Annotated in this window: 52 protein-coding genes (2 of these 52 only partly in view); 19 read left to right on the top strand and 33 right to left on the bottom strand. The window is 73.0% G+C overall.

Annotated elements, in window-relative coordinates; genetic code table 11:
* Positions 1-1,213 carry the 5' portion of a hypothetical protein gene (locus tag OHA99_RS21290; RefSeq protein WP_405697262.1) on the bottom strand. It extends 464 nt beyond the left edge of the window, so the window shows 1,213 of its 1,677 coding nt (coding positions 1-1,213); its start codon is at positions 1,211-1,213; the stop codon falls past the left edge of the window.
* Between the two features lie 201 nt (positions 1,214-1,414).
* The gene (locus tag OHA99_RS21285) at positions 1,415-2,800 is read right to left on the bottom strand and encodes a hypothetical protein (RefSeq protein WP_007450684.1); all 1,386 of its coding nucleotides are present in this window, start codon (positions 2,798-2,800) and stop codon (positions 1,415-1,417) included.
* 316 nt (positions 2,801-3,116) lie between these two features.
* On the opposite strand from OHA99_RS21285, the gene OHA99_RS21280 reads away from it, so the two are divergent.
* The 3 genes from OHA99_RS21280 (at position 3,117) to OHA99_RS21270 (ending at position 6,320) form a co-directional block, all read left to right on the top strand.
* Positions 3,117-3,770 carry a bifunctional DNA primase/polymerase gene (locus OHA99_RS21280; RefSeq protein ID WP_366472213.1) on the top strand — a complete coding sequence of 218 codons (654 nt, stop codon included), beginning with the start codon at positions 3,117-3,119 and terminating at the stop codon, positions 3,768-3,770.
* A 112-nt stretch (positions 3,771-3,882) separates the two neighbouring features.
* Positions 3,883-4,674, top strand: a complete 792-nt coding sequence (locus OHA99_RS21275; RefSeq protein ID WP_153179330.1) for an ABC transporter ATP-binding protein — start codon at positions 3,883-3,885, stop codon at positions 4,672-4,674.
* Positions 4,671-6,320, top strand: a complete 1,650-nt coding sequence (locus OHA99_RS21270) for a transporter (RefSeq protein WP_405697259.1) — start codon at positions 4,671-4,673, stop codon at positions 6,318-6,320. Before OHA99_RS21275 ends, OHA99_RS21270 begins: the two co-directional genes overlap by 4 nt.
* A 7-nt stretch (positions 6,321-6,327) precedes the next feature.
* Here OHA99_RS21270 and OHA99_RS21265 read toward each other — a convergent pair whose 3' ends face one another.
* Together OHA99_RS21265 and OHA99_RS21260 are read right to left on the bottom strand one after the other, a co-directional pair.
* Complete coding sequence (locus OHA99_RS21265) at positions 6,328-7,224, bottom strand: alpha/beta fold hydrolase (protein WP_165685672.1); 897 nt, start codon at positions 7,222-7,224, stop codon at positions 6,328-6,330.
* A gap of 497 nt (positions 7,225-7,721) precedes the next feature.
* Positions 7,722-8,414 (bottom strand): metal-dependent transcriptional regulator, encoded by a 693-nt coding sequence (locus tag OHA99_RS21260; RefSeq protein WP_007450686.1) that lies wholly within the window; start codon positions 8,412-8,414, stop codon positions 7,722-7,724.
* A 256-nt stretch (positions 8,415-8,670) separates the two neighbouring features.
* On the opposite strand from OHA99_RS21260, the gene OHA99_RS21255 reads away from it, so the two are divergent.
* On the top strand, positions 8,671-9,426 hold the full coding sequence (locus tag OHA99_RS21255) for an SIS domain-containing protein (protein WP_153179327.1): 756 nt from the start codon (positions 8,671-8,673) through the stop codon (positions 9,424-9,426).
* Between the two features lie 22 nt (positions 9,427-9,448).
* Here the strand turns inward: OHA99_RS21255 and OHA99_RS21250 are convergent, their stop codons facing one another.
* The 3 genes from OHA99_RS21250 to OHA99_RS21240 all read right to left on the bottom strand — a co-directional run bounded on the left by OHA99_RS21250 (position 9,449) and on the right by OHA99_RS21240 (position 13,373).
* Positions 9,449-10,855, bottom strand: coding sequence for a PAS domain-containing protein (locus tag OHA99_RS21250; protein WP_405697256.1), 1,407 nt, complete (start codon positions 10,853-10,855; stop codon positions 9,449-9,451).
* 191 nt (positions 10,856-11,046) lie between these two features.
* Positions 11,047-11,919 (bottom strand): GNAT family N-acetyltransferase, encoded by an 873-nt coding sequence (locus OHA99_RS21245; RefSeq protein ID WP_405697255.1) that lies wholly within the window; start codon positions 11,917-11,919, stop codon positions 11,047-11,049.
* A gap of 353 nt (positions 11,920-12,272) precedes the next feature.
* The gene (locus OHA99_RS21240) at positions 12,273-13,373 is read right to left on the bottom strand and encodes a citrate synthase 2 (protein ID WP_153179323.1); all 1,101 of its coding nucleotides are present in this window, start codon (positions 13,371-13,373) and stop codon (positions 12,273-12,275) included.
* Between the two features lie 240 nt (positions 13,374-13,613).
* Between OHA99_RS21240 and pdxH the strand changes: the two genes are divergently transcribed.
* The 3 genes from pdxH to OHA99_RS21225 are packed head-to-tail and all read left to right on the top strand — an operon-like array spanning position 13,614 to position 15,008.
* A complete protein-coding gene (gene pdxH, locus OHA99_RS21235) occupies positions 13,614-14,330 on the top strand; it encodes a pyridoxamine 5'-phosphate oxidase (RefSeq protein WP_405697252.1) in 717 nt (238 codons plus the stop codon).
* A gap of 40 nt (positions 14,331-14,370) precedes the next feature.
* A complete protein-coding gene (locus tag OHA99_RS21230) occupies positions 14,371-14,607 on the top strand; it encodes a FitA-like ribbon-helix-helix domain-containing protein (RefSeq protein ID WP_153179321.1) in 237 nt (78 codons plus the stop codon).
* Positions 14,604-15,008 (top strand): type II toxin-antitoxin system VapC family toxin, encoded by a 405-nt coding sequence (locus tag OHA99_RS21225; RefSeq protein WP_405697250.1) that lies wholly within the window; start codon positions 14,604-14,606, stop codon positions 15,006-15,008. The genes OHA99_RS21230 and OHA99_RS21225 overlap by 4 nt, the downstream gene beginning before the upstream one ends.
* A gap of 9 nt (positions 15,009-15,017) precedes the next feature.
* Here OHA99_RS21225 and OHA99_RS21220 read toward each other — a convergent pair whose 3' ends face one another.
* The 12 genes from OHA99_RS21220 to OHA99_RS21165 all read right to left on the bottom strand — a co-directional run bounded on the left by OHA99_RS21220 (position 15,018) and on the right by OHA99_RS21165 (position 29,288).
* Positions 15,018-15,656: a TetR/AcrR family transcriptional regulator gene (locus tag OHA99_RS21220; protein ID WP_194280044.1), complete on the bottom strand. Its 639-nt coding sequence runs from the start codon at positions 15,654-15,656 to the stop codon at positions 15,018-15,020.
* Positions 15,644-16,396 (bottom strand): enoyl-CoA hydratase family protein, encoded by a 753-nt coding sequence (locus OHA99_RS21215; RefSeq protein WP_405697248.1) that lies wholly within the window; start codon positions 16,394-16,396, stop codon positions 15,644-15,646. Before OHA99_RS21215 ends, OHA99_RS21220 begins: the two co-directional genes overlap by 13 nt.
* Positions 16,393-17,961 carry a 4-coumarate--CoA ligase family protein gene (locus OHA99_RS21210; RefSeq protein ID WP_405697246.1) on the bottom strand — a complete coding sequence of 523 codons (1,569 nt, stop codon included), beginning with the start codon at positions 17,959-17,961 and terminating at the stop codon, positions 16,393-16,395. Before OHA99_RS21210 ends, OHA99_RS21215 begins: the two co-directional genes overlap by 4 nt.
* 39 nt (positions 17,962-18,000) lie before the next feature.
* Entirely contained in the window at positions 18,001-19,149 is a 1,149-nt protein-coding gene (locus tag OHA99_RS21205) for an acyl-CoA dehydrogenase family protein (protein WP_405697244.1), read from the bottom strand.
* A gap of 54 nt (positions 19,150-19,203) precedes the next feature.
* Positions 19,204-21,057, bottom strand: a complete 1,854-nt coding sequence (locus OHA99_RS21200) for a biotin carboxylase N-terminal domain-containing protein (protein ID WP_405697242.1) — start codon at positions 21,055-21,057, stop codon at positions 19,204-19,206.
* A 13-nt stretch (positions 21,058-21,070) separates the two neighbouring features.
* Complete coding sequence (locus OHA99_RS21195; protein WP_165685663.1) at positions 21,071-22,669, bottom strand: carboxyl transferase domain-containing protein; 1,599 nt, start codon at positions 22,667-22,669, stop codon at positions 21,071-21,073.
* A gap of 31 nt (positions 22,670-22,700) precedes the next feature.
* Complete coding sequence (locus OHA99_RS21190) at positions 22,701-24,371, bottom strand: acyclic terpene utilization AtuA family protein (RefSeq protein WP_366472218.1); 1,671 nt, start codon at positions 24,369-24,371, stop codon at positions 22,701-22,703.
* Positions 24,368-25,180: a TIGR03084 family metal-binding protein gene (locus OHA99_RS21185; RefSeq protein ID WP_366472219.1), complete on the bottom strand. Its 813-nt coding sequence runs from the start codon at positions 25,178-25,180 to the stop codon at positions 24,368-24,370. The genes OHA99_RS21190 and OHA99_RS21185 overlap by 4 nt, the downstream gene beginning before the upstream one ends.
* A gap of 132 nt (positions 25,181-25,312) precedes the next feature.
* Positions 25,313-27,073: a serine/threonine-protein kinase gene (locus OHA99_RS21180; RefSeq protein WP_366472220.1), complete on the bottom strand. Its 1,761-nt coding sequence runs from the start codon at positions 27,071-27,073 to the stop codon at positions 25,313-25,315.
* Between the two features lie 102 nt (positions 27,074-27,175).
* Positions 27,176-27,685: a hypothetical protein gene (locus OHA99_RS21175; RefSeq protein WP_405697239.1), complete on the bottom strand. Its 510-nt coding sequence runs from the start codon at positions 27,683-27,685 to the stop codon at positions 27,176-27,178.
* Positions 27,682-28,176 carry a MarR family winged helix-turn-helix transcriptional regulator gene (locus OHA99_RS21170; protein WP_153179310.1) on the bottom strand — a complete coding sequence of 165 codons (495 nt, stop codon included), beginning with the start codon at positions 28,174-28,176 and terminating at the stop codon, positions 27,682-27,684. Before OHA99_RS21170 ends, OHA99_RS21175 begins: the two co-directional genes overlap by 4 nt.
* A 134-nt stretch (positions 28,177-28,310) precedes the next feature.
* The gene (locus OHA99_RS21165) at positions 28,311-29,288 is read right to left on the bottom strand and encodes a DMT family transporter (protein ID WP_194280042.1); all 978 of its coding nucleotides are present in this window, start codon (positions 29,286-29,288) and stop codon (positions 28,311-28,313) included.
* Between the two features lie 196 nt (positions 29,289-29,484).
* Between OHA99_RS21165 and OHA99_RS21160 the strand changes: the two genes are divergently transcribed.
* Positions 29,485-29,937, top strand: coding sequence for an NUDIX hydrolase (locus OHA99_RS21160; RefSeq protein ID WP_153179309.1), 453 nt, complete (start codon positions 29,485-29,487; stop codon positions 29,935-29,937).
* A gap of 9 nt (positions 29,938-29,946) precedes the next feature.
* Here the strand turns inward: OHA99_RS21160 and OHA99_RS21155 are convergent, their stop codons facing one another.
* Positions 29,947-30,549: a DinB family protein gene (locus OHA99_RS21155; RefSeq protein ID WP_153179308.1), complete on the bottom strand. Its 603-nt coding sequence runs from the start codon at positions 30,547-30,549 to the stop codon at positions 29,947-29,949.
* A gap of 161 nt (positions 30,550-30,710) precedes the next feature.
* On the bottom strand, positions 30,711-32,273 hold the full coding sequence (locus OHA99_RS21150; protein WP_405697236.1) for an FG-GAP-like repeat-containing protein: 1,563 nt from the start codon (positions 32,271-32,273) through the stop codon (positions 30,711-30,713).
* 303 nt (positions 32,274-32,576) lie between these two features.
* On the opposite strand from OHA99_RS21150, the gene OHA99_RS21145 reads away from it, so the two are divergent.
* Positions 32,577-33,737 carry an alpha/beta hydrolase gene (locus tag OHA99_RS21145; RefSeq protein WP_366472224.1) on the top strand — a complete coding sequence of 387 codons (1,161 nt, stop codon included), beginning with the start codon at positions 32,577-32,579 and terminating at the stop codon, positions 33,735-33,737.
* 19 nt (positions 33,738-33,756) lie between these two features.
* Here the strand turns inward: OHA99_RS21145 and OHA99_RS21140 are convergent, their stop codons facing one another.
* Positions 33,757-36,624, bottom strand: coding sequence for an FAD-binding and (Fe-S)-binding domain-containing protein (locus OHA99_RS21140; RefSeq protein ID WP_405697234.1), 2,868 nt, complete (start codon positions 36,622-36,624; stop codon positions 33,757-33,759).
* A 111-nt stretch (positions 36,625-36,735) separates the two neighbouring features.
* Between OHA99_RS21140 and serC the strand changes: the two genes are divergently transcribed.
* On the top strand, positions 36,736-37,854 hold the full coding sequence (gene serC, locus OHA99_RS21135) for a phosphoserine transaminase (RefSeq protein ID WP_165685654.1): 1,119 nt from the start codon (positions 36,736-36,738) through the stop codon (positions 37,852-37,854).
* Between the two features lie 77 nt (positions 37,855-37,931).
* Here the strand turns inward: serC and OHA99_RS21130 are convergent, their stop codons facing one another.
* Entirely contained in the window at positions 37,932-38,831 is a 900-nt protein-coding gene (locus tag OHA99_RS21130) for a hypothetical protein (protein WP_405697232.1), read from the bottom strand.
* 169 nt (positions 38,832-39,000) lie between these two features.
* Between OHA99_RS21130 and OHA99_RS21125 the strand changes: the two genes are divergently transcribed.
* The gene (locus OHA99_RS21125) at positions 39,001-40,197 is read left to right on the top strand and encodes a methyltransferase domain-containing protein (RefSeq protein ID WP_405697230.1); all 1,197 of its coding nucleotides are present in this window, start codon (positions 39,001-39,003) and stop codon (positions 40,195-40,197) included.
* 24 nt (positions 40,198-40,221) lie between these two features.
* On the opposite strand, the gene OHA99_RS21120 is transcribed toward OHA99_RS21125, so the two are convergent.
* From OHA99_RS21120 to OHA99_RS21100, 5 genes are all read right to left on the bottom strand, one after another.
* Positions 40,222-40,902, bottom strand: coding sequence for a response regulator transcription factor (locus OHA99_RS21120; protein ID WP_153179302.1), 681 nt, complete (start codon positions 40,900-40,902; stop codon positions 40,222-40,224).
* On the bottom strand, positions 40,899-42,122 hold the full coding sequence (locus OHA99_RS21115; RefSeq protein WP_153179301.1) for a sensor histidine kinase: 1,224 nt from the start codon (positions 42,120-42,122) through the stop codon (positions 40,899-40,901). The genes OHA99_RS21120 and OHA99_RS21115 overlap by 4 nt, the downstream gene beginning before the upstream one ends.
* 2 nt (positions 42,123-42,124) lie before the next feature.
* Positions 42,125-42,670, bottom strand: a complete 546-nt coding sequence (locus OHA99_RS21110; RefSeq protein WP_153179300.1) for a hypothetical protein — start codon at positions 42,668-42,670, stop codon at positions 42,125-42,127.
* A gap of 114 nt (positions 42,671-42,784) precedes the next feature.
* A complete protein-coding gene (locus OHA99_RS21105) occupies positions 42,785-43,627 on the bottom strand; it encodes an ABC transporter permease (protein ID WP_153179299.1) in 843 nt (280 codons plus the stop codon).
* Positions 43,624-44,622 (bottom strand): ATP-binding cassette domain-containing protein, encoded by a 999-nt coding sequence (locus tag OHA99_RS21100; RefSeq protein WP_153179298.1) that lies wholly within the window; start codon positions 44,620-44,622, stop codon positions 43,624-43,626. Before OHA99_RS21100 ends, OHA99_RS21105 begins: the two co-directional genes overlap by 4 nt.
* A gap of 96 nt (positions 44,623-44,718) precedes the next feature.
* Here OHA99_RS21100 and OHA99_RS21095 point away from each other — a divergent pair, with 96 nt between their 5' ends.
* Positions 44,719-45,597, top strand: a complete 879-nt coding sequence (locus OHA99_RS21095) for a TetR/AcrR family transcriptional regulator (RefSeq protein WP_366472227.1) — start codon at positions 44,719-44,721, stop codon at positions 45,595-45,597.
* Here the strand turns inward: OHA99_RS21095 and OHA99_RS21090 are convergent.
* The gene (locus OHA99_RS21090) at positions 45,571-46,563 is read right to left on the bottom strand and encodes a WD40 repeat domain-containing protein (RefSeq protein WP_164384293.1); all 993 of its coding nucleotides are present in this window, start codon (positions 46,561-46,563) and stop codon (positions 45,571-45,573) included. The genes OHA99_RS21095 and OHA99_RS21090 overlap by 27 nt on opposite strands.
* Positions 46,564-46,675: 112 nt before the next feature.
* Here OHA99_RS21090 and OHA99_RS21085 point away from each other — a divergent pair, with 112 nt between their 5' ends.
* From OHA99_RS21085 to OHA99_RS21075, 3 genes are all read left to right on the top strand, one after another.
* Positions 46,676-47,356, top strand: coding sequence for a GDSL-type esterase/lipase family protein (locus OHA99_RS21085; protein WP_366472228.1), 681 nt, complete (start codon positions 46,676-46,678; stop codon positions 47,354-47,356).
* 110 nt (positions 47,357-47,466) lie between these two features.
* A complete protein-coding gene (locus tag OHA99_RS21080; RefSeq protein WP_164384291.1) occupies positions 47,467-48,054 on the top strand; it encodes a Uma2 family endonuclease in 588 nt (195 codons plus the stop codon).
* Between the two features lie 52 nt (positions 48,055-48,106).
* The gene (locus OHA99_RS21075; RefSeq protein ID WP_153179294.1) at positions 48,107-49,099 is read left to right on the top strand and encodes an aldo/keto reductase; all 993 of its coding nucleotides are present in this window, start codon (positions 48,107-48,109) and stop codon (positions 49,097-49,099) included.
* 141 nt (positions 49,100-49,240) lie between these two features.
* On the opposite strand, the gene thpR is transcribed toward OHA99_RS21075, so the two are convergent.
* The 3 genes from thpR to OHA99_RS21060 form a co-directional block, all read right to left on the bottom strand.
* Positions 49,241-49,813, bottom strand: coding sequence for an RNA 2',3'-cyclic phosphodiesterase (gene thpR / locus OHA99_RS21070; protein ID WP_153179293.1), 573 nt, complete (start codon positions 49,811-49,813; stop codon positions 49,241-49,243).
* Between the two features lie 95 nt (positions 49,814-49,908).
* Positions 49,909-51,288 (bottom strand): MFS transporter, encoded by a 1,380-nt coding sequence (locus OHA99_RS21065; RefSeq protein WP_153179292.1) that lies wholly within the window; start codon positions 51,286-51,288, stop codon positions 49,909-49,911.
* A 27-nt stretch (positions 51,289-51,315) separates the two neighbouring features.
* Entirely contained in the window at positions 51,316-51,753 is a 438-nt protein-coding gene (locus tag OHA99_RS21060; protein WP_153179291.1) for a MarR family winged helix-turn-helix transcriptional regulator, read from the bottom strand.
* A gap of 150 nt (positions 51,754-51,903) precedes the next feature.
* On the opposite strand from OHA99_RS21060, the gene OHA99_RS21055 reads away from it, so the two are divergent.
* The gene (locus tag OHA99_RS21055; RefSeq protein WP_153179290.1) at positions 51,904-52,092 is read left to right on the top strand and encodes a ribbon-helix-helix protein, CopG family; all 189 of its coding nucleotides are present in this window, start codon (positions 51,904-51,906) and stop codon (positions 52,090-52,092) included.
* 16 nt (positions 52,093-52,108) lie between these two features.
* Here the strand turns inward: OHA99_RS21055 and OHA99_RS21050 are convergent, their stop codons facing one another.
* Positions 52,109-53,566: an NCS2 family permease gene (locus OHA99_RS21050; RefSeq protein WP_405697223.1), complete on the bottom strand. Its 1,458-nt coding sequence runs from the start codon at positions 53,564-53,566 to the stop codon at positions 52,109-52,111.
* Between the two features lie 204 nt (positions 53,567-53,770).
* Here OHA99_RS21050 and OHA99_RS21045 point away from each other — a divergent pair, with 204 nt between their 5' ends.
* The 3 genes from OHA99_RS21045 to nhaA form a co-directional block, all read left to right on the top strand.
* Entirely contained in the window at positions 53,771-54,031 is a 261-nt protein-coding gene (locus OHA99_RS21045) for a DUF2530 domain-containing protein (protein WP_405697221.1), read from the top strand.
* Positions 54,032-54,130: 99 nt separating this feature from the next.
* Positions 54,131-56,548 carry an HAD-IC family P-type ATPase gene (locus tag OHA99_RS21040; protein ID WP_153179288.1) on the top strand — a complete coding sequence of 806 codons (2,418 nt, stop codon included), beginning with the start codon at positions 54,131-54,133 and terminating at the stop codon, positions 56,546-56,548.
* 88 nt (positions 56,549-56,636) lie between these two features.
* Positions 56,637-56,695, top strand: partial view of a Na+/H+ antiporter NhaA gene (gene nhaA, locus OHA99_RS21035; RefSeq protein WP_405697219.1) — the start only. 1,843 nt of this gene lie beyond the right edge of the window; only the first 59 of its 1,902 coding nucleotides appear in the window; its start codon is at positions 56,637-56,639; the stop codon falls past the right edge of the window.

Raw genomic sequence — 56,695 nt, 5'->3', positions numbered from 1 at the left:
AGGCGGAGGCGGACGCCGACTCGGAGGCGGGGGCCGTGGCGGACACCGGCTGGTTGCCGCCCTTGTCCTCGTCCTTCCCGCCGCCGGCCATCATCGCGCCGGCGCCGACCCCGACGACGGCGATGCCCACGCCGACGGCCGCGATGAGCGGCAGCCGCGAGCCGGTACGCCCGCCCCGGCCGCCCCGGCCGCCGTCGTCACCGCCCCCGCGCCGCCTGCCGCCGCCACCGCCGCCGCCGGGTCCCTGCGGCGCGTACCTGGCCTGGTCGCCGGGGTACGGCGCCTGGGGCGCGTCGAAGCGGGGCATCTGCTGGGTGGCCGAGGCCGGGCCGTCCGCACCGGGCGCGCCGCGGAAGAGGTTGTCGAACTCGGCGGGCGGCTGACGCCCCTCGTCGGCGCCGGGCGCCGCACCGAACGGGGCACCGGCGGGGCCGCCGGGCACGGGCGCGATGTACTGCGTGGCCTCCGCGTCGGGATGGGGTACGGGGGCGGGCGCCGGTGCGGGCTGCGCGGGGTACCCCGGTGCCTGGCCGAGGTACTGCGTCGACTCGGCGGCGTGCGCTTGCGCGGGGCTCTCCGGGGGCAGCGCACCGGGACCCGCGGGCGGTATGTGCGGGATGAACTGGGTGGCGCCCTCGTCGGCGGAGGCCGCGACCGGCGGTATGAACTGCGTGGCGCCCTCGTCGGCGGCCGGCAACGGCGCGACCGCACCGCCGTACTGCTGCGGGTGCTGGTTCTGGTGATGCTGCTGCTGGTGCTGCTGCTGGTGCCCGTACGGCGGCTGCGCGCCGTAGGACGGGTCGCCCGCCCCGTACGACGAGTCGCCCGCCCCGTACGACGGGGGCTGCGCGCCCTCCGGCGGCAGCGGTCCCGGGCCCGCCTGGGGCGGCAGGGCGCCGGGGGCCTGACCCGGGTCGCCCTGGGCGGGCGGCCAGGCGGACGGCTGAGGGGTCTCCGGAGCGCCCCACGGCTGCGCGGCGGGCGGCGTGGGCCAGCCCTGGCCGGCGGGCGGGCCCTGCTGCTGCTCGGGGCCCCAGGGCCGGTCCCAGGCCTGGCCGCCGGGCGGTGCCGATGCGGGCGGGCCGCCGGCCTGGGGGCCGACGGGCGTGTCGGCCAGACCGGGCAGCAGGGGCTCGCCACCGTCCGAGGGCAGCACGATGCCTTCGCGCGCTTGCCGCGCCGAGGGCTCCTCGCCCTGTCCACTCTGCGTCACCGGGACTCCTACGAATGGGGGACCTTCGGAATCGTCGGCTCACGCTACCGGGTCCCCGGAGCCCGCTGCCACGCCGCCCGGGGCGTCAACTCCTTCCCTGTGACGGCAGTAACAAAACCAGGCCGCGTCACGCTGTTGATGTCCCTTTCCGCTCACCACGGCGCGGTTTCACGCCCGTTCACTCATCCGCGCCCCCTCCGTTCACGCGGCGGCCTGGAGGTCGAGGCGGGCGCCGAACTCCCTGACCACGGCTTCTTCCCGGTACGGCTCGAGCCGGGCCTGGAAGTCGTCCAGGTACTCGGCGCCCCGGTTCGAACGCAGCGTCTCCAGGAGCTCCACGGCCCTGGTCGCCGTGTGGCAGGCCTGTTCGATCTCGCGCTGCTGCACCTGGGCCGTGGCCAGCAGCACATGGCCGATGGCCCGCCTGCGCGCCCGGGACTCGGGGTGCCCCTCCAGCGACTGCCGTGCGTAGCGCGCCGCCGCGTCGGCCTGGCCGAGGTCCCGGTGGCAGTGCGCCAGCTCGTCGGCCAGGTAGGCGCCGTCGAAGTGCGCGATCCACACCGGGTCGTCCCCGGAGGCCGGATCGGCCGACTCCATCGCCCCGACCGCCCGTCCGGCCGCCTCGTGGGCCGCCCGTACGTCGCCGAGGAGCGCGTGGCCCCGGGCCTCGGCCGCGTGGAACATCGACTCCGCGCGCGGCGTGACCCGTCCGCGTGCGCCCTCCTGCGCCGCCCGCGCCAACTGGGCGATCTCGCGCGGGTTCCCGAGCTGCGCGGCGAGGTGGCTCATGGACGCGGCCAGCACGTACCCGCCGTAGCCGCGGTCCCCGGCCGCCTGCGCGAGCCGCAGCGACTGGATGTAGTACCGCTGCGCGAGGCCCGGTTGGCCGGTGTCCACGGCCATGTATCCGGCCAGCTCCGTCAGCCGGGCGACCGTGGCGAACAACTCCCGTCCGACGGCCTCCCGGTAGGAGCCGGCCAGCAGTCCGGAGACGACGCTGTTCAGGTAGTGCACGAGCACCGGGCGCACGTGCCCGCTCCCGTACTGGTGGTCCAGGTCCGTCAGGGCCTGCGTCATCGCGCGCACGGCCGCCACGTCGGACTGGCCCACCCGCGGCCCCGCCGCACGCGACACCTGCGGGTCGGGGGCGGAAATCAGCCAGTCCCGGCTGGGTTCGACGAGCGCGGAGGCGGCGACGGAGGACCCGGACAGGAAGTCCCGGCGCCCCACGTCGCTGCGCCACAACTCGCAGACCTGCTCGATGGCTCCCAGTACCGTCGGCGAGAACTGGAGGCCGACGCCGGACGCGAGGTTCTTGCCGTTGGCCATGCCGATCTCGTCGATCGTGACCGTGCGGCCGAGCTTGCGGCCGAGCGCCTCGGCGATGATCGCCGGTGCCCGGCCCCGCGGTTGCTGTCCGCGCAGCCAGCGGGCCACGGAGGTCTTGTCGTACCGCAGGTCGAGACCGTGCTCGACCCCGCACACGTTGACCCGGCGGGCGAGGCCCGCGTTCGAGCAGCCCGCTTCCTGAATGAGCGCCTGCAGTCGTTCGTTCGGCTGCCGCGCGACGAGCGGCCTTGCGGCCATGGCGTAACCCCCATGCGGTCTCATGCGGTCTCGATGCTGTCCCGGCGGATCGTCGGACGAAACGGACGGATCCGGCCGTGAAGATCAATGCCCAGTCGATGTGCCGACAATGCGAGACTTACGAAGCTTGCGATGCTTACGAGGATTGCCGGGGCAACGGCCGGCGCCGGCCCCAGTCCTGGCTACCCAGCTCCCGCGGTGAATCCTCCTGCGCGCCCCCACGTATGCACCCATGCGCCCCGAATGCGGCTTCGATGCACCTGCCCCGCGCGCGGCACCCCCGTAACCCCCGGTGAGCCCGGGAGTTGAGGTTGCCGTGGAAGAGACCATCCCCGGCACCGAAGCCGCCCAGATCCCGCAGCAGCGCGGCACCTCGCTGCTGGAGACCGCCGTTCGCTACGCCGAGGAGCGTCACTGGGACGTGTTTCCCGGCACCTGGCTGGTGCCGGGCGACGGGGTGCAGCGCTGCTCCTGCGGTGACCCGGCGTGCGCCGCGCCGGGCGCGCACCCGGCGGGCGAGGACTGGGCGGCGCAGGCGACGGGCAGCGCGACGGCCGCCCGGCGGATGTGGCAGAAGCAGCAGACGGCGTCGATCCTGCTGCCCACGGGGCGGACGTTCGACGCGATCGACGTCCCCGAGACCGCCGGGTTCCTGGCGCTGGCCCGGATGCAGCGGATGGAGCTGACGCTGGGGCCGGTGACGCTGGCGCCGGACCGGCGGATGCGGTTCTTCGTCCTTCCGGGTGCGGGGGCGAAGGTGCCGGATCTCGTGCGGCGGCTGGGGTGGCCGCCCCGGGCCCTCGATCTGGGCGTGCTCGGGGAGGGCGGCTACGTGGCGGCGCCGCCCACGCGGTTCGGGACCCGGGGGGCGGTGCAGTGGGCCTGCCGGCCGACCGCGGTGAATCGGTGGTTGCCGGATGTGGAGGAGTTGATCTCGGCGTTGGCCTATGCGTGTGGGCGGGATCGTTAGGGCGCCCGTTCGTCTGCCGGGTTGCCGTGTTCTGGCGGCTGCCGGCCGTACGTGGTTGATCGCGCGGTTCCCCGCGCCCCTTCGGGGCGCTTTCCCCCCGTAGGGTGCGAAGTTGACGGAGGGAGATGTGGTGAGTACTAGCGCTGTGCGGGTTCAGGGGCTCTGGAAGCGGTTTGGGCAGCAGGTGGCCGTGGGTGGGGTCGATCTGGAGTTGCCGGCGGGGAAGTTCATCGGGCTCGTCGGGCCGAACGGGGCCGGGAAGACCACCACGCTCTCCATGGTGACCGGGCTGCTGCGGCCGGATCAGGGGTCGGTCGAGGTCGTCGGACACGACGTGTGGCGCGATCCGGCCGAGGTGAAGGCCAGGATCGGGGTGCTGCCCGAGGGGCTGCGGCTGTTCGAGCGGCTGTCGGGGCGGGAACTGCTCGGCTACACGGGCCGGTTGCGCGGGCTGCCCGGCGACGAGGTCGACAAGCGGGCCACGCAGCTCCTCGACGTCCTCGACCTCGCGGGCGCCCAGCACAAGCTGGTCGTCGACTACTCGACCGGCATGCGCAAGAAGATCGGCCTCGCCGCCGCACTGCTGCACAACCCGGAAGTGCTGTTCCTGGACGAGCCGTTCGAGGGCGTCGACCCGGTCTCCGCGCAGACCATCCGGGGTGTTCTGGAGCGCTACACCGCGTCCGGCGCCACCGTCGTCTTCTCCTCCCACGTCATGGAGCTGGTGGAGTCGCTGTGCGACTGGGTGGCCGTCATGGCCGCCGGCCGCATCCGCGCCACCGGGACCCTCGCCGAGGTGCGCGGCGGGGCGGCCTCGTTGCAGGAGGCGTTCCTCGAACTCGTCGGGGCGGGCGGCCGGGACGCCGGGTCCGACCTGGACTGGCTGGGCGGCGGGTCCCGATGAGCGCGCCGACCGCACCGGACGCCTCGGTTCCGTCGCCTTCGGGTGCGTCGAGCGGATCCGTTCCGTCCCTCACCTCCGTGTTCGTGCGGCTGAAGCTGTCGCTCCTGCGCAACGGGCTGCGGCAGTCCGGCGGGCGGCGGGCCGCCTACATCGCGTCGGCCGTCGTCGTGCTGCTCTTCGCCGCGCTCCAGCTGATCGGCCTGATCGCGCTGCGCGGTTACGCACACGTGGACTCGCTGGTCGTCCTGCTCGCGGCGGTGCTCGCCCTGGGCTGGGCGGTGATGCCGCTGTTCTTCCCCGGCGGCGACGAGACACTGGACCCGACCCGGCTGGTGATGCTGCCCCTGCGGCCCGGCCCCCTGGTGCGGGCCCTGCTCACGTCCTCGCTGGTGGGCATCGGGCCCCTGTTCACACTGTGCATGTTCGCCGGCTCCGTGGTCGCGGTCGCCCACGGCGGGGCGGCGTACGCCGTCGGGGTCGTCGGCGCGGTCCTCGCGCTGCTGATGTGCGTGACCCTCGCGCGGGCCGTCGCCGCGGCCAACGTACGGCTGCTGACCAGCCGCAAGGGACGCGACCTCGCGGTGCTCAGCGGGCTGGTCGTCGCGGTCGGCGCGCAGCTCGTCAACTTCGGCGCGCAGCGGCTGGGTTCGTCGGGGCTCGGTGAGCTGGACCCGGTGGCCGACGTGGTGCGCTGGGTGCCGCCCGCGTCGGCGGTCGGCGCGATGGACGCGGCGAGCGACGGGTCGTACGGCGTCGCGCTGGCCCAACTGGCGCTGACCGCCGCGGCGCTGGTGCTGCTGCTGCGGGTGTGGGCCCGGCATCTGACGCGGCTGATGACGGCGCCCGACGGCTCCACGCTCCAGAGCGACTCCGGGGCGGTGCGCGAACGCGGCTCGGCCGGACCCGCCCGGTGGCTGCCCGCGGGCCGCACCGGCACCACCATGGAACGCACCCTGCGCTACGTGTGGCGCGACCCGAAGACCAAGGCGGCCTGGGTGACCTCGCTGGCCATCGGTCTGATCGTGCCGGTGTTCAACGCCTGGCAGGGCACCGGCTCGGTCTACTTCGCCTGCTTCGCCGCCGGGATGCTCGGCATCCAGATGTACAACCAGTTCGGGCAGGACACGTCCGCGTTCTGGATGGTCGCGATGACGATCTCCTCGACCAGGGACGCCTACGTCGAACTGCGTGCCCGCGCGTTGGCGCTGCTGCTGATCACGCTGCCGTACGCGACCCTCGTCACCGTCCTGACCACCGCGATGCTCGACGACTGGCGGACCCTGCCCGAAGCGCTCGGTCTGTCCTTCGCACTGCTCGGGGCGATGCTGGCGACCGGCGCGTGGAACTCGGCGCGCTTTCCGTACTCCATCCCGCAGGACGGGTACAAGAACGTCGCGCCCGGTCAGGTCGGGCTGGCCTGGGTCTCGATCTTCGGCGGCATGATCGGCGCGGCCCTGCTGTGCGCCCCCGTGATCGCGCTGACGATCTGGGTCAACGTGAGCGCGGGCGCCGGAGACCTGGGATGGCTGCTGCTGCCGGTCGGCGCGGTGTACGGGGCGGCGCTGACGCTGCTGGGCCTGCGGCTGGCCGCGCCGCGTACGGCGGGGCGGCTGCCGGAGATCCTCACGGCGGTCAGCAAGGGGTGACGGGCGCTCAGGCGTCCCCGAGGGCGTTCAGGAACGGCTCGATGGCCGCCCGCCACGCCTCCGGCTGGTCGTAGTGGACGAGGTGGCCGGCGTCGGCGACCTCCGCGTACTGGCCGTCGGGCAGGACGCGGACCATCTCCTGGGCCTCGGCACGGCCCAGCTCGCCGTCGAGGCCGCGCACGACCAGGGTGGGGCAGCGGACCTGGGTCAGCTCCTCCCAGTGGGCGTCGTACACCCACGTCTCGCGGGAGCGCAGCATCTGCTCGGGTTCGAAGACGGGACGCCAGCCGTCCGGGGACTCGGCCATCACCTCGGCGTAGAACTCGCCGCGGGCCGGGTTCGGGCGCTCCACCCAGGGGTCGTCCTCGCCGAACCACTTGCGGACGTCGGCGAGCGTGGCGAAGGGGACCGGCCAGGCGCGGAACCACTCGGTCCAGGTGTGCTGGGAGGCGGCGCCGAGGGCGGAGGCCCGCATGTCGCAGATGATCAGGCCGCGGACCAGGTCGGGGCGTTTCGCGGCGAGCTGCCAGGCGGTGAGGGCGCCCATGGCGTGGCCGACGAGGACGGCCGGGCCGAGGCCGAGCTGCTCCAGGGCGGCCTCGACGTCCCCGACGTAGGCCTCCCGGGTGTAGGCGGCCCGCGGGGGCTTGTCGCTGCGGCCGTGACCGCGCTGGTCGAGGGCGACGGCACGGTGGCGGGCGGAGAGCCAGCGGGCCGTGGGGGCCCAGTGCGAGGCGCGGCCCATCAGGCCGTGCAGTAACAGCACGCCGGGCAGGTCCGAGGCCCCGGACGCGAGGTGCCCGTCCTGCGTGCGGTGCGTCCGGTCGGTCTTGGGAGGGTCGCCGAACTCCCAGGCGGCGAGGCGTACGCCGCCCGCGCCGGTCACGTCGATGCGCCGCGCCATAGGTCCTGGCACCCCCAAGCTCCGCTCGGACCCGCCCGCCTCACGAGCCGGCCGATCCTGTGAACCGTGAACCCTGTCCTGCCTGCCTGTCGTGCAGGGTACCGAGATTATCGAATACCCATTCGAAAGAGCCGTCCCGCCGGGCAACACCCCTCATTCGAGTGACACCACTCAGGGATTGATCGCCGCCGCCCAGGGGAGATCTTCAACGGGAGGCGGACCGCTCGGGGAAACCGGTCCGAGGGGATTGACCTTGAGAGCTCGGGGCTCCAGGTCAGCACAGGGGAGGACAGGCCCCGGCGCCACACGGCGCCGGGGCCCTCTCCGTCTCTCCGGCACGCCCTCCCCCTCTCCGGCCCGGGCGACATCGCTGTCGGCCACGGCCAAGAGCCCCTCGAGTCCACTGCCTCACGCCACAGCCTTGCACGCGAAGCGTCCGGCCGCTGCGATTCCGCGCACCGCGACCCGGAACCGACGGGTCCCTCCCCGGTGTGCGGTCAGCGCTTGGCGACGAACACGTGGGAGGCGGTGTCCGCCTCCAGCTCCGCGGCCTCTCCGCCGCTGCCCACCAGGACCCCGCCCGCCGACTCGGTCACGCTCACCACCGAGCCGGGCTGCACACCGGCCCGGCGCAGCGTGTACATCAGCTGCGCGTCCGTCTGGATCGGCTCGCCGATACGGCGCACGACGACCGTCTTGCCCTCGGCCCCCGGGTCGAGGTCGGCCAGGGAGACCATCCCCTCGTCCAGGAAGGGGTCGGCGCCGTCGGTCTCGCCCAGCTCCTCCAGGCCCGGGATCGGGTTGCCGTACGGCGACTCGGTCGGGTGCCGCAGCAGCTCCAGCACCCGGCGCTCGACGGCCTCGCTCATCACGTGCTCCCAGCGGCACGCCTCGGCGTGCACCTGCTCCCACTCCAGGCCGATCACGTCGACGAGCAGGCACTCCGCGAGCCGGTGCTTGCGCATCACCCGGGTCGCCAGCCGCCTGCCCTCGTCGGTCAGCTCCAGATGCCGGTCCGCCGCCACGGACACCAGCCCGTCGCGCTCCATCCGCGCCACCGTCTGGCTGACCGTCGGACCGCTCTGGTCGAGCCGCTCGGCGATCCGGGCGCGCATCGGGACCACACCTTCCTCCTCCAGCTCCAGGATGGTGCGGAGGTACATCTCCGTGGTGTCGATCAGTCCGGACATACGTGCCCCTTGATGAGATTGCCGGAGGCTGCGGCCCACCGGCGCGTGCGCTGGCCCTGCCACCAATTCTGACGCATACCACCGACAACCGTGCCGCGCCGTGAAAAGCCGCGCCCGCCCGGACCCGCTCCCGCCCGCTCCGACCGCCGTCCGACCGCCGTCCCACCGCGTTGACGCCGTATTGACGCCGTATTGACACCGCACTGGTCCAGACCGCACCGTGATCCGCGACGCAGCCACTCCGAAGGGGCCCCGCATGAGCGACCACAAGCCGGCCGGTCAGTTCCTCGACGCGGCGATCGACCTCCTGCGACGCGTCCGCGACGAGGAGGCGGACAGCGTCGAGGCGGCCGGGACGCTGCTCGCCGACACCGTGCAGAACGGCGGCCGGCTCTTCGCCTTCGGCGCCGGCCACTCCTCGCTCGCCGCCCAGGACGTCGTGTACCGCGCGGGCGGACTCGCCCTGATGAACCTGCTCACCGTGCCCGGCGTCGTCGGCGTCGACGTGATGCCGGCCACGCTCGGCTCCGCCCTGGAACGCGTCGACGGCCTCGCGAGCGCCGTACTGGACTCCTCGCCGCTGCGCGCGGGCGACGCCCTGGTGATCATCTCCCTGTCCGGGCGCAACGCCCTGCCCGTGGAGATGGCCATGAACGCCCGCGCCCTCGGCGTCCGGGTCATCGGCGTGACCTCGGTGGCGTACGCCTCCGAGACGACGTCGCGGCACGCCTCCGGCACGTTCCTCAAGGACCACTGCGACATCGTGCTGGACTCCAAGATCGCCGTCGGCGACGCGGAACTCACCCTGGACACCGTCCCGGCGCCCTTCGCGCCCGCCTCCACGGTCGTCACCAGCGCCCTCATGCAGGCCATGACGGCCACCGCGGCCGCCACCCTCGCCGACCGCGGCATCGAACCCCCGCTGCTGCGCTCGGGCAACGTGGACGGCGGCCACGAATGGAACGGCCGCGTGCTGGAGCAGTACGGGGACCGGATCTTCTACCGGCGCTGAGCGGACGCAGGCCCGCAACCGGCTACCGCCGTTCCTCCACCGCACCGGCCAGGTCCAGTGCCGTCGCGATGCGGACCGCCACGTCCTCGGCGTACATGGCGTCCGGCCGCTCGAACGCGCTGCGTCCCGCGCCCCGCAGGAACGTGACGACGCCCAGCGTCCGGCCGCGGCTGCGCAGCACCGCGCACAGGCCGTGCACCGTGTCCGCCGGCCACTGCCGGGCCGCCGCCCACTGCCGCACCTGCTCCTCGGGCACCGTCCGCACCCCGGCACTGGCCCGCACCGAGCCCGCCCGCTCCACGCACTGCACGGCGGGATGCCCCTCGCCGTAGCGCACCGGCAGCCCGGAGGTGCCGGACGGCACGCTCGGCCCCGGCGCGCCGGACGGAGTGGCCGCGACCCGCACCAGCCGCACCGGCTCGGCCGCGTCGGTGTCCGGCACCGCGCCGCCCACGACCCGGTCGATCAGGGCGTGGTCGGCGAACCCGGCCAGCGCGAAGTCCAGGTGGACGATCGCGGCCTCCGCCGGGTCCTCGCACTCGGCTGCGGCGCGCGCCGCCCGGTGCAGCTGGTTGGCCCGGAAGCGCAGCAGCGCCGCCTCCTGCTCGCCCTGCTTCGACTCCGTGACGTCCTGGAACAGCCAGCCGACGCCCAGCGGCACCGGCTCCTCGGCCAGCGGCGAGGCCAGCCGCACGAATCCGCTGCGCCAGCACCGGCGCCGCTCGCCCTCCGGCGTGCGCAGGCTCACCCACACCTCGGCCGGCGCGGGCGGCGCGCCCTCGGCGAGGACGTGCGTCAGCGCGTTCTCCAGCTCCTCGACGCCCTGGGCGAGCAAATCGCCGAGCGGCCGTCCCAGGACGGAGGTGCGCCCGGCGCCCAGCGCCCGCGCCGCGTGCGCGTTGACCACGGCGGGCCGCAGATCCGCGTCCACCAGGACGACGCCCCAGCTCGCGTCCTCCAGCAGGGCCTCGCTCAGGGCGATGGACCGCTCCAGGTCGATCTGCGCGTGCACCTCGCTGAACGCGCAGTACACCCCGGCGGGCTTCCCGTCGGGACCGCGGACCGCCGCGGACTGGGTGCGCACCAGCACCCGGCCGCCGTCCTTCGTCAGCAGCGCGAACTCGTGCACCTGGCGCCCCGGTGCCCGCATCGCGGACAGCAGCCGCTCCTCCACCTCACCGGCGTCCGCGCTGCGCACGGCCCACCCGGCGAAGCCCTGCCGTCCCACGGCCTCGGCCGCGCTCCAGCCCAGGATCCGCTCCGCCTCGCGGTTCCAGTGCGTCACGACCCCGTCCGCGTCGAAGGCGCACAGGGCCGCGTCCATCCCGTCGAGGAGCGCGGCCAACAGGTCCGCGCCGTCCCGCTCGGGCTGCTCCGGCTCGTCCGGCCCCAGCTCGTCGGTGGTCCCACTACGCCGCGAAGCACTCACCTGGACCCCCTGCAGGCTGCGTCCGCCGTACGGTACGTCGGTTCGCTCACTGGCCTTCATTCAACTCGAACGTGATGCAGCACACACCGGGTTCCCACAAGTTCGCGGAAATCGTTGTACTGCGGAAACTCGGCATACGCCCCCGTCATGACGGGGCATGACGGGGGCCGTACGGCGGGGCCCGGCGGGTGTCACGCCGACCGGGCGGCGAGCCTCAGATCGACCCACTCGTCGTGCTCGCCGTCGAGCACGTACCGCTCCTTCTCCACGAACCCGAGCGCCCCGGCGAACCGCAGCCCGTCGGCGTTGGCCGCCAGCACCACGGTCTCCACGGCCCCGGCGCCCAGCACGCGCGCGTGCGCCAGCCCCTCCTCGTAGAGCGCCGTACCGATCCCGCGCCCCCGGTACGCCGGCAGCGTCCGCGCGATCACGGTCGCGACCCGCTCCTCGCCGCCGGGCGGCCGCACGGTGGAGCAGCCGACCAGGACGTCCCCCAGGTAGGCGTTGGCCAGCCGGTTGCGCCCGACGCGTTCCCGCGCCTCGGCGGGGGTCATGGCGGCCGGCGGCACGATCACGTTGTGCACGTGCCGCCACTCCTCCACCATGGCGTCCCCGGCCACCGTCTCGATCCGCAGCGCCGAGCCCGGACCGGCCCCGACCGTCCCCCGCCGCGCGTCCACCTCGATCTCGATGCGCATCCGTTCGTCCGCGAGCCCGCACACCGTCATCGTCGCGGCCGGCCGCACCCGGCCGAACGTCCGCCGCAGCACGGGCCAGCAGGGCTCGAAGTCCTCCCGCGCGGGCAGCAGGTAGCGCACCCGCACCACGTCCGCGAAGGTGCACCCCGCCTCGGCCAGTGCGGCCCCGATGTTGCGCAGGCACTGCTCGGCCTGCTCCACCACGTCCCCGGAGATCGTCATCGACGCGTAGTCGAACCCGGTCGTCCCCGACACGTGCACCCGGTCCCCGTCGACGACGGCGCGGGCGTACCCGATCCGCTCCTCGAACGTCGACCCGCTCACTATCGCCCGCCTGACCGGCGGGTCCCCCTGGCGTTTCGTCATGGGCGAAACCGTAGGTGACCAGCGAAGACGCGTCCATGGGAGATCGACGACGAATCGGTCCGGAAAATCGATTGAACCGACGGCCCACCGGTTCCTAGGGTGGGCCGTACACGAGAAGGGAGGTGGTTCGGCAGATGTATGAGAACCGGACGCGTGAGGTGGCTGCGGGCTAGCGGCCCGGCACCACACGGAGTGCGGTGCCGGACCAGCGCGTGAAAGACGCGTGCAGCCGGCCCAATCCCAATGCAGTCACCCGACCCGCGAGTCGCCGGTACGTCCGGCCGGCTCCTCCACGGAGGAACCAGACTCGCGGGTCGCCTGCGTTTTCGGGGCCCTGTCGTCCCGTCGGGCGGTCAGCCCGCGATGTCGGCGTAGCCCTCGATCTCGCGCGGGTCGCGGGTGCCCGGGCCCGTGTAGCGGGCGGAGGGGCGGACCAGGCGGCCGGTGCGCTTCTGCTCCAGGATGTGCGCGGACCAGCCGGCGGTGCGGGCGCAGGTGAACATCGAGGTGAACATGGGGGCCGGGACCTCGGCGAAGTCCAGCATGATGGCGGCCCAGAACTCGACGTTCGTGGCCAGCACCCGGTCGGGGCGGCGGGCGTGCAGTTCGGCGAGGGCGGCCTTCTCCAGGGCCTCGGCGACCTCGTAGCGCGGGGCGCCCAGTTCGCGGGCGGTGCGGCGCAGGACGCGGGCGCGGGGGTCCTCGGCGCGGTAGACGCGGTGGCCGAAGCCCATGAGGCGTTCGCCCGCGTCGAGGGTCTTCCTGACGTAGGCCTCGGCGTCGCCGGTGCGCTCGATCTCCTCGATCATGTGCAGGACGCGGGACGGGGCGCCGCCGTGCAGCGGTCCTGACATGGCGCCCACGGCTCCGGAGAGGGCGGCGGCGACGTCCGCGCCGGTGGAGGCGATGACGCGGGCGGTGAAGGTGGAGGCGTTCATGCCGTGCTCGGCGGCGGAGGTCCAGTAGGCGTCGACGGCGGCGACGTGCTTGGGGTCGGGTTCGCCGCGCCAGCGGATCATGAAGCGTTCGACGATGGACTCGGCCTTGTCGATCTCGCGCTGCGGGACCATGGGCAGGCTCTGGCCGCGCGCGGACTGGGCGACGTAGGACAGGGCCATGACGGCGGCCCGGGCGAGGTCGTCGCGGGCCTGGGCGGCGTCGATGTCCAGCAGGGGTTTGAGACCCCAGGCGGGGGCGAGCATGGCGAGGGCGGACTGGACGTCGACCCTGATGTCGCCGGAGTGCACGGGGATGGGGAAGGGCTCGGCGGGCGGCAGGCCGGGGTTGAAGGCCCCGTCGACGAGCAGTCCCCAGACGTTGCCGAAGGAGACGTGCCCGACGAGGTCCTCGATGTCGACGCCGCGGTAGCGCAGGGCGCCGCCCTCCTTGTCGGGCTCGGCGATCTCCGTCTCGAAGGCGACGACTCCCTCTAGCCCGGGTACGAAGTCGGACATCAGGCGGCTCCTCGTGATCAGTGGTGTACGGCGACCGGTGCGGAGACGGTGCGGCGCCTCCATGGATCCACGGTCGTGTTCCGACTCGCGGCCCTGCCGGTCACCCCTGTGATGCCCCGTGCGGCCGTCGGTCATCCGGCCGGAGCGGGACCAAGCACCATATCCCCGTGTGCCGCGCTTGGGGAGTGGGTGCGGCACTCGGTGCCATCCGGGGCCGGGGGGCGGAGGGGATGCGGCAGGATGGGCGGCGTGACCGATCGCGAAGCCGATTCCGCCGTCCCAGCCGCCGACTCCGTTCCCGCCTCAGTCCCGTTCGATCTGGCCTCCATGCGCAAGCAGTACCGGGCCGAGGGGCTGTCCGAGACCGAGCTGGCGGCGACGCCCGTCGAGCAGTTCGCGCGCTGGTTCAAGCAGGCGGCGACGGACGGCGGGCTGTTCGAGCCGAACGCCATGGTGGTCTCCACGGCGGACGCCGAGGGGCGGCCCAGCTCCCGCACGGTGCTGCTGAAGCACTTCGACGCGCAGGGTTTCGTGTTCTACACCAACTACGACTCCCGCAAGGGACGTGAGCTGGACGCGAACCCGTACGTCTCGCTGCTGTTCCCGTGGCATCCGATGGCCCGGCAGGTCGTGGTCACGGGCGGGGCGCGGCGCACCGGGCGGGACGAGACCGCCGCGTACTTCCGGACCCGGCCGCACGGCTCGCAGCTGGGTGCGTGGGCGAGCGTCCAGTCGTCGGTGGTGGCGGACCGCCGTGCCCTGGACGGTGCGTACGCCGAGCTGGCGGCGCGCTATCCGGAGGGCGAGCAGGTGCCGGTGCCGCCGCACTGGGGCGGGTTCCGGGTGGTGCCTCAGGCGGTGGAGTTCTGGCAGGGCCGGGAGAACCGGCTGCACGACCGGTTGCGGTACGTGGCGGAGGGCGGCGGGGGCTGGCGGGTGGAGCGGCTGAGTCCGTGAGCTGATGGCACCCTGCTTGCTCAGGGACTAGAATGCTTGCATGGCTACCATCCACGTGCGTGACGTCCCGGACGACACCCTGCGGACGTTGAAGACGAGGGCCGCGCGGACCGGACAGTCCCTGCAGTCCTACGTCTTGCAGTTGCTGGCCGGTGAGGCCGCGACGCTGACCCCGGCCGAGGCGGCGCACGAGGCGCGGGCGATCGCCTCGCGCGCGCAGGTCACGGCGGACGACGTCACAGACGCTCTCCGCGACCTGCGCGAGGCCCGCGCGTGAGCGTTCTCGTTCTGGACACCTCCGCGCTCGTGGAGTTCCTCGTCGGCGGCGACGCACTCGCCGACCGCGTGCGGGCCCACGTCGCGGACCACCGTCTGGCCGCGCCCCACGCCGTGGACCTGGAGTGCGCATCGATCATGCGCGGCCTCGTGCGGGGCAGGAAGCTCCCCGAGGGCGAGGCCGAACGCGCTCTCCAGCTCCTGGGGCGCATGCGGCTCACACGGTACGACCATGCTCCGCTGCTCCCCCGTATCTGGGAACTGCGTCACAACATGTGGCCGTACGACGCGTCGTACGTGGCACTCGCCGAGACGCTGGACGCCGAGCTCGTCACCGTGGACGCCAAATTCGCGGGAGCCCCGCACATCCGCTGCAGGCTGAGCAACCTCCGCGCCGGCTGACCGGCCGCCTCAGTCCGCTTCCGCGTCCAGCGCCGCGTCCAGCAGCCGTGCCCACTGCTCCACGACCCGTTCCCGCCGTGCCGCGTCGTCGGTGAGGAGGTTGGCCAGGCCCAGGCCGCGGGCCATGTCGAGGAGGCCCTGGACGGTTTCGCGGGCGCCGGGGCGGGTTTCGTCGGCGCCGAGGAGGTCGACGGCGATGCGGTGGGTCTCGCGGCCGACGCGGGCCTCCAGTTCGGTGACCCTCTCGCGCAGCTGCTCCTCGTTGGAGGCGGCCACCCACAGGTGCAGGGCGGCGCGGAAGAGCGGGCCGGTGTAGAGGTCGACGAGGGCGGCGACCACCGCGCGCCGGTCGTCGGCGGCGGCACCCTCGGGGAACAGGGCGCGCAGGGCGACGGAGCGTTCCTCGGCGACGTACTCCACGGCCGCCGTGAAGAGGTCCTCGCGGGTCGGGAAGTGGTGCTGGGCGGCGCCCCGGGAGACTCCGGCGTGTTCGGCGACGACGGAGACCGTGGAGCCGGCCCAGCCGCGTGCGGCGAGGCAGGCGACGGCGGCTTCGAGGAGCCGCTGCCGGGTGGCCCGGCTGCGGTCCTGCTTGGGCACGCGCTCCGCGCGGTCGGCCGCGTTCACGGCGCCGCTCACACCACCCATTCCGGATCCCGTCGTTCGAGGAAGGCCGTCATCCCCTCGCGGGCCTGCGGGGAGGCGAACAGCCGGGCCGAGAGCGCGGTCAGGTCGGCCGCGTCCCGGTCGAAGGCCTCCAGCACCCTAGCCGTGAGCAGCCGTTTCGTCTCGGCCAGGCCCTGCGGTGAGGCACGGCGCACACCGTCGAGGACGGGTGCGAGTACGGCGTCCACGTCGTCGCCCGCCGCGGTGACCAGGCCGGTGCGGGCGGCCTCGGCGGCGTCGAAGCGCTCGCCGGTGAGGTAGTAGCGGGCGAGGGCGCGGGGGTCGGTGCGGGGCAGCAGGGTCAGGGAGATGACGGCGGGCGCCACGCCGATGCGGACCTCGGTGAAGGCGAACGTCGAGTCGGTGGACGCCGCCGCGATGTCGCAGGCGGCGACGAGGCCGAGGCCGCCCGCGCGGACGTGTCCGGCGACGCGGGCGATCACCGGTTTCGGCAGCTCGGCGATGCGCCGGAAGAGGCCGACCAGGGCGTCGGGGTCGGGCGGGTCGCGCAGGTCGGCGCCGGCGCTGAAGGTGTTGCCGGTGTGGGTGAGGACGACGGCGCGGACGCCGGGATCGTCGCCCGCCGCGGTGAGGGCGTCGGTCAGGCCGCCGACGAGGGTGGCGGACAGGGCGTTGCGGTTGTGCGGGGAGTCGAGGGTGAGGGTCTCGACACCCCGAGAGCGCGCGCGGTCGACTCGGACGGTGTGGGCGGTGTGGGTCACTGCTGCTCCCTCAGCTGTCGGCGCAGGATCTTGCCGGAGGCGGCGCGGGGGACGGCGTCGACGAGGGTGACCTTGCGGACGCGTTTGTAGGGGGCGACGCGTTCGGCGACGTACATCATGATCTCGCCCTCCGCGAGGCCGGGTGCGGCCGGCTGGCGGACGACGAAGGCGTGCGGTACCTCGTTGCCGTCGTCGTTGTACTCGCCGATGACGGCGGCGTCGGCGATGCCGGGGTGGGTGAGCAGGAGGGCCTCCAGTTCGGCGGGGGCCACCTGGAAGCCCTTGTACTTGATCAGCTCCTTGACGCGGTCGACGACGAAGAGCCAGCCGTCGGTGTCGACGTGTCCGACGTCGCCGGTGTGCAGCCAGCCGTCCTCGTCGATCATGGCGGCGGTGGCGTCGGGGCGGCCGAGGTAGCCCTTCATGATCTGGGGCCCCCGGATGAGGATTTCCCCGGACTCGTCGGCGGGGAGGTCCTTGCCGGGGTCGGTGAGGGAGACGACGCGCATCTCGGTCCCGGCGATGAGCCTGCCCACGGTGCCGGGCGGCGCGTCGGCCATGGCGTCGAGGGGGACGACGTGGGTGCCCGGGGACAGTTCCGTCATGCCGTAGGCCTGGCCGACGGGCGGCAGGCCGAGCCGCCGGGAGCAGGCGGCGGCGAGGCGGGCGTCCAGCGGGGCGGCGGCGCTGACGATGTACTTCAGCGAGGAGAGGTCGTAGTCGGCGACCAGGGGGTGCTTGGCGAGGGCCAGGACGATCGGCGGGGCGACGTAGAGGCTGGTGATGCGGTGGTTCTGGATGGCGGCGAGGAACTGCTCCAGGTCGAAGCGGGGCAGCACGACGACGGTGGCGCCGAGCCTGAGCGGGGCGTTCATCAGGGCGGTGAGGCCGTAGATGTGGAAGAACGGCAGCACGGCGAGGACGCGGTCGCCGGGCCCGGACGGCATCGACGGTTCGAGCTGGGCGAGGTTGGTGGCGATCTGCCGGTGGGTGAGCATGACGCCCTTGGGGGTGCCGGTGGTGCCCGAGGAGTACGGCAGGGCGGCGACGTCCTCGGCCGGGTCGATCGCGACGGACGGTTCGGGCGCGGTCGAGCCCAGCATGTCGGCGAGCGAGCGGTGGCCGGGCGCGCTGTCGCAGACCAGGATCTCCTGGACGCCGCCCGCGAGTTCGGCGGCGCGGCGGGCGGTGCCCAGGAGAGGTGAGACGGTGACGATCCAGCGGGCCGCGCAGTCCTTCAGCTGCTTGGCGAACTCCTCGGCGGTGGCGAGCGGGTGCACCGTGGTGACGGAGGCGCCCGCGCGGGTGGCGGCGTAGAAGGCGAGCGGGAAGGCGACGGTGTTGGGGCTGTGCAGGGCGAGGACGTCGCCCTTGCGCACGCCGGCCTCGGCGAGGGCGGCGGCGACGCGCCGGTGGAACCGGTCCACCTGCTCGTAGCTGAGGGTGGTGCCGTCGGTGCCGTCGATCAGCGCCGGGGTGTCCCCGAAGGCGGCGGCCCCGCCGAGCACGGCGTCGTGGATGGGCAGGTCGACGGGCGGGACGTCTGCGTACTCGCTGCGGAACACGGTTCCTCCAACGCGGGCTGGTTGCGGCCTCGTACTGGCCTAGTACGACTTGGGCAGGCCCAGGGTCTGGTGGGAGACGTAGTTGAGGATCATCTCCCGGCTGACGGGTGCGATACGGGCCACGCGCGAGGCCGTTATCAGCCGGGCGAGCCCGTACTCGCGGGTGAGGCCGTTGCCGCCGAGGGTGTGCACGGCCTGGTCGACGGCCTTCACGCAGGCCTCCCCGGCGGCGTACTTGGCCATGTTGGCGGCCTCGCCGGCGCCGACGTCGTCGCCCGCGTCGTACAGATGGGCCGCCTTCTGCATCATCAGGCAGGCGAGTTCGAGGTCGATGTGTGCCTGGGCGAGGGGGTGGGCGATGGCCTGGTGGGCGCCGATGGGGGTCTTCCAGACGGTGCGCTCGCGGGCGTAGTCGAGGGCGCGGGACAGGGCGTAGCGGCCCATGCCGATGCCGAACGCCGCCGTCATGACGCGTTCGGGGTTGAGGCCCGCGAAGAGTTGCAGAAGGCCCGCGTCCTCGTCGCCGACCAGGGCGTCGGCGGGCAGCCGGACGTCGTCGAGGGTCAGCTCGAACTGCCGCTCGACGGCGTTGAGTTCCATGTCGATGGGGCGGCGCTCGAAGCCGGGGGCGTCGCGCGGGACGATGAACAGGCAGGGCTTGAGCTTGCCGGTGCGGGCGTCCTCGGTGCGGCCGACGATCAGGGTGGCGTCGGCGATGTCGACGCCGGAGACGAAGACCTTGCGTCCGGTGAGGACCCACTCCCCGGTGGCCGCGTCGCGGCGGGCGGTGGTGGTGATGCGGTGGCTGTTGGAGCCGGCGTCGGGTTCGGTGATGCCGAAGGCCATGAGGCGGGTGCCGTCGGCGAGGGACGGGAGCCAGTCCCGTTTTTGCTCCTCGGTGCCGAAGCGGGAGATCACGGTGCCGCAGATCGCCGGGGAGACGATCATCATGAGCAGGGGGTTGCCGGCGGCGCCCAGCTCTTCGAGGACGAGGGCGAGTTCGGTGATGCCGGCGCCGCCTCCGCCGTATGCCTCCGGCAGGTTGACGCCGATGTAGCCGAGCTTGGCTGCGTCCTGCCAGAGGCGTTTGTTGTCCTCGGCGTTGAGGGTGTGGGGGTGGGTTTGGGCGAATGCCGCCACCGCTTCGCGGAGGGACTTGTGCTCTTCGGATTCGATGAGGGTGGTCACTGTGCTCCTTCGGGTGCGGGTTCGTTGTGGCTGGTCGCGCAGTTCCCCGCGCCCCTACGTCTCCTGCACCACCGCCAGGAGAGAACCGACCGTCACCTGGTGGCCAGGAACGGCGTTCAGAGCCGTCAGTACTCCCGTGACCGGGGCGGTGATCCTGTGTTCCATCTTCATGGCCTCCAGCCACAGGAGGGGCTGGCCCGCCTGGACGGTGGTGCCCTCCGTCAGGCCCTCCGCGACGCGGACGACCGTGCCCGGCATGGGCGCCAGGAGGGAACCGGGGGCGTGCTGGGTGGTGGGGTCGGGGAAGCGGGGCAGGGCGGTGAGTACGGTCGCGTTGACGTGGATGCGGTCGCCGTAGCGGGCGACGGTGAAGCGGCGTTGTACGCCGTCCGTTTCGAGGACGACCAGGTCGGGATCGGCCCGCACCACGTGTGCGCCCTCGGCGGCGAGGCCCGTGCGGGTGTGGTGGTAGCGGACCTCGTGCTCCTCCCCCGCCACCGCGTACCGCTTGACCTGCGGTTGTGAGGGCAGGTTGCGCCAGCCGCCGAAGCGGCCCGCGTGGGTGCTCGCGTCGGCGAGGGCGGCGGCCAGCGGGGCGAGGGGGTCGGGGGCGGACCGTGTCAGGCCGGCCAGGTGGCGGTCGTAGAAGCCCGTGTCCATGCGGCCGGACGTGAACTCCTCGTGGCGCAGGGAGCGGACGAGCAGGTCGCGGTTGGTGACCGGGCCGTGGATCACCGCCCGCTCCAGGGCGCCGGCGAGGCGGCGGGCGGCCTCCGCGCGCGTGGGGGCGTGGGCGACCGCCTTGGCGAGCATCGGGTCGTAGTGGACGCCGATGTCGTCGCCGTCGGTGTAGCCGGTGTCCAGGCGGATGCCGTCGGGGACGGTGAGGCGGTGCAGGCGGCCGGTCTGCGGGGCCCAGCCGTTCGCCGGGTCCTCGGCGTAGAGGCGGGCCTCGACGGCGTGGCCACGCGCGCGTGGGGGGTCGGTTTCGAGGGCGTGGCCCTCGGCGATCCGGAGTTGGAGGGCGACGAGGTCGATGCCGAAGACGGCCTCCGTGACGGGGTGTTCGACCTGGAGGCGGGTGTTCATCTCCAGGAAGTGCGCCCTGCCGTCGGCGACGAGGAACTCGACAGTCCCGGCGCCGACGTAGTGGACGGCGCGGGCGGCGCGTACGGCGAGGTCGTGAAGTTCGGCGGTGAGTCCGGGGGTCAGGCCGGGCGCCGGGGACTCCTCGATCACCTTCTGGTGGCGGCGCTGGAGGGAGCAGTCGCGGGTGCCGAGCGCCCACACCGTGCCGTGGGTGTCGGCGAGGATCTGCACCTCGACGTGGCGGCCGTTCTCCAGGTACGGCTCGACGAAGACCTCGCCGTCGCCGAAGGCGCTCGTGGCCTCCGCGCGGGCGGCGGTCAGTGCGGCGGCGAGGTCGGCGAGGCGGCGTACGACGCGCATGCCGCGTCCGCCGCCGCCCGCCGCCGCCTTCACCAGCACCGGCAGGTCGGCCTCGGTGACGTCGGTGGGATCGGTGAGGGGCGCGATGCCCATGAGTTCCTTGGCGCGGGTCTTGGACGCCATCGCCTCGACGGCCTCGGGCGGCGGCCCGATCCACACCAGCCCGGCGTCCCGTACGGTGCGGGCGAAGTCGGCGTTCTCGGAGAGGAAGCCGTAGCCGGGGTGGACGGCGTCGGCTCCGGCGGCGACGGCGGCCTTCACGATCAGGTCGCCGCGCAGGTAGGTGTCGGCGGGGGCCGCGCCCGGCAGGCGTACGGCGGCGTCGGCCGCGCGCGCGTGGAGGGCGTTCGCGTCGGCGTCCGAGTGCACGGCGACGGTGCGGACGCCCCACGCGCGGCAGGTGCGGAAGACGCGGCAGGCGATCTCGCCCCGGTTGGCGACGAGTACGGAAGTGATCACTGGTCTCTCACCCTCACATGCGGAAGACGCCGAAGCCGCCGCGCGCGCCCTCGTAGGGGGCGGTGTGGACGGCGGACAGGCACAGGCCGAGGACGGTGCGGGTGTCGCGCGGGTCGATGACGCCGTCGTCGTAGAGCCGCCCGGACAGGAACATCGGCAGCGACTCGGACTCGATCTGCTGCTCCACCATGGCGCGCAGGGCGGCGTCGCCCTCGTCGTCGTAGGGCTGTCCCTTCGCGGCGGCGGACTGGCGGGCGACGATGGAGAGCACGCCGGCGAGCTGCTGCGGGCCCATGACGGCGGACTTGGCGCTGGGCCAGGCGAAGAGGAAGCGGGGGTCGTAGGCGCGGCCGCACATGCCGTAGTGACCGGCGCCGTAGGAGGCGCCGAGGAGGACGGACAGGTGGGGGACGCGGGAGTTGGAGACGGCGTTGATCATCATGGCGCCGTGCTTGATGATGCCGCCCTGTTCGTATTCCTTGCCGACCATGTAGCCGGTGGTGTTGTGGAGGAAGAGCAGCGGGATGTCGCGCTGGTTGGCGAGCTGGATGAACTGGGCCGCCTTCTGCGACTCCTCGCTGAACAGGACCCCCTGGGCGTTGGCGAGGATGCCCACCGGGTAGCCGTGCAGGCTCGCCCAGCCGGTGGTGAGGCTGGTCCCGTACAGGGGCTTGAACTCGTCGAAGTCGGAGGCGTCGACGATCCGGGCGATGACCTCGCGCGGGTCGAAGGGTGCCTTGAGGTCGGCGGGGACGATGCCCAGCAGGTCCTCCGGGTCGTACTTGGGCGGCTCGGCGAGGGGCGGGTCGGCGTACGCCTTGCGGTGGTTGAGGCGGGCGACGACGCGGCGGGCCTGGCGCAGGGCGTCCGGTTCGTCGGCGGCGAAGTGGTCGGCGAGGCCGGAGGTGCGGGCGTGCATCTCGGCGCCGCCCAGCGACTCGTCGTCGCTCTCCTCGCCGGTGGCCATCTTGACCAGCGGCGGCCCGCCGAGGAACACCTTGGCGCGTTCCTTGACCATGACGGTGTGGTCGGACATGCCGGGGATGTAGGCGCCCCCGGCGGTCGAGTTGCCGAAGACGACCGCGATCGTCGGGATGCCGGCCGCCGACAGCCGGGTGAGGTCGCGGAAGATCGCGCCGCCCGGGATGAAGATCTCCTTCTGGGAGGGCAGGTCGGCGCCGCCGGACTCGACGAGGCTGATGCAGGGCAGCCGGTTGGCGAGGGCGATGTCGTTGGCGCGCAGGGCCTTCTTCAGCGACCAGGGGTTGCTGGCGCCGCCGCGCACGGTCGGGTCGTTGGCGGTGATCAGGCACTCGACGCCCTCGACGACACCGATGCCGGTGACGAGGGAGGCGCCCACCGTGTACTCGCTGCCCCAGGCGGCGAGCGGGGACAGCTCCAGGAAGGGCGTGTCGGGGTCGAGGAGCAGCTCGATGCGTTCGCGGGCCAGCAGTTTGCCGCGCTTCCGGTGCCGGGCGACGTACTTCTCGCCGCCGCCCGCGAGGGCCTTGGCGTGTTCGGCGTCCAGCTCGGCGAGCTTGGCGAGCATGGCCTCGCGGTTGGCGCGGTGGTCGGGGGCGGTGGGGTCCAGAGCCGACGGCAGGACGGTCACAGCAGGGCCTCCGGGATGTACGGCGGCACGGTCACAGCAGGGCCTCCGGGATGTCCAGGTGCCGGGCGCGCAGCCATTCGCCGAGCGCCTTGGCCTGCGGGTCGAAGCGGGCCTGCGCGGCGACGCCCTCGCCGAGGATGCCCTCGACGACGAAGTTGAGGGCGCGCAGGTTGGGGAGCGGGTGCCGGGTGACGGGCAGGTCGCGGGCCTCGGGGATCAGCTCGCGGAACCGGTCGGCGGTCAGCTCGTGGGCGAGCCAGCGCCAGGCGTCGTCGGTCCGCGCCCACACGCCGACGTTGGCGTCGCCGCCCTTGTCGCCGCTGCGGGCACCGGCGACGAGGCCGAGCGGGGCACGGCGGACGGGGCCGGGCGGCAGGGGCTCGGGCAGGGGCGGTTCCGGTACGGCGTGGAGTACGGCGGTGTCCTGGGCGGCCGGTACCGGGACGCGCCGCCCGTCGTGGAGTACGGCGACGTGGTCGACGGTGTCCCGCGGGACGTGGGCGGCCTCGAACACGCCGTAGGGCGCGCCCTTTCCCGGGGGCGCGAGCACGTGGAACCCGGGGTGGCTCGCGAGGGCGAGTTCGATCGCGGCGCCGCTCAGGGCACGCCCGACGACCTGCTGGTCGGCGTCCCGGACGACGAGCCGCAGCAGGGCGCTGGCCGTCTCCTCGGTGGGGGCGTCGGGCCGGTCGGTGCGGACCAGGTCCCAGCGGACGTCGGAGACCTTGCCGAGCGCCGGTTCCATCTGGTCCCGCACCAGCGCGGCCTTGGCCTCGATGTCCAGGCCGGTGAGGACGAAGGCGACCTCGTTGCGGAAGCCGCCGAGGCGGTTGAGGCCGGCCTTGAGGGTGGGCGGCGGTGCCTCGCCGCGCACGCCCTCGACGCGGACCCGGTCGGGGCCGTCCTGGGTGAGCCGTACGGTGTCCAGGCGGGTGGTGACGTCGGGCCCGGCGTACCGGGCGCCGCCCGTCTCGTACAGCAGCTGTGCGGTGACCGTCCCGACGTCGACGAAGCCGCCGGTGCCGTCGTGCTTGGTGATGACGGAGGTGCCGTCGGCGTGCAGTTCGGCGAGCGGGAAGCCGGGGCGCCGTACGTCGCCGTCCTGGAAGAAGGCGTAGTTGCCGCCGGTCGCCTGCGCCCCGCACTCCAGCAGGTGCCCGGCGACGACCGCGCCCGCGAGCCGGTCGTACTCCGTCGGCCCCCAGCCGAAGTGCGCGGCGGCGGGCCCGGTGACCAGGGCGGCGTCGGTGACGCGGCCCGTGACGACCACGTCGGCGCCCGCCCGCAGGCACGCGGCGATGCCGAAGCCGCCGAGGTAGGCGTGGGCGGCCAGCGTTCCCGGGTGGGCGGCGGTGAGGTCGTCGCCCTCGACGTGCGCGACGCGGGCGGGGATGCCGAGCCGGCCGGCGAGCGCGCGTACGGCGTCGGCGAGCCCGGCGGGGTTGAGTCCCCCGGCGTTGGCGACGATCCTGACGCCCCGCTCGTGGGCGAGGCCGAGACACTCCTCCAACTGGCGCAGGAAGGTGCGGGCGTATCCGGCGCCGGGGTCCTTCAGGCGGTCCCGGCCCAGGATGAGCATGGTCAGCTCGGCGAGGTAGTCGCCGGTGAGGACGTCCAGCGGGCCGTCGGTGAGCATCTCGCGCATGGCGGAGAAGCGGTCGCCGTAGAAACCGGAGGCGTTGCCGACGCGGAGCACGCTCACCGCGGGGTTCCCTTCGGCGGGCGTCCGGCTTTCGGCGGGCGTCCGGCTCCCGGCGGTCCGGCGAAGGCCTGGGCGATGTCCAGCCAGCGGTCGGCGTCCTCGCCCTCGGCGGTGAGCGCGAGGTCGGCGCGGTGGGCGCGCTGGGTGGCGAGGAGGCAGAAGTCGAGCGCCGGGCCGGTGACGCGCTGCGGGGCGTCCTCGGGACCGTACGTCCACAGGTCGCCGTCGGGGCCGGTGAGTTCGACGCGGAACTGCCCGGCGGGCGGGGTGAGTCCGTGGACGGTGTAGGCGAAGTCCCGGGCGCGGACGCCGATGCGGGCGACGTGGCGCAGGCGGGCGGTGGGCGGGCGGGACACGCCGAGGGTCGCCGCGACGTCGAGGCCGTGGGCCCAGGTCTCCATCAGGCGGGCGGTGGCCATGGAGGCGGTGGCCATGGGCGGGCCGTACCAGGGGAAGCGTGCACCGGGGACGGCGGCGCGCAGTGCCTCGTCCAGGGCGGCGCGGCTCTCCCGCCAGGCGGCCAGCAGGTCGGCGGGGGCCTGCTCGGCGCCCTGCTCGGCGGCGTCGTCGACGTACCGGTCGGGGGCGGCGAGGGCCTGCTCGACCAGCGTCTGGAAGCCGTTCGCGTCGGTGACGGCGACCAGGGCGGCCCGGTCGGTCCAGTACAGGTGCGCGATCTGGTGGGCGATCGTCCAGCCGGGCGCCGGGGTGGTCAGCCGCCACTCCTCCGGGCTCAACTTGGCGACCAGTGCGTCGAGTTCCTCGCTCTCCTCGCGCAGGTCGTCGATCACGGGCGTCGGGTCGGACACGGGGCGCTCCCCTCGGGCACGGCGATGTGCGGGGCGGTGTGGGGGGAGCATGGCAGGGCGGGGATTAACAATCAAGCGTGCTTGCATGATTTTTGCAGGCGGCACCGCGAAGGTCGGCCGGCGCGGTTTCCCTCAGTCCTTCTCCGGCCGCCAGACCGTCAGGTCCGCCATGACGAAGCCCAGGTCCGGCATCGCGGTCGACTTCACCTGGACGACGAGCAGTGCGATGTCGCCGTTGCGGTGCCTGACGCAGATCTCGGTGCCGGCCGCCGCGGCGGCCAGTGGCAGGCTGTGGCTCTCCGCATGGGCGGTGAAGAGCCGGCATTCGTCGTACGTGGCGCCCGGCTCGCCGTACATCCTGACGAACACGCTGGTGTCGCTCTCCAGTTCGCAGCCGGCCTGCGCGCAGTTGAAGCTGATGTCCCCCTCGGACGCCTTGCGGCTCTTCCCGTCGCTCAGGGAGACCGAATTCTTGCTGTTCACCGTCACGCCGCTGTAGCCCCGGGCCTGCGGCGCGGTGGGCTCGACGGCCGGCCCTTCGGTCGAGGCACTCGGTGCGTCCGACGTACCGCTGGTACCGGAATCGGCCGTCGCCCCGGACCCGTCCGGGGACGCGTCGCCGTCGGTGGCCGCCGCTCCGGACGCCGACGCGCGGGGGTCCGCCGGATCCGGAGTCCCGGACGCGGACACAGAAACGTCCCGGTCGCGGCCGCGGCTCCCGTCCATCGCGTCCCGGAGTAGCCACGCCGAAGAAATCAGCAGGCCGGCCGCGACCAGGGCGGCGGTCCCCAGCAGGGCAGCGCGTCTCCTGCGGCGCTTGCGCTCTTCCGGCCCGGCGGGCGGCCGCGGCACGAACGGTCCTCCCGGTCCGGCGGCGGCCTGCCAGGGCATCGGCGCCGTCCCCTGCGGGGGAACCCACGGCGCCGTGTGCGCCGCGGTCGGGCCCGGGGCCGGGACCGGAGCCGCGGCGGTCGCCGCCCCTGTGGCCGCGACCGGCGGCGGAACCGTCACCGGCGGTCCGGCGATCTCCCGCCACACGGCGGGCCCCGTGTCCTCCCCCGCGTCCCGGCCCAGCTCCCGGCGGCACCACTCGACGATCTCCGCCGGGGTGGCCCGTTCCCCGGGGTCGGCGGCCAGGCACCGGGCGAACAGGTCGCGCAGGCGCTCGGGCAGCCCGGACAGGTCGGGCTCCGAGTGGACGATCCGGTACAGCACGGTGGCGGCCGGACCGTCGCCGTACAGGGGCCGGCCCAGGGCCGCGAAGGCGGCCGTCTGCCCGAGCGAGAAGACGTCGGTGGCCGCCGTGATGGCACCGGCGGAGGCCTGTTCCGGCGCCATGTACTGGGCCGTGCCGATGGTGGTGCCCGTGGCGGTGTGCGCGGTGCTGTCGGCGGCGAGCGAGATGCCGAAGTCGATGACCCGCGGCCCGTCGTCGGCCAGCAGGACGTTCGCCGGCTTGAGGTCGCGGTGCACGATTCCGGTGTCGTGGATGGCCTGCAACGCCTCGGCGACCCCCGCCATCAGCCACAGCACCGCAGGCACCGGCAGCGGCCCGCTCCGGGCGACGGCGTCGGACAGGGAGGGGCCCGGCACGTACAGCGTGGCCAGCCAGGGCGGGGTGGCGTCCGGGTCGGCGTCGATCAGTTCGGCGGTGTAGGCGCCCTTCACCTTCCGGGCCGCCCTGATCTCGCGGCTGAAACGCCGTCGGAAGGTCTGGTCGTCGGCCAGTTCAGACCGTACGACCTTGATGGCCACGGGCCGGCCGCCCCGGGTGTGGGACAGATACACCCGGCCCATGCCGCCCGCGCCGAGCCGGGCCGCGAGACGGTATCCGGCCACCGTGCGCGGATCGTCGTCCTGCAAAGGCTGGAAGACCTCGGCCGTGTGATTCATCGGTTCCCTCCCCATGATCCCGATGAGCTGACCAGGTACGCAGCCTATGCGTTGCGGCCGTCGCCGGGCGTCGGGGGGGGCCGCTCCCACGCGGCCTCGCGGTCACCCCTCCGTCAGTGCGGCGAGCTCGGCGTCGGCACGCTCGGTGACGAGAGCGAGGACGCGGCCGGCGGCGGCCAGGTCGTCCGCGGGCATCCCGCCCCAGATGCGGGCGCCGACGGGTGCGACCGTCGCAGCGACGGCGGCGGTCAGTTCGCGCCCGGCGTCCGTCGCCAGCAGGTGCGTGCCGTCGCCGTCCGCGACGAGCAGCCCCTTGGCCAGCAGTTCGTCGAGAACGGTCCGGATGCCGGCCGGATCGGCCTTGAGGGAGACGTGGACCTGGGCGACGAGGCCGTCCCGCGTCTGCGGGTTCTCGGTGGTGACGGCGGCGCGCAGGGCGACCTGCTGCTGGAAAGTGAGACCGTGCCGGGTCAGGATCCGCTCCAGCACTCCGCGGGCGGCGTAGTGGGCCAGGCCGAGGACACGGGAGTCCGCGGCCGGTGCGTCGGGGAGCGCTGTGCTGCTGGTCGGGGCGGTGGTGGGCGGTGCGGTGGTGGACGTGGTGGCGGTCATGGTGGTGTCCTCCGTGTGCTCTCGTCGTTCGGTACGGGTGGAGCGAGAGGTGCGTCGAGCAGGGTCGTCAGCTCGTCGGTGAAGGCGCGCGTCCGTGCGGCGTCGAGGCCGCCGAGCGGCTCCAGCAACCGCTGGAGCAGTTCCTGGACCACCGTGACGGCCTCCCGCGTGACGGACACGCCCCGTTCGGTGAGGGCGAGCTGCACGGCCCGCGGGTCGCGGGGATCACGGGTGCGCTCGACCAGCCCCGCCGCCTCCAGCGCCCGCGCCAGCTTCGAGACGTACAGCGCCTCGAGTCCCGTGTGGTCGGCGAGCCGGCGCTGACTGGGCCGCTCGCCGTCGCGCTGCATGCCGTAGAGCGAGGCGACCACCGAGTACTGGGCGTGCGTGAGACCGAGGGGAGCCACCGCGCGATCGACCGCGACCCGCCATTTGTTGGCGAGCCGCCACACGAGGAAGCCGGGCGTCGCGTGCTGTGAACCCTTGCTCATGAGAAATACAGTACATGGCTACTATGTACATGGCTACTAAATAGGGGAACGCGACCGGCAACCCGGCAACCGTCGAGCGCGAACGCAGCAGGACCCACCACCGGGACGCTGCCTGGGACTTGCCTGGGACTCGCCTAGGACAGCTCGGGCAGCGCCTTCGTCCGCCGTCGCCCCACCTGGGTCCGCACCGCGCCCATGCTCGCCGCGATGACCAGGGCGATGGCGGCGGACTGGGTGGCGGACAGGGCCTGGTCGAGGATGAGGAAACCGGCCGCCGCGGCGATGGCGGGTTCCAGGCTCATGAGGATGGCGAAGGTCGGCGCGGGCAGGCGGCGCAGGGCGAGGAGTTCGAGGGTGTAGGGCAGGACGGAGGAGAGCAGGGCGACCCCGGCGCCCAGCGCGAGCGTCATCGGGTCGATCAGCTTCGCCCCCGACTCGACGATGCCCAGCGGCAGGAACAGCAGCGCGCCGACCGCCATCGCCAGGGCCAGCCCGTCGGCCTGCGGGAAGCGGCGCCCGGTGCGGGCGCTGAAGACGATGTACGCCGCCCACATCGCGCCCGCCGCCAGGGCGAAGGCGGCACCGGCCGGGTCGAGGGCGCCGAAGCCGCCGCCGCCCAGCAGGAAGACGCCGGCGAGGGCGAGCCCGGCCCAGACCAGGTTGACCGCGCGGCGGGAGGCGAAGACGGACAGGGCGAGCGGGCCGAGCACCTCCAGGGTGACGGCGGGGCCGAGCGGGATGCGGTCGACGGCCTGGTAGAAGAGGCCGTTCATGCCGGCCATGGCGATGCCGAAGACGACGACCGTGCCCCAGTCGGCCCGGGAGTGGCCGCGCAGCCGGGGCCGGCAGACCAGGAGCATGACCACGGCGGCCACGGCCAGCCGCAGGGTCACCACGCCGAGCGCCCCGGCCCGCGGCATCAGGCTCACCGCCAGCGCCGCGCCGAACTGCACGGAGAGCCCGCCGGCGAGGACCAGACCGACCGGCCCGAGGGAACCGAACCGTCCGCCCGGCGCACCGTCCGGCAGGGACGCGTGACCGACGGCGGGCGCGGTGGCGGGCGCGACGGCCGCCGGGGACGACGTGCCGGGGGTGGCGCTTGGGGTACTCACGGGGGCTCCGGGACGGTGTGCGGGTCGACGTCGTTCAGCGTACTGCACTGCGCAGTCCACAGTAATGGACTGCGTCAGGCGCGTAGCGCTTTTACGCAACTGTCAGGTCCGGAACCCGCGGCTGTCAACGCACGTCCGTCAGGCGGGCCGGGACCGCCCGCCCGCGGCCCCGCACCGACCGGGTAGCGTCCGCCGTGTGAGACGACTCCTGACCCGCCTCTGGCGCCTGCTGCGCCCCGTGCAGAGCCGCGTGATGTGGCTGGTGAACGCCAAGTTCGTGGTCGGCGTGACCGGCGTCGTGCGGGACGGCGAGGGGCGGGTCCTGATGCTGAAGCACCGGATGTGGGCCCCGGGCCGCCAGTGGGGTCTGCCGAGCGGCTTCGCGCACAAGGGCGAGGACTTCCGGCAGACCGTGGTCCGCGAGGTCAAGGAGGAGACCGGCCTCGACGTGGAGGTGGGCCGGCTGGTCATGCTGAACAGCGGCCTGCGCACCCGCCTGGAGGTGGCGTTCGAGGCCCGCCTGCTGGGCGGCGAGCTGCGCCTGGACCCGTTCGAGATCCTGGAGGCCCGCTGGTGCCGCCCGGACGACCTCCCCGACGACGTCCAGCCGGTGTGCCGCCCGCTGGTGCGGGGCGAGACGGCGCCCTGACCGGGCCGGTCACCCCATGCTCTTCGCACCGTCCAGGGACTCCCGGATGATGTCGGCGTGGCCCGCGTGCTGGGCGGTCTCGGCCATGATGTGCATCAGCACCCGGCGTGCCGACCACTCGGTCTCGGCCTGGAACCACGGCGCCTTCGGCAACGGCTGCGTGACCCCCAGGTCGGGCAGGGTGGCGACCAGCTCGTCGGTCAGGCGGGCCGCCTCGGTGTAGTCGGCCAGTACGGCGTCCAGCGTGTCACCGGGCAGCATCCGGAACTCGTCGGCCCGCTGCGCCCAGTCGGCCTCGGTCATGGCCGTGAAGTCCCCCATCGCGGACGGTCCCTCCAGGATGAAGTTCCGCCAGCCCCGCTCGACCGCGGTGACGTGCTTGATCAGACCGCCCAGACACAGCTCGCTGGCGGTGGTCCGCAGTCCGGCCTGCTCGTCGGTGAGCTCACGGGTGGTGAAGCGCAGGAAGTGCCGGTGCTTGGCCAGCATCTCCAGCAGGTCGGCACGCTCGCCGGTGAGGGCCGCGGCCTCGGCCGGCTCGCGGGTGGTCGGCTCGTCGGTGGTGTGCTCGGTGGTGCTGTGCTGGGTGGTGCCGCGCTCGGTGGTGGTCATGGTCTCCGCCTTCCGGTGTCCTGCTCCGTCGGTCGAGGACCACGCTATGGGCCGTCTAGGTCAATACATGTCCTAGATCGAAGAGCCTGGACCGGTGGGACCAGTGAAACCAGTGAAACCAGTGAAACCAGTGGGACCAATGGGGCTCGGGGGACTACGGACTAGTGGGCGACCTCGCCACCGCCCATCAGCAGGCCCAGCCCCTCGGTGTCGTCGAAGGCGTCCCCGGACAGCCGGGTGACACCCGCGACGCCGGGACCGTCGGCCGTCCCGGGCAGCAGGTGGGCGACGCCGTCGACCGTGTCGCTGCCCGGCGCGGTCACCACGAGGTCGGCGTGGCCGTCGCCGTCCAGGTCGGTGAGGGCCACGGCGCTGCCGAAGTCGGCGTCCCCGCCCGGCGCGGCACCGAGGTCGTCCCCGTCGAACAGCCGGGCGCCCTCGCCGCCGAGCCCGTCCGGTCCGCCCGCCAGGAACAGCACCTGTTCCGGCCCCGGCTCCCCGTACACGTCCCACCGGGGCGCCCCGGCGACCACGTCCGCGTAGCCGTCGCCGTTGACGTCCCCGGTGTCCAGAGCGGTGAAGACGGCGTCCTCGTCCTGGGGCTCCTCTCCGGGCACGCCGGGAGTGTCCCGGTCGACGGTCGTCGTACGCGCTCCCGGCCCGCCGTGCACCCCGTACACCACGGTCACCGAACTGCGGCTCGCGTCGCCGCCCCGGGGGCTGAGGACCAGGTCGTCGACGCCGTCACCGTCCACGTCGCCGATCGCCCCCTCGCCCGCGTCGGGGATCCGGGTGCCCTCGGGCCGGGTGAATCCGTCCCGGCCGCCGCGCAGGTAGCTCACCGGCCGGTTCAGCTCGGCCCAGGGCGCCTCGGGGTCCGGGTCGGCGGTGTGGAAGGCGACGAGGTCGTCGATGCCGTCGCCGTCGAGGTCCCCGGCGAGGAGATCGCCGTAGTTCGCGTCGTCGACGTCGGGGGAGGGCCGGCGCGGGGCGGGGACGCGGCCGGTTCCGGCGGGGGTGCCGTCCCGGCCGAAGGGCCCCTTGAGCAGCCCCTTGTCGGAGCCGAGCCCGAAGACCAGGTCGGGGTGCCCGTCCCCGTCGAAGTCACCGGCGGCGAGCTGCTCGTCCAGGATCGGATCGTTGTCCCAGGCGACGTGACTGACGTCGGTGCCGGGGACCCGGGTCGCGCGCTTCAGCCCGTCCTCGGACCCCCACACGATGATCACGCTCGGCTTCCAGTCGAAGACGGAGGCGGCGAGGTCGGTGTACCCGTCCCCGTCGAGGTCGCGCGCCACGACGTCCGTCCCGAAGAACGCCTCGTCCCGGTTCTTCCCCGGTATCCCGGCGTCGTCCTGCGTCAGGTACTGGCACCGGGCGACACCGGTCCCCGCCCCCGCCCCGTAGGCGACCTCGATGCTCCCTCCACCGGCACCGCCCGCCACGCTCCCTCCCGACCCGAGGGCCAGGTCGGGATGCCCGTCCCCGTCGAAGTCGGCGGCACCTTCCGGGGCGGACGCGGCGGTCGCGGTGCCGTGGGAGGCGCCGGTACCGCATCCGTACGGCGCGGCGATGTCGTCCGGTCCGCCGTCGGCGATCACCAGCCCCGCGGCAACCGCCAAGGCGACGACGGCCGCGCCGCCCCCGATCACCCAGGGCCGCGTACCGAACCGCCGTCGCGGCGGCGCCTCCACCTGATCGTCCGAGCCGTTCATACGAACGATCACGCGACGACGGCGGCACACGGTTCCGATCGACGACTCGGGTCGGCATCCCCGCCCACCGTCGTCCGGGGCCGAGGGGCGACGGGCGACAGGCGGCAGGCGGCAGGCGGCAGGCGGCAGGCGGCAGGCGGCAGGCGACGGGCGACGGGCAACAGGCGACGAAGGAACCGAGGCCGACGCCGGACCCCGGGACCGGAACTGATCCCACGGTGCCATCCCGCCGCCGGCCGTCAGTCCTCGGTCGTACGCCCAAGTAGCGCTCCGCTCCGATGTGTCGGAGGGTGCGCGGCCCCTAACGTCGGGTGCATGACCGACAGAGCGACCACTTCGCGCAGAACCGTCCTGACCGCACTGCTCGCCGGGGCCCTGTCCGTCCCCCTCCTGGGAGCCGCCCCCGCGTCCTCGGCCCCCGCCGGCCCGCCGGCGCTGCCCCGGCCCACCGGCCCCCACCCCGTGGGCCGCCGCACCCTGCACCTCGTCGACCGGCACCGCACCGACCCGTGGGTGCCGTCGGCCCGGGGACGGGAGCTGATGGTGTCCGTGTCCTACCCGGCACGCTCGTCCGGCGGGACCCCGGCGGCGTACATGACCGAGGGCGAGGCGCGGCGCCTCCTGGACGCCAGGGGTCTCGGCGGAGTCGTGCCCGCCGCGACGGTCGCCGAAGTGCGTACGCACGCGCAGGACTCCGCGCCCCCCGCGCCGGGTCGCTTCCCCCTCCTGCTGCTGTCCCCCGGTTTCTCGATGCCGCGCACCACGCTCACCTCGCTCGCCGGGGAGCTGGCCTCCCGCGGTTACGTCGTCGCCGCCGTGGACCACGCCTACGAGTCCGTCGGGACGGAGTTCCCCGGGGGCCGGACACCGCCCTGCGTGGCCTGCGACCGGGTCGGCGCCGAGGGCGGGGAGGCGGCCGTCGTGACGGGCCGGGCGGCGGATCTGTCCTTCGTGATCGACGAGTTGACCGACCGCCGGAGGGCGGGGGCGCTCGCGGGCATGATCGACGCGTGCCGCGTCGGGGTCGCCGGGCATTCGATCGGCGGAGCGGCCGCCATGGCGACGATGGCCGCCGACGGTCGCGTACGGGCGGGGGTCAACCTCGACGGGGACTACTTCGTACGGGACGCGGGAGGCGGGCTCGGCCCGCGCCCGTTCATGATGCTCGGCGCCGGGTCCACGCACAGCCCCGGCAGTCCCGGCACCGACTGGCCCAGCGCCTGGGACCGCCTGCACGGCTGGAAGCGCTGGCTGACCGTGGCCGGGGCCGGGCACTACTCGTTCACCGACCTCCCCTGGCTGGCGGGGCGGCTGGGACTGGCGGACCCGGCGATTCCGCTCTCGTACGAGCGGGGTTGGTACCTCACCCGCGATTTCGTTCGCGCGTTCTTCGACCTCCACCTGCGGGGCGTCCCGCAGCCGCTCCTCGACGGCCCCACGTCCTCCCGTCCCGAGGTCGAGTTCCACCGGCCGTAGCAGCGGCAGGGGTCGGGCGTCACCGGCGGCGCTCTCGCTCCAGCTCCTCCGCGAGCACCTCCGCCAGATGCCGCCCCCGCACCCCCGCCAGCTGCTCCAGCTGGGTCCGGCACGAGAAGCCGTCCGCCAGGACCACCGCACCGTCCGGCGCCTCGCGCACCGCGGGGAGCAGCTGGTCCTCCGCGCAGGCCGCCGACACCTCGTAGTGACCGTCCTCGAAACCGAAGTTGCCCGCGAGGCCGCAGCAGCCGCCGGTCAGGTCACCCGTCAGGCCCGCCGACGCACGCAGGCGGCGGTCGGCCGCGTCGCCCAGGACCGCGTGCTGGTGGCAGTGGGTCTGGCCGACCGCCGGACGGTTCACGGCCGGCGGGGCCCAGTCGGGGGCGTGGCGCTCCAGCACCTCGGCGAAGGTCAGCACCCGCTCCGCCAGCCGGGCGGCGCGCGGGTCGTCGTGCAGCAGCTCGGGCAGGTCCGTGCGCAGGGCGGCGGCACAGCTCGGCTCCAGCACGACGACCGGCGCGGCCGTCTCGAGCACCGGGGCCATCAGGTCCAGCGTGCGGCGCAGCACCGCGCGGGCGCGGTCCAGTTGACCCGTCGAGACGTACGTCAGCCCGCAGCAGACCCGACCCCGGCGGGCCGCCGGCAGGGGCAGGGCCGACCTCGACGTACCGTCCCCGACCACCGCCCGTCCCCGCAGCGTCGGCGGCAGCGCCACTCGCAGCCCGGCCGCCTCCAGCACCCGTACGGCCGCCCGGCCCACGGAGGGGGACAGGTGCTCGGTGAAGGTGTCGGGCCACAGGACGACCAGGTCGCCGTCCCCGGCGGCCACCCGGCGCCGCCCCCGCCACCACCCGCTGAACGTCTCCCCCGCCAGCCGCGGTACCTCCCGCTCCCCCGCGATCCCGCCCAGCCGCTTCGCCACGGCGGCCAACGGCCGTACCGACGCGAGCGCGTTGAGCACCGGCGCCGTCCGCGTCCGCGCCGCCCAGCGCAGCCACACGGGCAGCCACCCCATCGCGTAGTGGGCGGCGGGCCGGCGGCGTCCCTCGTAGTGGTGGTGCAGGAACTCCGCCTTGTACGTGGCCATGTCGACCTCGACCGGGCAGTCGGAGCGGCAGCCCTTGCAGGACAGGCACAGGTCGAGCGCGTCCCGGACCTCGGTCGACCGCCAGCCGTCCGTCACCAGCTCCCCGGCGAGCATCTCGTGCAGGAGGCGGGCCCGCCCGCGCGTGGAGTGCTGCTCGTCCCCCGTGGCGCGGAAGGACGGACACATCACGCCCGCCCCCGACACCGACGTCGTACGGCACTTGGCAACCCCGACACAGCGGCGCACGGCCGCCGAGAAGTCGCCGCCGTCGGACGGATAACCGAACTCCACGTCGACGGGCTCGCGCGGCAGGACGGAGAAGCGCAGGTTGGTGTCGAGCGGGGCCGGGCGGACCAGCATGCCGGGGTTGAGGAGGTCGTCCGGGTCCCAGACCGCCTTGGCGCGCTCGAAGAGCGCCACCGTCTCCGCCCCGTACATCCGCGGCAGCAGCTCCGCCCGCGCCTGCCCGTCCCCGTGCTCGCCGGACAGCGAACCCCCGTGCGCCACGACCACGTCCGCCAGCTCCTCCGAGAAGCGACGGAAACGGGCCACCCCGGCCTCCGTCAGCAGGTCGAAGTCGATACGTACGTGGATGCAGCCGTCGCCGAAGTGCCCGTACGGGGTGCCGCGCAGGCCGTGGGCGGTGAGCAGCCGCCGGAAGTCCCGCAGGTAGCCGCCCAGCCGGGCCGGCGGCACCGCGCAGTCCTCCCACCCCGGCCACGCCTCCGAGCCGTCCGGCATCCTGGTCGCCGTACCGCTCGCGTCCTCCCGGACGCGCCACAGCGTCCGCTGCCCGGCCGGGTCGGTCACCACCAGCGCGTCGACGACGTCCGCCGCCCGTACGACCGCCTCCGCGCGCGCCCGCGCCTCCGCCTCCGTGTCGCCGCCGGTCTCCACGAACAGCCAGGCACCGCCCCTCGGCAGTCCCTCCGTGGACGGCACCAGGTCGACCGCCATGCCCTCCACCGTCAGCGGGCCCAGCGGCAGCAGCCCGGCCGCCGCCTCCGCCGCCCCGGCCTCGTCGGCGTAGCCCAGCACCGCCAGCGCACGCGCCCGCGGAGACTCGACCAGCCGTACGACCGCCTCGGTCAGCACGCCCAGCGTGCCCTCCGAGCCGCAGAAGGAACGGGCGACGTCCGCGCCGTTCTCCGGGAGCAGGGCGTCCAGCGCGTAGCCGGAGATGCGGCGGGGGAGGTCGGGGAAGCCGGTGCGCAGGCGCGCGAGGTCGCCGTCCACCAGCCCGCGCAGCCCGTCCGGCGCGCCGGCCCACTCCTGCCCGAGCCGCAGCCGCCGCCCCCGCGCGGTGAGCACGGACAGCTCGCGCACGCTGTCCGCCGTCGTGCCCCACGCCACCGAGTGGGAGCCGCAGGAGTTGTTGCCGATCATGCCGCCGAGCGTGCAGCGGCTGTGGGTGGACGGGTCCGGGCCGAACCGCAGCCCGTGCGGCGCGGCGGCGTCCTGGAGGCGGTCGAGGACCAGCCCCGGCTGGACCACGGCGGTACGCGCCTGCGGATCGATCCCGACCAGCCGGTTCATGTGCCGGGTGAAGTCCAGCACCACCCCCGTGCCGGTCGCCTGCCCGGCGATGGACGTACCGCCGCCCCGCGCGACGACCGGTACCCCGCGCTCCCGGCACACCTCCAGCACGGCCGCCACGTCGTCGGCGTCCCTGGGCGCGACCACCCCGAGCGGGACCCTCCGGTAGTTCGACGCGTCCATGGTGGTCAGGGCCCGGGACGTGACGTCGAATCCGACCTCGCCGCGGACGGCCCTGCGCAGTGCTGCCTCCAGATCGGTCATGCACTCCAGCATGGGCTCTCGTAGCTCCGCACAGGTCCGCACGGCGGAGATCTCGTCTCATCGGACGGACATGTCTTCGCCCGGTTTGGCCGAGGCGATACCCTCCGGCTCGTGGCTGAGATCCAGATTCCTGCTGACATCAAGCCCGCGGACGGTCGATTCGGCGCGGGTCCCTCCAAGGTGCGGGTTCAGGCGCTGGACGCCCTGGCCGCCACCGGTACGTCCCTGCTCGGCACCTCCCACCGCCAGGCTCCCGTCAAGAACCTGGTCGGCAAGGTCCGCGAGGGCATCCGCGAGCTGTTCCGGCTCCCCGACGGCTACGAGGTGATCCTCGGCAACGGCGGCTCCACCGCGTTCTGGGACGTCGCGACCCACGGTCTGATCGAGAACAGGTCGCAGCACCTGAGCTTCGGCGAGTTCTCCTCCAAGTTCGCCAAGGCCGCGAAGCTCGCGCCCTGGCTGGCCGAGCCGACCGTCGTCTCCTCCGAGCCCGGCACCCACCCGGAGGCGCACGCCGAGGCGGGCGTGGACGTGTACGGCCTCACGCACAACGAGACCTCGACCGGTGTCGCCATGCCCATCAAGCGCGTGGCCGGCGCCGACGAGGGCGCCCTCGTGCTGGTGGACGCGACGTCCGGCGCGGGCGGCCTGCCGGTGGACATCGCCGAGACCGACGTCTACTACTTCGCCCCGCAGAAGTCCTTCGCCTCCGACGGCGGCCTGTGGATCGGCGTGTTCTCCCCGGCCGCGCTCGAGCGCGCCGAGCGGGTGCACGCGTCCGGCCGCCACGTCCCGGAGTTCTTCTCGCTGCCGACGGCGATCGACAACTCCCGCAAGAACCAGACGTACAACACCCCGGCGCTGGCCACCCTGTTCCTCCTCGGCGAGCAGCTGGACTGGATGAACGGCCAGGGCGGCCTGGACTTCACCACCGCCCGCACCAAGGACTCCTCCACCCGCCTGTACACCTGGGCGGAGGAGGCCAAGTACGCCACCCCGTTCGTCTCCGACCCGGCCAAGCGCTCGCAGGTCATCGGCACCATCGACTTCGCCGACGACATCGACGCCGCCGCCGTCGCCAAGGTGCTCCGCGCCAACGGCATCGTCGACACCGAGCCGTACCGCAAGCTCGGCCGCAACCAGCTGCGCGTCGCGATGTTCCCGGCGATCGACCCGGCGGACGTCGAGGCGCTGACCAAGTGCGTCGACTACGTCATCGAGAAGCTGTAGTCGCGACCACCGCTCCGACGACGGAGGGCGCCCGGCGGATCATCCGCCGGGCGCCCTTCGCGTATCCGTTGGGGCCTCTACTCCTCGACGAACAACTCCTCGGCACGCACCACGCTCAGCGAGCGGTCGATCCACGTGCCCAGCACGTCGAGATCGGCGCAGGCGGTGACCCGCTCCCGGACAAAGTCGGGGATCTCGACACCCCGCACCTCGAGAATGCGCAGAACAGTCTCGGCCTTGCCCTCGGCCTTGCCCTCGAGCCAGGACTCCTCGACGATCGAGTTGCTGCCCGGAAAGTTCGGGGTGTAAGTGGCCATCAGATGCCTCCAGTAGTCACGCCCCGGGCCCTCGCCCAGACCGATTTCGACGATCTCCGCCCAGTCCACCCGGTCCACGTCCCCGGGTCCGGACTTTCCTGCGTCGTCCGCCACTCCTGACGCCAGCGCGTCCAGTATCGCAGTCAGTCCCGGGTCCGAGGCGTAGGCGAGTGCGGAGAAGACGGCGACTCCGAGGTCCCGGGCCGCCTCGTCCGGCTCCGTGATCACGGGGAGGATTCCAGGCCCCAGGACCAGCGGGAAGACGACCATGCTGGTGTGGAAGGCACGCCCGACCCGGATCGGTTCCGACGCCCAGGCCGCGGTCGCCTTGTCCTTGCACACCACCAGAAGGAACGGCGGCAACCGGTACTTGGCGTACATGTGGGCCAAGTAGTAGGTCCAGCTGTTGTGCTTGTCCGGATCCGGCTTGCCCTGCGACTCGACGGCGAGCACGAAGCCGCTCTCCTCACCGGGCACGCGTACCCGGAACACGCTGTCCACGCGGCGCTCAAGCGGCCTGATCTCGGTGAGATCGGTGTCCAGGGGCTCGATCGCGGTGTGCTCCGGAAACCCGATGCCCGCCCGTGGCAACAGCCGGGCGAACAACCCCGGATCCATCCGGAAGATCCGGTGCAGCGCTTCATGCGGTGAACTGACCATGCGACGGAACGTATTCGCGCGAGCACCCTGAGCGCGGACGTTCGGGTCGGACTCAACCGTACGAGTGAACATGCCGATGGCCTATGCCAGCCCCATGGTGTGATCGACAAGTCGCCTGTCGCCACCCGCACTTGAACCTGACACCGTGTGAGGACCTAGCGTTGCCGCCGTGGACGACGGGGCGTGGTGGACGGTCGGCGAGCTGGCACGGGCGACCGGGGTGTCGGTGCGGGTGTTGCGGCACTGGGACGCGTTGGGGGTGGTGTCTCCCGAACGTACGCCGAGCGGCCACCGTCGCTACGGCCCCGCGCACGTCACGCGTCTCTACCGGGCGACGGCCCTGCGCCGGACCGGCCTGGGGCTCCGGCAGATCGCCGCGTTGCTGGCCCAGGAGGATCCGGACCCGGCAGCGACACTGCCCGCCCACCTCGACGACGTCGAGGAGGACCTCCGACGGCGAAGCCAACTCCGCGACCGGCTCCGGGCCGCGCTCGAGAGTCAGGAGCCGGACCAGTTGATGAAGGTGATCGAGACCATGACGATGTTCGAGCAGTACGTGCACGGCTACCGTTCCGAGGAGAGCACGCGGCTCGCGGACCAGGCGGACGCCCTCGCCGAGCTGTTGCACGCAGGCACCCGCTTCCGGCCCGGCGAACGGGTCCTGGAGATGGGGTGCGGCGTGGGTGCCCAGACGGTCACCCTGGCGTCGCGGAGCCCGCACGCGCACTTCGTGTCGGCCGACATCGCCCCCGACTCGCTGAAGTCGGCCTCGCGCCGCGTCGCCGCCGCGGGCCTGGCGAATGTCGAGTTCGCCGGGAAGGACGTCTTCGCCCTCCCCGAACGGGAAGGCGGCTTCGCCGAGGCGTCCTTCGACCACGTCTTCGTGTGCTTCCTGCTCGAGCACCTGCCCTCGCCGGTCGACGCACTGCGCCGGCTGCGCCGCCTCGTCCGGCCCGGCGGCACGGTCACCGTCATCGAGGGCGACCACGGCTCGACCTATTTCCACCCGGACGACGAGGCCGCGCGCGCGGCCATCGCGTGCCAGGTGACGCTGCAACGACACGCCGGCGGCGACGCCCTCATCGGGCGACGGCTCTTCCCTCTGCTGCACGAGGCGGAGTGGTCGGACATCGCGGTGACCCCTCGCACCGTCTACGTCGACGGCAGCCGGCCGGACCTCGCCGAGAGCTTCACCAGACGCACTTTCACCGCGATGGTCTCCGGTGTGCGTGAGCCCGCCCTCGCGGCGGGGCTGATCGACCCGGACACCTTCGACGCGGGCATCGCCGCCCTACGGCGCTCGGCCGAACCCGACGGGGTGTTCTGCTACACCTTCTTCAAGGCGGTCGCACACCGCCCGGCATGACCGCGGGTCACGCGTCCACGCCCCTCAGGCCAGCCCCGCCCCGATGGCGCGCCGCACCGCGTCGGCGCGGTCGCGGATGTGGGCCTTGGCGAACAGGTTGTTGATGTGGGTCTTGACCGTGGCCTCGCTGATGAAGAGCTTCTCCGCGATGCCCCGGTTGGACAGGCCCTGGCCGATGAGGGTGAGGACCTCGCGTTCGCGGGGTGTGAGGTCGTCCGGCAGGGGCTGTCGGGCCGCCTCGCCCGGGGCGGGCGCCGCCTTCGTCCTGGCCGTGGCGAGCAGGCGGTTCTGGACCTCGCGGTCGAGTACGGACTGGCCCGCGCCCGCGGCCCGGATCGCCCGGGTGATGTCCTGGCGTCCCGCGTTCTTGGTCAGGTAGCCGCGGGCTCCCGCGCCGAGCGCGCCGAGGATCGAGTCGTCGTCGGCGAAGGTGGTCAGGACGACCACGGCCACCTCCGGATGCTCCTCGGTCAGGCGACGGGTCGTCTCGATGCCGTCCAGCACCGGCATGCGCAGGTCCATCAGCACCACGTCGACGGGTCCCGCGGCCACCGCCGCCAGGACCTCGGTGCCGTCTGCGGCCGCCGCCACGACGTCGATGTCCTCGGCCAGCCCGAGCACCGCCGCGAGCGGCTCCCGCACGGCGGCCTGGTCGTCGGCGACGATCACCCTCAACCGCGTCCGACCGTCCGTCTGTTCACTCATCCCGGTATCACCGCTTCCACCTGCCAGCCGCCCTGGTCCTGCCCCTCGGTGACCGGCCCCGCGCTGACGCTCCCGCCCAGCAGGGCGACGCGCTCGCGCATGCCGATCAGCCCCATTCCGCTGCCGACGCCCGGGGTCACCGCGCGGGTGGCCGGCCGGTTGCGGATCCTCAGTGTGATCGACGACGCGGTGAACGTCAGCTCCACCCCGACGTCTCCGCCGGGCGCGTGCCGGGCCGCGTTGGTCAGCGCCTCCTGGGCAATCCTCAGCAGGTTCTGGGTCACCTGGGCCGACGCCTCGCGGACCGGGCCGGCGACGGTGAGGGCGTCGTGGTGGCCCGCCGACTCGACCATCGCGGTCAGGCTCTCCAGCAGCGGCAGCGCGTCCTCCCGCAGCGCGTGCACGGTCCACTGCGCCTGCTTCAGGCTCTCCTTGACCAGACCGTGCGCCTTGCCGTTGGCCTCCCGGACCTTCTCCAGGTCGCCCGTCTCGAGCAGGGCGTCGGCCAGTTCCAGTTGCATGTTGATGCCGGCGAGGGAGTGCGCGAGGACGTCGTGCACGTCCCGCGCGATCCGGCCGCGCTCGGTGAGGACGGCGGTCCTCGCCTCCGCGCGGGCGGCGCGTTCCGCCGACTCGGCGGCCGAGAGCGCCGACCGTACGGCCTGGCGCTGGGTGCGGTTGAGGATGCCGACCACGACCGGGGCGCCGGTGGCGAGACCGAGCACCCAGGGCAGTTCCGGATCTCCCGGCCCCAGGCCGAAGTACAGGACACCCGCGCAGAGCAGGGAGCAGGTCCCCGCGAGGGCCAGTGCCCGCCCGGTTTCGAGCCGGTAGCCGATGTGCCCGGCGAGGAAGAAGGCGAACAGGTAGCTCGTCCCGCTGCCGCTGACCCCGAGCAGGGCGGCCGCCGCGACGATCCCGGACGAGAGCCAGGCGAGCGCCAACCGTGGGGGGACCCGGCTCTCGGGCACTCCCCTGGCCAGCAGTGCCGCGGAGTTGACCACGAAGAGGACGGCGACCGCGAGGCCCTGGCCGCCCAATCCCATGGGCCGGATCGTCACGGCTCCCACGGCGACGACCGCGAGGCTCAGGCCCCACTGCACCCGCGGGTCCTGACCGGGGACCGGACGCGGGTCCGCCCCCGGACGCGGACGCGGGTCCGCCCCCGGACGCGGGGGCGGAGGCTTCTCGGTGGCGGACACCGGCCGAACATAGCGCACGGTCAGGCCGTACGGTCGAGGACGGGCGCGGCGGAGGCGGCGGAGACGGCGGGAGCCCCGGTCGCGGCCCGGGCACGGCTGCGCACGTAGATCGTGGCCACCCGCGTGACCACCTCGGTGACCGCCATCAGGACGAACGCCGCCACCCATGCCTGGTCGCTCGTGATGTGGTGGTCGATGCTGAACCGGGCGACGTCGTCGGCGCCGCCGTGCTCGACCCAGACCTGGAAGCCCATGCGGGCGCCCATGCCCAGTACCCACAGGACCGCCGACACGGCGCCCGCCTTGATCATGAGGTGCCCGTCGAGGGGCCGGATCCGGGTGCAGGCGCCACCCGCGATGCCGAGCGCGGCGCCCACGGCCGTGAGAGCCGCGATCAGGACGAGGTCGTTGCCCGCGGTCGGGACGGAGTCCAGGTACGAGTACGCCACGACGGCCACGATCCCCAGCGGGATCAGGAAGGTCCTGCGGTCGAGCCGGCCCTCCCGCAGCTGACGGAAGACGATGAGAACCAGGGCGATGTCGGTGATCCACTCAGTCGTTGTCATGCCCTCAAGGCTCCTCCGACCAGGGCCGCGACACCTGGACCCACGGGTGGAGCCGGGGGTGGAGATCCACCGCTCCCCCGGTCTCCACCCCCGGCCCGGACGCCCTGAACGGCCCTACCGGCTCAGCCGCTGGAACCTGCGTACCGCCAGCGGCAGGAAGACCGCCGTCAGTACCACCGGCCACACGCCCGCCATCAGCAGCGCGTGCTGCTCGATCCACGAGTCGCCGCCGCCCACCGGCGTGCCGAACAGCTCGCGGGCGGCCGCCGCCGTGGAGGAGATCGGGTTCCACGCGGCCACCCAGCCCAGCCAGTCGGGCATCAGCTGCGGGGCGACGAAGATGCTGGAGATCATCGTCAGCGGGAACGCCACCGCGAACAGGCCGCCCGCCGCCTCCGGGTTGGGCACCAGCAGGCCGAGCCACACCCCGAGCCAGATCAGCGCGAACCGCAGCCACAGCAGCAGCCCGAACGCGGCCAGGAATTCCCAGCCGCCGTCCGGCCGCCAGCCCATGGCCAGCGCCGTCAGCACCAGGATCGTCAACTCGGCGCAGGCGACGACCAGATCGGTCACCCCGCGCCCGGCCACCACCGCCGAGGACGCCATCGGCATGGAGCGGAACCGGTCGACGACGCCCTTGGTGGAGTCGTACACGACGACGGTCGCCGTGTTGATGAAGCCGAACGCCATGGTCATCACGAACATGCCCGGCATCAGGAAGTCCTTGTAGTCCCCGCCGCCCGGCACGGTCATCGCGCTGCCGAAGACATAGCCGTAGAGGAGGACGGACAGGATCGGGAAGCCCAGCTGCCAGGCGATGTTGACGGGCTGGCGCTGGTAGTGGGTCAGGCCGCGGCGGACGACGTTGCCGCAGTCGGCGAGGAGCCAGTAGAGGCGGCCGTGCTCGGGCGGGGCCGTCGCCGGGCCGGTGGCGCTGCCGGCGTCGAGGGTGCTCATGCCGCCACCGCCTCCTTCACCGCGGGCTCCGAGGGACCCGTGGCCCGAGCGCTCGTACGGTGGCCGGTCAGGCGCAGGAACACGTCGTCGAGGCTCGGCCGGCGCAGGCCGATGTCCTCGACGGCGACGCCCTCGTCCTGAAGGGTGCGCGCCACCTCCGTCAGGGCCGTCACCCGGTCGGCGACCGGGGCGTGCACGCGCAGCGCCTCCTCCTCCACCTCCGGTTGGCCCTTGCAGACCCGGGCGACCGTCCTCACCACCCCGGGGATCTCGGCCCGGTCGGCGACCACGACCTCGATCCGGTCGCCGCCGACCAGGTTCTTCAGCCCGTCCGGGGTGTCGTCGGCGATGGACCGGCCCCGGTCGATGACGGTGATGCGGGAGGCCAGCTTGTCGGCCTCCTCCAGGTACTGCGTGGTCAGCAGGACCGTCGTCCCGTCCGCCACCAGCGCGCGGACCGACTCCCAGACCTCGCCGCGGCTGCGCGGGTCCAGGCCCGTCGTCGGCTCGTCCAGGAACAGGACGGACGGCGCGAGGATCATCGACGCGGCGAGGTCCAGGCGCCGCCGCATGCCGCCGCTGTACTTGCCCACGCCCCGGTCGGCGGCGTCGGTCAGGTCGAACCGCTCCAGCAGCTCGACGGCGCGGGCCCGGGCACGCCGGCCGCCCAGGTGGAACAGGCGCCCGAACATCTCCAGGTTCTGCCGGCCGGTGAGCACCTCGTCCACGGCCGCGTACTGGCCGGTGAGGCCGATCCGCGCCCGCACCTCGCGCGCCTGCCGGGTGACGTCCAGTCCGGCCACCTCGGCGCGGCCTCCGTCCAGCCGGACCAGTGTGGACAGGATGCGGACGGCGGTGGTCTTGCCCGCGCCGTTCGGCCCGAGCAGGCCGTGCACGGTGCCCTCGCGGACGGTCAGGTCGAAGCCGTCCAGGGCGTGTTTGCCGCCGTACCTCTTCTCCAGACCCTCGGCCCGTACCGCGTGCTTCTCGCTCATGGGTCCCAGTCCCCCTCTCGCTCCCTTACTGAGTACACCGTACCCGATTGCGCGTACAACGTACGCAGTTTTTGTCCGCAGACCTAGACTGACCCCATGGCAAGCGGTACGGAGACCAGTGGCAGCGGCGACATCGGCCGCACCCTCGACCTGTTGTGGGACACCGGCCGGCGGCCCAGCCGGGGCCCGCGGCCGGGCCTGACGCTGGAGCGGATCGTGGAGGTCGCCGTCGAGGTCGCGGACCGGGACGGTCTCGGCGCGGTCTCCATGCGCCGGGTCGCCACCGAGCTGGGCACCGGCACGATGTCCCTGTACCGCTACGTCCCCGGCAAGGGCGAGCTGCTCGACCTGATGCTGGACCGCGTGCAGCGCCCGTCCGAGAACCCGGCCGACCTGGGCGACGGCGGCTGGCGCCCGGCGCTGCACGCCCTCGCCCACGCCGCGCTCGCCCTCCACCGCCGCCACACCTGGCTGCTGGAGGTCAACCAGTCCCGCCCGATCCTCGGCCCCTCCGCCCTGGACGGCATGGAGAAGGTGCTCGCCCGGATCAGGCCGATGGGCCTGACCGACCCCGAGCTGGTCTCGGCGGTCGTCATGGTCGAGGGCTATGTGGTCGGGGCCGCCCGCACCCAGGTGTACCAGGAGGAGGCGGAACGCAGGTCCGGGCTGACGGACGCGGAGTTCTGGGCGGCCCAGGAGCCGGCCCTGGTGAAGGCCATGACGAGCGGGCGCTACCCCGTCCTGGCCTCCCTCTCCGAGGACGCCTTCGGCACCGGATTCGACCACTTCGAGTTCGGGCTCCAGCGCATCCTGGACGGGCTGGAGGTCCTGGTGGCCTCGCGACGGGCGGCAGCGGACGGCCCCGCCGCGAGCGGCTCGGCAGCGGACGCCCCGGCCCCGGTCCCGACCAACGGCTCGGCAGCGGACGACCCGGCCCCGGCCAACGGCTCAGCGGCGCCGGAAGACCCGGCGTAGGCCGAACAGGGCGGCGAGCGCGACGAGCAGCCCCACCGCGCCGACCTTCAGCGTGTCCCCGCCCGGACCGCCGGAGTCCGCACCCGAGGCGTGGGACCCGGAACCCGATCCGCCGCCGGAGTCGCCACCGTCCTGCCCGGGCACGTCCTCGGCCTTCACGGGGCTGTTGACCCCCTCCATGCCGAGCAGCAGCTTCTTGCCGTCGGTCGTGTAGGTGGCGGACTCGCCCTGCCCCAGGGGCACGCCGATCCGCCCCTTGCGCTGGATCTTCCCGCCGTTCCAGTCGTACCAGATGCCCCCGAGGTACCCGCGCACGGCGAACTGCTCGCCGTCCGGGGAGAACGCGGCGTCCGTCGCCCACAGGTCCACGGGCACGGTGGGCTTGAAGACGTTGGTGCCGGAGGACGACAGCTTCGCCGGGCCCTCGTACAGGTGCCCGCCGTCCTCGTTCTTGTCGATGAGGTAGACCCGCCCGGTCTTCGGGTGGACCAGCATCGACTCCGCGTCGCGGGAACCGTCCGCGTACTTCACCACGTACTGCGTCGCCTTGACGGTCTGGTCCTTCAGCTCCGTCGGCTCGGGCAGCTCGTAGATCCACACGTACGGCCAGGTCACGCCGTCGTTGTCCCCGATGTCGCCGACGAAGATCTTGTTCCCGGGTCCGATGCCGATCGCCTCCACGTCCCGGGGCGTGCCGACGCCGGACAGCGCGACGCGGGCAACGGTCTCGCCGGTGGCGCCGTCGACGGCGTAGAGGTACGGGCCGGTGTCCTGGTCGTTGTGCGTCCAGTAGATGCCGGGGTGCAGGCGGGAGGCGGCGAGGCCGCTGGACTCGGTGATGCGCGGGTCCTTGATCGTGAACCCGTCGCTCCCGGCGGGCCCGTCGCCCCCGTCCGCCGCCGAGGCGGGCACGGCGAACGCCCCCACGAGGAGGGCCGAGGCGAGGAGGGCGAAGGGTCGGCGCATGCGCCAAGCCTGCCATCCCGCGCGGGCGTTCACGTCGGCGGTCACCCTTCCGGTCACCCTGCGTGGTCGGGCTCACATCGCGTCGACCAGGCCGATCGTCCATGATGAGCGGATGCTCAGGTTCATGTTCGTCGGTGACTCCATGACGATCGGGAGCGCCGGCGATCACACGTGGCGCTATCGGCTGTGGCAGCACCTGCGCGACTCCTACGGCCGCCCCTTCACCTTCGTCGGCCCGCGCGAGACACTGCACGACCAGGTGGCGGACGCCCCCACCTCGTACGCCTACGCCGAACCCGGCTTCCCCCGCGCCCACCTGGCCGGCTGGGGCGAGGGCTGGCACCACATGACGCCGCTGATCGGCGAGACGGTGCGCTCCTGCCGCGCGGACGTGCTCCTGGTCTCCCTGGGCCTGATCGACCTCGGCTTCTACACCAACGCCGAGCAGACCGCCGCCAACGCCCGTGCCTTCGTGGCCAACGCGCGCGCGGCGAACCCGCGCGTGCGCACGGCCGTGATGCCGGTGCTGCACAACATCCGGGTGGACGCCGACGAGACCTTCGCCGAGCAGGTCGCCCACTTCAACGAACTCCTCGTGAAGACCGTCACCGACCTCGACGACCCGCGCTCCCCGCTGCTGCTCGTGCCGCCGCCGGTGCCGTGGGACTTCCACACGGACACCTACGACGGCACGCATCCCAACGAGAGCGGCGAGCACCGGATCGCGCAGGCGTTCGCCGAGGCGATGGGCGAGGAGTGGGGGCTGGGCGGGCCGTACACCGCCGCCTCGTAGGAGCCCCCCCGCCTTGGCATATGCGTGTCCTCCCGTGTCCCGGTCGCCGTGCGTATCGTTGTACCGCGCGGCTGCTCCCGCCCGTGGGACAGCCGGGGAGGAGTGCCACGATGACCGTCGTTGACGACAGGATCGACATGGCCGACGCCAACACCCAGCGCCTGGACGAATGGTTCGAGCGACTGGAGCGGATGCCCGTCCCCGAAGGATTCCGGGTCGAGATCGTCGGGGGCAACGTCCACATGACACCGCAGCGCAGCACCCACCACAAAATCATCCGCCGCATCGAACGAGCCGTCGAAGACCGCTTCGGCATGGACGTCGAACTCCTCTCGGACGTCCGTATCGATTTCCCGGGACCGGGTAACGCTTTCTGCCCCGACGTGGCCAAGCTCCGCGACGGGGCCGAGCAGGACGAAACGGGCCACTGGCGTTACCAGGACGTCGAGTTCGTAGCCGAGGTCATCTCCAAAGGCACCGCCGCCAACGACTACGGCCCCAAGAAGCTCGCCTACGCCACCGCAGAGGTCCCCCTCTACCTGATCGCCGACCCGTACCAGGGCCGCTGCCACATCTTCACGCACCCCAAGGACGGCGACTACACGACCGAGACCAGGGTCGTCTTCGGGGAGGACCTGGACCTCACCGACACCGTCCTCGGCCTCACCCTCAGGACCGACGCCTTCCCCCGCGACTGACCGCCCGCCCCCGCTTGCCTGGAGCGCACTCCAAGTCGTTGGCTTGGGGACCATGAAGTACACGCAGCTCGGACGCACAGGACTCAAGGTCGGCCGGCTCGTCCTCGGGACGATGAACTTCGGTCCGCAGACCGACGAGGCCGACAGTCACGCGATCATGGACGCGGCGCTGGACGCCGGCATCAACCTCTTCGACACCGCCAACGTGTACGGCTGGGGCGAGAACAAGGGCCGTACCGAGGAGATCATCGGCAACTGGTTCGCCAAGGGCGGCGACCGGCGCGACAAGACCGTTCTCGCCACCAAGGTGTACGGCAACATGGGCGCCGACGGCGAGGCGTGGCCCAACCACGACAAGCTGTCCGCCGTGAACATCCGGCGGGCGGTGGACGCCAGCCTGAAGCGGCTCCAGACCGACCACATCGACCTGTACCAGTTCCACCACGTCGACCGCGCCACCGGCTTCGACGAGATCTGGCAGGCCATCGACACCCTGGTCCAGCAGGGCAAGGTGCTCTACGCCGGGTCGTCGAACTTCCCCGGGTACAAGATCGCGCAGGCCAACGAGACCGCCGCCCGGCGCGGCGGGACCATCGGGCTGGTCAGCGAGCAGTGCCTGTACAACCTGGCCGAGCGCCGCGCCGAGATGGAGGTGATCCCGGCCGCGCAGGAGTACGGCCTCGGCGTCGTCCCGTGGTCGCCGCTGCACGGCGGACTGCTCGGCGGGGTGATCAAGAAGGAGGTCCAGGGCGGGCGCCGCGCCTCGGGACGCGCGGCCGACACCCTGGCCGACCCGGCGAAGCGGGCGCAGATCCAGGCGTACGAGGACCTGCTCGACAAGCACGGCCTGGAGCCCGGCGAGGCGGCGCTGGCCTGGCTGCTGACCCGGCCCGGCGTGACCGGCCCGATCGTGGGTCCGCGCACGGCCGAGCAGCTCGCGTCGGCGCTCAGGGCCGTGGAGCTGGAGCTGTCGGAGGAGCTGCTGGCCGGGCTCGACGAGATCTTCCCGGGTCCGGGGCCCTCCCCGGAGGCCTTCGCCTGGTAGCGGGGTGCGGTGGTGAGCGGGGCGGCGGCCGTCGCGCGGGCGGGTCAGCCGAGGGCCGCCGCCAACGCCACCACCACGAGCATCAGCACGAGCACACCGGCCATGATCCGGTTACGGGTCTTCGGGTCCACGCCCCCGAGCCTAACCGGAGGCGCCGAGCGGGCTGCGGGCGACCGCCTCGTAACGGGGCTGCTCGCCGGGGACGCCGGAGTCCGGCAGGTTGCTGCGGACCAGCGCCAGGTCGGTCACCGTCCAGGCGGGCCCGGTGAAGCCGGACAGCGCCTCGACGTAGGGGCGGGCGTCGAGGGCCTGCCTGCTGCGGGCCAGCGTCAGGTGGGGCTTGTAGCGCCGGTGCTCGCCCATCGGGACGCCCGCCCTGCGCCCCGCCGACTCGGCGCGGTCGGCCAGCAGCCGCAGGGTCGCGAGGCCGCCCTCCGCGCCGGCCCACAGCGCCCGGCCGCGCCCGAACTGGCCGCCGCCGCGCAGCGCCAGCTCGAAGGGCGGGGTGCGGTGGGCTGCGCGTTCCAGGCGGGCCGACAGGTCGGGGACGACGTCGTCGTCGACCTCGCCGTAGAAGGCGAGGGTGAGGTGCCAGCCGGGGCGGCCGGTCCAGCGCAGCCCGTCCGCACCCGGCAGTCGGCGCAGCGCGGCCACCTCGTCGGCGAGGGAGGCGGTGACGTCCTCGGGGGGCAGCACGGCGGCGAACAGTCTCATGCCGCCAGCCTCGCAGAGCCCCGCTGCCCGGTCCCCCGGATTTTCCCTCCGCCGACGCCCGCCGGCGACGGGGCCCCACCCCCGGTCTGCCTCCCCTACGCCACCGGTGCCAGCGCCTCCTGCCGCTCCCGCGGCACGAAGCGGACCTGGGGGTGGCCGCGGTGCCAGCCGACGGACAGGCGCAGGTTGCCGACGCGGGCCAGGACCAGGCCGATGACGAGGGCGGCGCTCGCCGCCACCGCGCCGCCCGCGGCGAAGCCGGCCCGGGCGCCGTAGGTGTCGGTGACCCAGCCGACGATCGGGGCGCCGATGGGCGAGCCGCCGAGGAAGACCATCATGTACAGGGCCATCACGCGGCCCCGCATGGCCGGGTCGGTGGACATCTGGATGCTGGTGTTGGCGGTGACGTTGACCGTCATGCTGAAGAGGCCGATCGGGACCATCAGCAGCGCGAAGAGCCACAGTTCCGGTGCCGTCGACGCCACGATCTCCAGTGCGCCGAAGCCGAGCGCCGCCGCGATCAGGACGCGCAGCCGGGCCGTGCCGCGGCGGGCGGCGAGCAGGGCGCCGGCCAGCGAGCCGACGGCCATGAGGGTGTTGAAGAGGCTGTACGCCCCGGCGCCCGCGTGGAAGACGTCGTCGGCGAAGGCGGACAGGAAGACCGGGAAGTTGAAGCCGAACGTGCCGATGAAGCCGACCAGCACGATGGTCCAGATCAGCTCGGGGCGCCCGGCGACGTAGCGCAGGCCCTCGCGCAGCTGGCCCTTGCCGCGCGGGGTGGGCCGGCCGGCGTGCAGTTCGCGGGCGCGCATCAGCAGCAGGCAGCTGAGCGGCGCGACGAAGGACAGGCCGTTGGCGAGGAACGCCCAGCCGGTGCCCACACCGGTGATCATCAGACCGGCGACGGCGGGGCCGACCAGGCGGGCGGACTGGAAGTTGGCCGAGTTCATGCTGACCGCGTTCTGCAACTGGTCGCGGCCGACCAGCTCGGAGACGAAGGTCTGGCGGGCCGGGTTGTCCATGACGGTGGCCAGGCCCATCGCGAAGGCGGCGACGTAGACGTGCCAGACCTGGACGTGTCCGCTGAGGGTGAGGACGGCGAGGGCGAGTGCGGTCAGCGCCATCGCGGACTGGGTGACCAGCAGCGTCGGCCGCTTGGGCAGGCGGTCGACGAGGACGCCGCCGTAGAGGCCGAAGAGCAGCATCGGCAGGAACTGCAGGGCGGTGGTGATGCCGACGGCGGCCGAGGAGCCGGTGAGGCTGAGCACCAGCCAGTCCTGGGCGATGCGCTGCATCCAGGTGCCGATGTTGGAGACGACCTGGCCCATGAAGAACAGGCGGTAGTTCCTGACCTTCAGGGAGGCGAACATCGACGTCCTGCGGCGGGCGGCGGGGCTGGTCGGATCGTCCGGGGCGGCCGGGTCGTCGGGGCCGTCGGGTGCGGGGGCGGAAGCTGCTCCGGATCCCGTACTCAAAAGGGTTCGCCTCCTCGCGAGAACTGCTTACTTGTGGGCGAGCTTCTCCAGCACGGGGGCGGCGGCGCGCAGTTTCGCCCACTCGTCCTCGTCGAGGCCCTCGACGAGCGTGGCCAGGAACGCGTTGCGTTTGCGGCGGCTCTCCTCGAGCATCACCACGGCCTGCTCGGTCTGCGTGACGACCTTCTGGCGCCGGTCCTCGGGGTGCGGCTCCAGCCGGACCAGGCCCTTGGCCTCGAGCAGCGCCACGATGCGGGTCATCGAGGGCGGCTGGACGTGTTCCTTGCGGGCCAGCTCGCCCGGGGTCGCGCTGCCGCAGTTCGACAGGGTGCCCAGCACCGACATCTCGGTCGGGCTGAGCGACTCGTCGACCCGCTGGTGCTTGAGCCGACGGGACAACCGCATCACGGCGGAGCGCAGGGAGTTCACGGCGGCGGCGTCGTCGCCATGGTTGAGGTCCGGCATGTTCCTTAGCGTAACTCATTAGTCTCGCGAAATACCACCGCACCGTCGCCCGCGTGCCCGTGACGCCCGCCACTGAAACCCACAGTTCACCCGTACGAGTGAGTCGTTTCCGGAAATCGGAGCGTCACCGGGCGGGCCGGGGCGACCCTCGTGCTCATGGGGACCAGCGTGCTCAGCCTGCGGATGGACGGGGAGCTGCTCGACCGGCTCCGGGACCATGCGGCCAAAAGAGGAATGAGCGTCCAGGACTATGTCGTCCGGACGCTCATTCGCAGTGACTTCGACGAGCGGTTCCAGTCCGCCGTGGAGGAGACGGAACGGTTCTACGGGGTCACCTGAGGCAGCCTTGCGGGCCTCACGTCAGGCCCAGGGCCGGCATCAGGTAGTAGAAGGCGAAGACCGCCGACACCACGTGCATCGCCACCGGCACCTCGCGGCCCCGTCCGGCCGCCAGGCGCAGCACCGAGAAGGTGATGAAGCCCATGCCGATGCCGTTGGTGATCGAGTAGGTGAACGGCATCATCAGCATCGTCACGAAGGCCGGGATGGCGATGGTGAAGTCGGACCAGTCGATCTCCTTGATCGAACCGGCCAGGATCAGGAAGCCGACCGCGATCAGCGCGGGGGTCGCCGCCTGCGACGGGACCATGGTGGCGACCGGCGTGAGGAACAGCGCCAGGGCGAACAGCCCGCCGGTGACGATGTTGGCGAAGCCCGTGCGGGCGCCCTCGCCGACGCCGGCCGTGGACTCCACGAAGCAGGTGGTGGCCGAGGCGGAGCTGGCACCGCCCGCGGCGACCGCGACGCCGTCGACGAACAGGACCTTGCTGATGCCCGGCATCTGGCCCTCGCCGTCGGTCAGCTTCGCCTCGTCGCTGATGCCCATGATCGTGCCCATCGCGTCGAAGAAGCACGACAGCAGCACGGTGAAGACGAACAGCACCCCGGTCAGGACGCCGACCTTCTCGAACCCGCCGAACAGGCTGACCTCGCCGACCAGCCCGAAGTCCGGCGTGGCGACCGGGTTGCCGGGCCACTCGGGGGTGGTCAGGCCCCAGGAGGGGATGTCGGTGACCGCGTTGATGATCATCGCGATGCCCGTCATCACGACGATCGAGATGAGGATGGCGCCCGGGGTCTTGCGGACGATCAGCGCGAGGGTCAGCAGCACGCCGAGGACGAAGACCAGGACCGGCCAGCCGTGCAGATGACCGCCGGTGCCCAGCTGGATCGGGACCGTGGTCTGGGCGGCGTCCGGCATCCGGGTGATGAAGCCGGAGTCGACCAATCCGATGATCATGATGAAGAGGCCGATGCCGATCGCGATGGCCTTGCGCAGGCTGTAGGGCACGGCGTTCATCACGCGCTCGCGCAGACCGGTGGCGACCAGCAGCATGACGACGAAACCGGCCAGCACCACCATGCCCATGGCGTCCGGCCAGGACATCCGCGGGGCGAGCTGGAGGGCGACGACCGAGTTCACGCCGAGGCCCGCGGCCAGCGCGATCGGGACGTTGCCGATGACCCCCATCAGGAGGGTGGTGAAGGCGGCCGTCAGGGCGGTCGCGGTGACCAGCTGACCGTTGTCGAGCTGGTGGCCGTACATGTCCTTGGCGCTGCCGAGGATGATCGGGTTCAGCACGATGATGTAGGCCATCGCGAAGAAGGTGGCGAAGCCGCCGCGGATCTCACGGGGCAGGGTGCTGCCGCGCTCGGAGATCTTGAAGTAACGGTCGAGGCCGTTCTGCGGGGGCCGCCGGCCTTCCGGCGACTCGGGGGACGGGGGGACCTTGGCGGTGGCCGAGGTGGACATGCGGAACCTCATGCACCAACAGGTTCCCCCACGGCCTTGTCGGTGTTCCTCTTGGTGTTTTCTACGAATGAAAGTGGTCAGAGACAAACGGGTTCAGTATGAACGTATGAGCCACTGATCGCTATCTCCGCGCGTAGACCCGCGTCGTCCCCCGGGTGGCGCCGCGCCGTCCACCTGTTCGCACCCTCCTCGTAAGCTGTACGCATGACGAAGTGGACACCCACGCACGAGGCGCCGGAGCCCCTGGAGGGCCCCGTGGTTCCGACCATCGTCGGCGGCACCATCCTCTGGTTCGTCCTCTTCCTGGTGCAGCTGCCCTTCTACGGCTGGTTCGACGACCACGGGCACGCCTGGTGGGTGTGGACCTGCCTGGCCGGGGCCGGCCTCGGCCTGATCGGCATCTGGTACGTCCGGGGGCGCGACGCCGCGATCAAGCGGGACGCGGCCGCCGCGGCGCAGAAGTAGTACCAGGGCAGCACACCGCGCCGGTACGCCTCGTACCCAGGTCGGATCTTCTCCGCGCCCGGTGGGTGGAGCCGTATGTCCGCACGTACCGTCGGATCCATGACGCATCTCGACGCGGACAGACTCGACCCGGAGCACCGCGCGCACCCCGCGCGTCCCGCCGGCCCGCCTGCGCCCGTGACCGGTCTCACGGCGGCCCAGGTCGCCGAACGGATCGCGCGCGGCGAGATCAACGACGTGCCGGTGCGCAGCAGCCGCTCGCTGGCCGACATCGTCCGCGCCAACGTCTTCACCCGGTTCAACGCGATCATCGGCGTCCTCTGGGTGATCATGCTGATCGTCGCGCCCATCCAGGACAGCCTGTTCGGGTTCGTGATCCTCGCCAACACCGGCATCGGCATCGTCCAGGAGTGGCGGGCGAAGAAGACCCTCGACTCGCTGGCCGTGATCGGCGAGGCCCGCCCGACGGTGCGCCGGGACGGAAAGCCCGCCGAGGTCGGCACCTCGGAGATCGTGCTGGACGACGTCATCGAGATCGGGCCCGGCGACAAGGCCGTCGTCGACGGGGTCTGCGTCGAGGCGGACGGGCTGGAGATCGACGAGTCGCTGCTGACCGGCGAGGCCGACCCGGTGGTCAAGCAGCCCGGCGACCAGGTCATGTCGGGCAGCTTCGTGGTCGCCGGCGGCGGCGCCTTCCGGGCGACCAAGGTGGGGCGCGAGGCGTACGCCGCCCAGCTCGCCGAGGAGGCCTCCCGCTTCACGCTGGTCCAGTCGGAGCTGCGCTCCGGCATCTCCACGATCCTCAAGTACGTCACGTGGATGATGGTCCCGACGGCGATCGGCCTGATCCTCAGCCAGCTGCTCGCCAAGGACAACGCGCTGGACGACTCGATCGCCCGCACGGTCGGCGGCATCGTCCCCATGGTCCCCGAGGGCCTGGTCCTGCTCACCTCCGTCGCCTTCGCGATCGGCGTCATCCGCCTCGGCCGCAAGCAGTGCCTGGTCCAGGAGCTGCCCGCCATCGAGGGGCTGGCCCGCGTCGACACGGTCTGCCTGGACAAGACCGGCACCCTCACCGAGGGCGGCATGGACGTCACCGGCCTGCGCCTGCTCGGCGGCGCCGACGAGGGGTACGTCCGCACCGTCCTCGGCGCCCTGGGCCAGGCCGACCCGCGCCCGAACGCCTCCCTCCAGGCGATCATCGACACCTACCCGGCCGACGGCCCCGCCGGTGCCTGGCGGTCCACGGGGTCGCTGCCCTTCTCCTCCGCCCGCAAGTACAGCGGCGCCGCGTTCGACGAGGGCGACGGCGCCCCGCGTACGTGGCTGCTCGGCGCCCCGGACGTGCTGCTCGCCGAGGACGACCCGGCGCTCGCCGAGACCGGGCGGCTCAACGAGCAGGGCCTGCGCGTCCTGCTGCTGGCCCGCGCCGGCCGCGCCCTGGACGACGCCCGGGTCGCCGAAGGGGCCGAGCCCACCGCCCTGGTCGTCCTGGAGCAGCGGCTGCGCCCGGACGCCGCCGACACCCTGCGCTACTTCGCCGACCAGGACGTCCGCGCCAAGGTCATATCCGGCGACAACGCCGTGTCGGTCGGCGCGGTCGCCGCCAAGCTCGGACTGTCCGGAGCCACCGTCGACGCGCGCCGGCTGCCCGCCGAGCGGGAGGAGATGGCCGGGGCGCTGGACGAGGGCACGGTGTTCGGGCGGGTCACCCCGCAGCAGAAGCGGGACATGGTGGGCGCCCTCCAGTCACGGGGCCACACGGTCGCGATGACCGGCGACGGCGTCAACGACGTCCTCGCCCTCAAGGACGCCGACATCGGCGTCGCGATGGGTTCCGGCTCGGAGGCGACCCGGGCGGTCGCGCAGATCGTGCTGCTCAACAACAGCTTCGCCACGCTGCCCTCGGTGGTGGCGGAGGGCCGCCGCGTCATCGGCAACATCACGCGCGTGGCGACCCTGTTCCTGGTCAAGACCGTGTACTCGGTGCTGCTCGCGATCCTGGTGGTCTGCTCCCAGGTGGAGTATCCGTTCCTGCCCCGCCACCTCACCCTGCTCTCGACGCTCACCATCGGCGTCCCCGCGTTCTTCCTGGCCCTCGCCCCGAACAAGGAACGGGCCAGGCCCCACTTCGTACGGCGTGTGATGCGGTACGCGATCCCGGGCGGGGTGGTGGCCGGCGCCGCGACCTTCGTGACCTACCTGGTCGCCCGGCAGCACTACACCGGCCCGGACGCGCTGGACGCGGAGACCAGCGCGGCGACGCTGACGCTGTTCCTGATCTCGATGTGGGTCCTCGCGATCATCGCCCGGCCGTACACCTGGTGGCGGGTGCTGCTGGTGGCGGCGATGGGCCTGGGCTTCGTGATCGTGCTGGCGGTGCCGTGGCTGCAGGACTTCTTCGCGCTCAAACTGGTGGGCGTGACGATGCCGTGGACCGCCGTCGGCATCGCGGTGGCCGGTGCGGGCGTGCTGGAGCTGGCGTGGCGGTGGGTGGACCGGAAGCTCCCGGTGTGACGCCGGAGCCGGCCGGTCATTCGTGGTCTCGTTCGGAATTCAAGGAGTATGGAGTCCGCCGACCCATGTGATCGGAGACATGCTCCTGATGAACCTTCGCGGAAAGAAGACCGCCGACTCGCAGTCACAGTCACGCAAAGGAGAGCT

It is taken from the genome of Streptomyces coelicoflavus (assembly GCF_045041415.1).
Classification (GTDB): domain Bacteria; phylum Actinomycetota; class Actinomycetes; order Streptomycetales; family Streptomycetaceae; genus Streptomyces; species Streptomyces coelicoflavus.
This window is presented reverse-complemented; position numbering and strand designations above follow the sequence as displayed.

Excerpts from the sequence above, each read along its gene's own strand:
- OHA99_RS21270 (WP_405697259.1), top strand. The coding sequence starts at position 4,671 with ATGAGCGCGCCGACCGCACCGGACGCCTCGGTTCCGTCGCCTTCGGGT.
- OHA99_RS21090 (WP_164384293.1), bottom strand. The coding sequence starts at position 46,563 with ATGCGCCGACCCTTCGCCCTCCTCGCCTCGGCCCTCCTCGTGGGGGCG.
- OHA99_RS21255 (WP_153179327.1), top strand. The coding sequence starts at position 8,671 with ATGAGCGACCACAAGCCGGCCGGTCAGTTCCTCGACGCGGCGATCGAC.
- OHA99_RS21145 (WP_366472224.1), top strand. The coding sequence starts at position 32,577 with ATGACCGACAGAGCGACCACTTCGCGCAGAACCGTCCTGACCGCACTG.
- OHA99_RS21265 (WP_165685672.1), bottom strand. The coding sequence starts at position 7,224 with ATGGCGCGGCGCATCGACGTGACCGGCGCGGGCGGCGTACGCCTCGCC.
- OHA99_RS21050 (WP_405697223.1), bottom strand. The coding sequence starts at position 53,566 with ATGTCCACCTCGGCCACCGCCAAGGTCCCCCCGTCCCCCGAGTCGCCG.
- OHA99_RS21175 (WP_405697239.1), bottom strand. The coding sequence starts at position 27,685 with ATGACCGCCACCACGTCCACCACCGCACCGCCCACCACCGCCCCGACC.
- OHA99_RS21260 (WP_007450686.1), bottom strand. The coding sequence starts at position 8,414 with ATGTCCGGACTGATCGACACCACGGAGATGTACCTCCGCACCATCCTG.
- OHA99_RS21130 (WP_405697232.1), bottom strand. The coding sequence starts at position 38,831 with ATGGTCAGTTCACCGCATGAAGCGCTGCACCGGATCTTCCGGATGGAT.
- OHA99_RS21045 (WP_405697221.1), top strand. The coding sequence starts at position 53,771 with ATGACGAAGTGGACACCCACGCACGAGGCGCCGGAGCCCCTGGAGGGC.
- OHA99_RS21245 (WP_405697255.1), bottom strand. The coding sequence starts at position 11,919 with ATGACGAAACGCCAGGGGGACCCGCCGGTCAGGCGGGCGATAGTGAGC.
- thpR (WP_153179293.1), bottom strand. The coding sequence starts at position 49,813 with ATGAGACTGTTCGCCGCCGTGCTGCCCCCCGAGGACGTCACCGCCTCC.
- OHA99_RS21085 (WP_366472228.1), top strand. The coding sequence starts at position 46,676 with ATGCTCAGGTTCATGTTCGTCGGTGACTCCATGACGATCGGGAGCGCC.
- OHA99_RS21230 (WP_153179321.1), top strand. The coding sequence starts at position 14,371 with ATGGCTACCATCCACGTGCGTGACGTCCCGGACGACACCCTGCGGACG.
- OHA99_RS21170 (WP_153179310.1), bottom strand. The coding sequence starts at position 28,176 with ATGAGCAAGGGTTCACAGCACGCGACGCCCGGCTTCCTCGTGTGGCGG.
- OHA99_RS21140 (WP_405697234.1), bottom strand. The coding sequence starts at position 36,624 with ATGACCGATCTGGAGGCAGCACTGCGCAGGGCCGTCCGCGGCGAGGTC.
- OHA99_RS21180 (WP_366472220.1), bottom strand. The coding sequence starts at position 27,073 with ATGAATCACACGGCCGAGGTCTTCCAGCCTTTGCAGGACGACGATCCG.
- OHA99_RS21095 (WP_366472227.1), top strand. The coding sequence starts at position 44,719 with ATGGCAAGCGGTACGGAGACCAGTGGCAGCGGCGACATCGGCCGCACC.
- OHA99_RS21075 (WP_153179294.1), top strand. The coding sequence starts at position 48,107 with ATGAAGTACACGCAGCTCGGACGCACAGGACTCAAGGTCGGCCGGCTC.
- OHA99_RS21105 (WP_153179299.1), bottom strand. The coding sequence starts at position 43,627 with ATGAGCACCCTCGACGCCGGCAGCGCCACCGGCCCGGCGACGGCCCCG.
- OHA99_RS21110 (WP_153179300.1), bottom strand. The coding sequence starts at position 42,670 with ATGACAACGACTGAGTGGATCACCGACATCGCCCTGGTTCTCATCGTC.
- OHA99_RS21100 (WP_153179298.1), bottom strand. The coding sequence starts at position 44,622 with ATGAGCGAGAAGCACGCGGTACGGGCCGAGGGTCTGGAGAAGAGGTAC.
- OHA99_RS21040 (WP_153179288.1), top strand. The coding sequence starts at position 54,131 with ATGACGCATCTCGACGCGGACAGACTCGACCCGGAGCACCGCGCGCAC.
- OHA99_RS21220 (WP_194280044.1), bottom strand. The coding sequence starts at position 15,656 with ATGGGTGGTGTGAGCGGCGCCGTGAACGCGGCCGACCGCGCGGAGCGC.
- OHA99_RS21240 (WP_153179323.1), bottom strand. The coding sequence starts at position 13,373 with ATGTCCGACTTCGTACCCGGGCTAGAGGGAGTCGTCGCCTTCGAGACG.
- OHA99_RS21120 (WP_153179302.1), bottom strand. The coding sequence starts at position 40,902 with ATGAGTGAACAGACGGACGGTCGGACGCGGTTGAGGGTGATCGTCGCC.
- OHA99_RS21285 (WP_007450684.1), bottom strand. The coding sequence starts at position 2,800 with ATGGCCGCAAGGCCGCTCGTCGCGCGGCAGCCGAACGAACGACTGCAG.
- OHA99_RS21060 (WP_153179291.1), bottom strand. The coding sequence starts at position 51,753 with ATGCCGGACCTCAACCATGGCGACGACGCCGCCGCCGTGAACTCCCTG.
- OHA99_RS21080 (WP_164384291.1), top strand. The coding sequence starts at position 47,467 with ATGACCGTCGTTGACGACAGGATCGACATGGCCGACGCCAACACCCAG.
- OHA99_RS21155 (WP_153179308.1), bottom strand. The coding sequence starts at position 30,549 with ATGACCACCACCGAGCGCGGCACCACCCAGCACAGCACCACCGAGCAC.
- pdxH (WP_405697252.1), top strand. The coding sequence starts at position 13,614 with ATGGGCGGCGTGACCGATCGCGAAGCCGATTCCGCCGTCCCAGCCGCC.